The sequence below is a fragment of the Collinsella aerofaciens genome, from assembly GCF_005844325.1.
GTDB classification, from domain to species: domain Bacteria; phylum Actinomycetota; class Coriobacteriia; order Coriobacteriales; family Coriobacteriaceae; genus Collinsella; species Collinsella aerofaciens_G.
In genome coordinates this window covers 1-57,671 of the sequence record NZ_SPFY01000002.1, presented here as the reverse complement: position 1 = coordinate 57,671, position 57,671 = coordinate 1, and the positions used below count along the sequence as shown (strand labels likewise).

Below are 57,671 nucleotides of genomic sequence, written 5' to 3'. Positions count from 1 at the left end.
TGTTTTGCCTGGCTCGCGCGGTCCTCGCTGCGCAGCTGTGCTAGCGCCGCTTTGTCACCGCGCTTGGCCGCAGCCTCCTTCTCACGCATGCGCTCGGTACGCTTTTTGGCGAGCGTGGGATCCAAGACGCCGGATGCATCGATTTCGGAGAATAACTCCGTCACTTCTTCCGGAGTCAAAGGGTTCTTGTCAGCCATAAACTTCCTGTCATATCAATCAGTCGAGCTCGTGCGCACGCGCACCTTCGAACTGCATTCGATAGTAACGGGCATAGGTGCCGCCACGGGCGAGAAGCTCCTCGTGCGTGCCACGCTCCACAACGCGACCATGCTCAACGGTCGCAATCTCATCGGCATGCTTAATGGTCGAAAGACGGTGGGCGATAATAATCGTGGTGCGGCCGCGTGCCAGCTCTTCGAGTGACTCCTGCACCGCCTCCTCGCTCTCGTTATCCAAAGCACTCGTCGCCTCGTCCAAAATCAGGATCTTGGGGTTCTTGAGAAACACGCGCGCGATGGCAACGCGCTGCTTCTGTCCGCCCGAAAGACGGCTGCCGCGCTCGCCCACCACGGTGTCGTAGCCCTGCGGAAGCGACTCGATAAAGGCATCGATGTTGGCGCGACGGGCGGCCTCGGCGATCTCTTCTGCCGTGGCGCCCGGCTTGCCGTAGGCGATGTTCTCGCCAATCGTACCGTCAAATAGATAGACATCCTGCTGCACCAGGCCGATGGCGCGGCGCAGGCTCTGCTGCGTCACATCGCGCACGTCCTGGCCGTCGATGCTAATGGATCCGGCAGCCACGTCATAAAAGCGCGGCAGCAGCGAACAGGTCGTGGACTTGCCACCGCCCGAAGGGCCAACCAGCGCGATGGTCTGCCCGGGCTTGATGGACAGATTCATATGGTCGATAACGGGACGCTCGTCGGCATAGCCCTCGCCCAGCTCGACATCCTCGTAGTTAAAGCACACGTCGTGATACTCCACGGCGCCGGCAGTCACCTGCAGATCCGTAGCGCCCGGCTTGTCCTGGATATCCGGCGCGGTCGAGAGCACCTCGTCCATACGTTTAAAGCCGGCGATAGCCTTCTGATACGTTTCGGCCGAATTGACGAGCGTCTCGAGCGGCGTGCAGAACAGCGAAATATAGAGTGCAAAGGTCGCCATATCGACCGCCTGCAGCTGTCCCTGGGCGACCAGCCAGCCGCCCAGCAGCACCACGATCACATAGAGCACACCCGAGAGCAGGCCATACGTCGCGGTATAGACGCCCATGGCGTGATACATGTTCTCCTTGGACGAAAGGTAGCGATCGTTAGAGGCACGGAACTTGGCGCGCTCGGTCTCCTCGTTGGCAAAGCTCTTGACTACGCGCATGCCCGCAAGCGAATCCTGCAGCTGCGCATTGATGCCGCTGATCTTTTTGCGGTTGTCGCTAAAAACCTCGCGCATACGCATGTTCTGCCAAAACATGATGACCGCAAACGCCGCCGTCACCACGGCCATGGCGAGCGCCAGCACCGGGGCAATGGTAAAGAGGATCACAAACGAGCCGATGATCTCGATGCCGCAGATGATGATCCACTCGGGCACGTGGTGCGCCGCCTCGCAGATATCGAACAGGTCGTTGACCACGCGGCTCATCATGTCGCCCGAGCTGTTGCGGTCGAAGTATGCAAAGCTAAAGCGCTCATACTGGTCAAACAGGTCCTCGCGCATTTTGGACTCCATACGCGCGCCCATCACGTGACCCCAATAGCTCACAAAATAGCGGCAGGCGCAGCGGACGGCATACATCAGCACCAAGCCCACCGCGATCATGCCGAGCGCCTGCATAATAGCAGCCTGACCCTGAGTAAACAGCCCACCGGTCAAATTGCGCAGGATAATGGGGAACGCCAGGTCAATGGCGGCAAGCACCAGAGCACAAACAGTATCAGCAACAAAAAGCCCCATCTGGGGCTCGTAATACGAAAGAAACCTCTTAAACATGTGATCCTCAAAGAAATATCAGCAACATAAGGCCCTGGGACAAAGTAATCAGTAGTTCTTGTCCCAGGGCTATTCCCGCTCGTTACAGCTCGGCCCCACCCAAGCGGTGCGCGATGCTATCGCAGGCCAAGGCGCCCACGACGGTCTTGGCGTCTTCGATCTTGCCGTCGAGCACGGCGTCGATCAGCTCGTGCAGCGGCACGAGGTCCACGTTGACAAACTCGTCATCATCGGGGTTGGGTGCATCGAACTCGAGCTTGGTGGCCAGGTAGATGTGAATGATCTCGTCGCAGAAGCCGCAGGACGTGACAATCGACGTCAAAAAGCGAATGCGACCGGCCCTAAAGCCCGTCTCCTCATGCAGCTCGCGCTTGGCGCAATCGAGCGGGTCCTCGCCTGGATCGAGCTTGCCGGCGGGAATCTCGACCGTCACGCGGTCGATGGCGGTGCGGTACTGGCGCACCAGTACGATCTTGCCGCTCTCGGTCAGTGCCACAACAGCCGCCGCACCCGGATGGCGAACGATATCGCGGGCGCTACGGCGACCGTTGGGCAGCTCAACCTCAAGACGGTGGACGTCGAGGATCTTGCCCTTCCAGGCGCACTCCTCCGAAAGAATCTTCTCGTGCAGCTCGGCATCGTGCGGGTCGTCATCGCCCAGCACCAGCGCCGGCTCGTCAGCGACCTCGCCACCAGGCTCGCCCTCGGCGTGCCCATACACGCGGCTGTCCTCTTCGACGATCTGCGCGTCCACGAGCTCTTCGTTCTTCTCGTCCATCCGTCTCATTCCTCTCGGATTTTAGGCATCCCAGGCGTCGCGGCCGCGCAGCGCGCGCAGGCCGATGTCGTGACGCAGGGTCTTGCCCTCAAAATCAATCTTCTCGCAGGCCTCGTAGGCAAGGTTGCGAGCGTTCTCGAACGTGTCGCCCAGAGCGGTCACGGCAAGCACGCGGCCGCCATTGGTCACGAGCTGACCGTCCACCACGGCAGTTCCCGCATGGTACACGGTCACGTTCTCCATGGCCTCGGCATCCTCAATACCGGTGATGACCTTTCCTTTCTCGTAGCTGCCGGGGTAGCCCGCGCTCGTCAGGACAACGGCCACGGCCCACTCGTCACGCCAGTCGAGCTCAATCTGATCGAGCTCGCAGTTGGCACAAGCCAGCATGACCTCGACCAGGTCGTTCTTAAGGCGCGGCAGCACGACCTGCGTCTCGGGGTCGCCAAAGCGGGCATTGAACTCCAGCACCTTGGGACCGGCGGGGGTGAGCATAAAGCCGCCGTACAGGCAGCCGCGGTAGTCGATACCCTCGGCAGCGAGCTCGGCCACGGTCTGCTCCATGACCGCCACCATGGTGGCGTGCTCCTCGTCAGTCACGATGGGCACCGGGCTGTAGACGCCCATGCCGCCGGTGTTGGGACCAAGGTCGCCCTCAAGCGCGCGCTTGTGGTCCTGCGAGGTAGCCATGGGGCGCACGGTCTTGCCGTCGGTAAAGGCCAGCAGCGAGCACTCGGGGCCGGTCAGCATCTCCTCGATGACCACGGTGTTGCCGGCATCGCCAAAGGTGCCGCCAAAGCACTCGCGCACGGCTTCCTCGGCCTGCTCAAGTTCGGTCGCCACGATAACGCCCTTGCCGGCGGCAAGGCCGTCAGCCTTCACGACCAGCGGGGCGCCCTGCTCGCGTACGTAGGCGAGAGCCGAAGCCTCGTCGGTAAACGAACCATAGGCTGCCGTCGGAATACCGGCGCGCTCCATGAGCTGCTTGGAGAACAGCTTGGAGCCCTCCATCTGGGCACCCTCGGCACCCGGGCCAAAGCAGGGAATACCCGCCGCGCGCACGGCGTCGGCCACGCCCGCCACAAGCGGAGCCTCGGGGCCAATTACCACGAGTCCGCATCCGTGGCTCTGCGCAAACGCCGCCACGGCCGCAGGATCGCAGTCGTCGAGAACAACGTTCTCGCCGCAGCTCGCGGTGCCGCCGTTGCCCGGCGCGATGTAGAGCTTGCCGGCGCGCGGTGATGCTGCGAGCTTAGCTGCCAAAGCATGCTCACGGCCGCCGCTGCCCAACAACAGGATGTCGATGGTTTGAGTGTCCGCCTTCAAGGGTGCCTCCTCTATGGATGAATGGCCCGCTCCGCGCGAGCCCTTTGCAAGCAAATATACCCCTCGGCCGCCCGTCCGGGCTGCAAAGGGGTATATCGCAATAACCAAATAGTCCCGATTACTTCCAGAATCGGTTGATGATCTGCTCGCGACCAGCGCCAACGCCAATGAACGTCACGCGGGTGTGTGCCAGATCCTCGATAAACGCCACGTAGTCCTGAGCCTCCTGCGGCAGCTCCTCAAAGCTGCGGCAGCCGGTGATATCGCACTTCCAGCCAGGAAGCTCCTCGTAGATGGGCTTGGCGTGCTCAAAGCGAACCTGATGCTCGGGCACGCTGGTATAGCGCTCGCCATCGACGTCGTAGGCCACGCACACCTTGATGGTGTCGAAAGCCGAAAGCACGTCGAGCTTGGTCATGGCGATATCGGTGAGGCCGTTGACGCGCGAGGCGTAGTTGGCGATGGGGCCGTCGAACCAGCCGCAGCGACGACGGCGACCGGTGGTCACGCCGTACTCGTAGCCCTCCTCGGTCAGCGTGTGACCGGCCTCGGACTCATAGGAAAGCTCGGTGGGCATGGGGCCCGAACCGACGCGGGTGATATAGGCCTTCATGACGCCCAGCACGCGGTCGACATTCTTCATACCGACGCCGGATCCGGTGATGGCACCGCCGGCGGTGCAGTTGGAGGACGTCACGTACGGATAGGTGCCGTGGTCGATGTCGAGCAGCGTCGCCTGGGCGCCCTCAAACAGCAGGTCCTTGCCCTCGTCGATCATGTTGTTGAGCAGCAGGCTCGTCTCGGTGATGTAGGGACGCAGGCGCTCGGCCATCGGCAGGTACTCGTCGCAAATCTGGTCCACGGTGTAGGTGGGCAGGTTGTAGATGAGCTCGAGCTCGGGGTTCACGCGGGCGAGAGCGGTCTCCAGCTTGTCGCGGAACAGTGCCTCGTCCAGCATGTCCTGCATGCGCAGGCCGATGCGAGCCATCTTGTCCTGATAGCACGGACCGATGCCGCGCTTGGTGGTACCGATGTTCTTCTTGCCGAGCTTCTGCTCAAAGGCGCCATCCAGATCGATGTGGTACGGCATGATGACATGCGCGTTGCCGCTAATCTTGAGGTTCTTGGTGGTGATGCCGTCGGCCTCGAACATATCGATCTCCTCAAGGACAACCTTGGGGTTGACGACGCAGCCGTTACCGATCACCGACACGTGGTCGGAATACATGATGCCGGAGGGCACCTGGTGCAGGCCGTACTTCTTGCCGTTGACGACGATGGTGTGACCGGCGTTGTTGCCGCCCGAGTAGCGCACGACGGCATCGAAGTCGCCGGCGACCAGGTCGCAAATCTTACCCTTGCCCTCATCGCCCCACTGGGCACCGACCAAAACGGTTGACGGCATGTTTACTCCTTACATTCATGGACTGTCTACGCGCCACGCCGGCACGCAGAAGCACAAAACATTCCCAGTATACCCGTGCAACGGGCGCCTGTCCTACTCCTCGGCATGTGCCCCATCAAGCTCATAGAACTTGGTGGATGCCGGCAGGAACATCAGGTCGACGTCGCCGATCGGGCCCGAACGGTTCTTGGCCACGACGATACGCGTAACGCCCTCGTCGGGTCGATCGTCACGCGAGGCTTCGGCCTCGTCGGCGGAGCGGTCCAAGAACATAACGATATCGGCGTCCTGCTCGATGGAGCCCGATTCACGAAGGTCGGAAAGCTGCGGGCGCTTGCCGGTACGGGATTCGACCTGACGCGAGAGCTGCGACAGCGCGATGAGCGGGATCTTGAGCTCCTTGGCCATGATCTTCAGACCACGCGACATCTCCGAAACCTCGACGGTACGGCTCTCGGAACGACGGCCCGGCGGAGGACTCACCAGCTGCAGGTAGTCCAGGATGATAATTGCCTTCTCCTTGTTATGGAGCATACGGCGGCTCTTGGCGCGAATCTCGGTCACTGTGGTGCCGGGCGTATCGTCAATCAGAATATCGAGCTTAGACAAGGTCTGCGTGGCCTCGTTGATATTGGCCCACTGCTCGGGGCTAATGCGGCCCATGCGGAAGTCACTGATCGAGATCATGGCGTAGGCGCAAATCAGACGCTGGGCAATTTCCTTGCCCGACATCTCCAGCGAGAAGAAGCCGACGGTATAACCAGCAGCGGCAGCGTTGAGCGCCAGGTTCAGAGCGAACGACGTCTTACCTACAGCAGGACGGGCGCCGATGATGATGAGCTGGCCCTCGCGAAAACCCATGAGCATGCGGTCGAGTGACGGAAAGCCCGTGGGCACGCCCGCAGCCTGGCCACCGGCCTGGCACACTTCCTCGGCCTCGTTATAGGCCTCGACCATAAACTCGGTCAACGTCTTGTAGCTCGACTTGACCTCGCGCGCCGTAACCTTGAGCAGCTTGCTCTCGGCCAGCTCGACAACCTCTTTGGTGTCGGTGGGGGCGTTATATGCCAGCGCGTTGATCTCGTTAGTGGCGCCGATCAGCTCGCGCAGCATCGAGTCGCGGCGAACGATGGCGGCATGGTGCTGCCAGTTGACGAGCGACAGGGTCTGACCCATCAACTCCAAAATGTACGCCTCGCCGCCCACGGCATCGAGCTTGTTGATGCTGCGCAGGTAATCGATCAGCGAGATGGAGTCGATGGGAATGCGGCTGTTGTACATATCGACCATCGCAGTATAGATGGTCTTATGAATGGGCCGGTAGAAGTCATCGGGCTGCAGCTCGACCTGGGCCTCTTCGACCACCTCGGGCGATAGCAGCATAGCGGCCAGTACATTGGCCTCTGCATCTTGGTTTTGGGGAAGACCCAACTTTGAGCCGCGGTCCTCGACCGTCAGCCCGATCTCCCTATCGTCATATGCCATGAGCATCCTCATTCATATCGCTTGCGAGCATCCATAGTATCAGCCACGGTCCCAAAACGCGCCGCGCGCGGCCAATCATCACCGAACCAAACGGATGAACGGTCCCACGAATAGACCTCACCGCAACGCCCTCTATGGCGCTCGCATCGCGCTAAAAAGCAAAAAGGGCGCCCTGGTTTCCCAGAGCGCCCTTCTTAGAACAAGATTGTTGCGTTGCAGCAAATGCTACTCGGCAGCAGCCTCAGTCTCGACCTCGGCGGTCTCGGCCTCGGCGACCTCAGCGGCCTCCTCGACCTCAGCCTCGGCAGCGAGCTCCTCGGCGGTAACGCCGACGAGAACGACAACCTCGGCCTTGATCTCGCGGTACAGCGAGATGGCAACGGTGTGGGCACCGGCAACCTTGATGGGCTTACCGAGCTCGACGCGCTTGCGGTCGATGTCCATACCGAGCTGAGCCTTGATGGCATCAGCGATCATAGCGGCGGTAACGGAGCCAAAGAGGATGCCCTCGTCGCCGACCTTGACGTCAACGGTGACCGTCTTGCCCTCGAAGGCAGCCTTGGTCTCGTTGGCGGTAGCCAGACGGACGGCCTCGCGCTTGGCGATGTTGTTGCGACGCTCGTCAAGCTGCTTGAGGTTGCCCTTGGTGGCGGCAACAGCGAGCTTCTTGGGGAACAGGAAGTTCTCAGCGTAACCCTGAGCGACCTCTACGACGTCACCCTCGCCGCCCTTGCCCTTGATCTCATCGAGAAGAATAACCTTCATGATGCGTCTCCCTTCTTAGCCGCGGTCGCGGTTGCCACGAGAGGAAACCACGGGGACGGTGTACGGCAGGAGAGCCATCTCGCGGGCGCGCTTGATGGCGTTGGCGATGTCATGCTGATGCTGCGTGCAAGCGCCAGTGACGCGACGGGGCTTGATCTTGCCACGGTCGGTCATGTACTTACGGAGAAGCTGAGTGTCCTTATAGTCAATGAACTCAGTGTTCTCCTTGCAGAACTGGCAGTACTTACGACGCGGCTGACGTGCAGAAAAATCATTAGCCATGTCAAAATACCTTTCATTTGGCAACTTCGGCGAACCGAAGCCGCCTCTCACTCAAAAATAGGTGAACAACCCTTAGAACGGGATGTCCTCATCGTAGACGTCGACCGCGGGCGGCGTGGCCACCGGTGCGGCAGGACGTGCTGCGGGCGCGGGAGCTGCGGGGGCGTAACCGCCCTGATCGTAGCCACCCTGGCCACCACGGGAGCTCATAAACTCGATCTCATCGACGATGACCTCAAGTTTGCTCCGGCGCTGGCCGTCGCGCTCCCAAGAGCTGTAGCGCAGCTTGCCCTCGATCGCGACCTTGTTTCCCTTTGCCAGGAAACGGCTCACGGCCTCGGCGCGGGTGCCGAACATGGTGCAGTCGACAAAGTTGGGATAGTCCTCCCACTCGCCAGTCTGCGCGTTGCGGCGACGATCGTTCACGGCGACGCCAAAGGACAGAACCTGGGTTCCGCCGGCGGTGGCGCGCAGCTCGGGATCGCGGGTGAGGTTACCGGTGATGTTCACTCGATTGATGCTCATAACTCACTACTTCCTCTTGGGGCACAAGCCCAGTCCAAAACGACAGTCTTACTCCTGGTCGTCGCGACGGACGATCATGTGGCGGACCACAGCGTCGGTGATGCGCAGGACGCGATCAAGCTCGGCGATCTGGGTAGGATCTGCGTGGAAGTTGATGAGGGTGTAGTCACCATCGGTGAGGTCGTTGATCTCGTAGGCGAGCTTGCGCTTGCCCCACTCGTCAACGGAGTCGACCTTGCCAGCGCCCTCAGCGATCGTGGTATCGATACGCTTCATAACAGCGAGACGAGTCTCGGGGTCGAGCGACGGGTCAACAAAGAACAGCAGTTCATAAGCCTTCATATTGTCACCTCCTCTGGGCAAATGTGGCTTCAGGTCGTGAAGGTGCGCCTGAAGCAGGAAAAGACTTGGTAATAATATCTTTCAACCTCCTAGGCTGCAAGAATTTGCAGCTACAACCTCATGACCTCCACATATGCCCATACTCGCACGACGTTTCATGCGCATTCCAACCAAATGCTTACCAAAAGCTTGACGAATCTGTGGACACGATACGGTGCCGTGGGGACGAGCTGAGCCAAGCCGCAGGTCAACGGGCACAAGGCTGTGGTCGCAAAATGCATACCAGCGGTCCACAGCACCACCCAAAGATTTTTAAATTCATTGCCAAGTCGCTTATGAATACCCCTTTTGAACAATTGAGTTGATCAACCACGCTGGTCGGAAGCCGTTTTTTTGGCACCTCAAACCCCACTGCAACGCCAAGCGCGGCCGAGCGTTTTAAAAAATGCCAACTTTTCTGTTTGCACTTTGCGATTCCTCGTGTATACTGACTTTCGCATTTAACGGAGAGTTGTCCGAGTGGCCGAAGGAGCACGATTGGAAATCGTGTAGGCGTCAAAAGCGTCTCCAGGGTTCAAATCCCTGACTCTCCGCCAGTTAATTCCAAAGCAGGCCTTCGAGCCTGCTTTGTTTTTACCCCACGCGGAGGGGTGGCAGAGTGGTTGAATGCGGCGGTCTCGAAAACCGTTTGGCCTGTATAAGGTCACGAGGGTTCGAATCCCTCCTCCTCCGCCATTTAGATTGAGAAAGCTCCCGGTATTGGGGGCTTTTTTGTTATCGAATCCTCTCTTGGCCGCACGTCCCAACCAACCATGTACATCACCCTCCAAAAACGACATTTTTCGACATCTTTGGAGGCTGATGTACACCTTTGCATATCGCGCTCGGCGCACGATTGGCCATTTTGCCAGCATTCGGTATATTTCCTCACTTCAACGGACATAAGGACTGCATATCGGCATAAAGCGAGAGGTCCCTAATGGATACTCCTGTTCTCATTTCGCATAAAACGGCATGGCTCGTCCATCATGCACCGCGGAACCTGGTTCAAGCCGTCGCACAACGCGACTACCAGATAGGCGTGCGGGGCCTCTCTACCCAGCAACGCATCGCGCGCATTCGGCAGGCACTTACCGACTGCGGCATTCCGTCCACCATGCTCAAGACTATCGACATCTCCGTAGTATTTGCTTTCGAGCGAATTCGCACCAACGGTGTCACTTGCCACGTTCTCGGCCAAAACCTACCCTACGACCATATTGACGAGCTTACGCCCGGCATCTTTATCACCGACGAAGCCTTCACCTTCGTGCTCGCTGCCGAGTGGATGGATAGGATCGAATACCTCGAGTATGGTTACGAAGTTTGCGGCGACTATCGCATGGGGCTCAATCCCTCTGACCCTTACACCGAGCAACCAGCCACCACCTCCAAGGACGAAATTGTCGAGCTACTCGATCGGCACCCTGGCAAACCCGGCGCCACACGCGCCAGACTCGCGCTCAGACACATCTACGACCACTCAGCCTCGCCCATGGAGACCGCATCGTCCATCGCCCTCTCGCTCCCAACAAGCGAAGGCGGCGTTGGCATCCGAGGTATCGAACTCAACAAACCGCTCGAAATCCCTCAACGTCTCTGGCATTGCACAAAAGCCCGATCGCTCAAAATCGACGCTCTTGTTACTTATCAGCGCAGAGAACTCGGCATCGAATATAAGGGCGGTTTTCACGACGAGACCGAGCGCAAGGGCGCAGATGCGGAACGAGAGGCCGTACTCGTCCAAATGGGATATCGAATCGTTACGCTCACCTCGGCACAGTTCGCAAGTCAACTTGCCTTTCATCGCGCCATGAACAGCATTCGCGAAGCACTCGGTATGCCCCGCTGCACGGACGCCGAGTACCAGCGAAAGCAAAACGAACTGCGCAAGGCACTTATCCGCAACTGGAAGAGCGCGCAGGGCGAAGACACACCTTCCGAGTAGCGTCTTCCCAGCACACCCCAACCAAAACATGTACACCACCCTCCAAAACCGACATTATTTGACATCTTTGGAGGCTGATGTACACGTTTGGTGCCTACGCCCGCATCCAGTCCCGACCGTTTACCGAGCAATAGGGTCGCCAGGCCCGCCAACCATGTACTATGTACGGGCATTGTCTAAACCCGTAACTCAAAGGACCCCATCTTGCCCGTTGCCGCCGCTATGATCGTTACCGCACACGCCTCGGATGCCATGGTTGCCATCCCGTTTTGGCTCGAGATGTTCGCTGTTGTCGCTGCATCGATCTCGGGTGTGCTGGTTGCGCGCGAGCACAAGCTCGACCTGGTGGGCGCGGTCGCGCTCGCGGTGGTCTGCGGTCTGGGCGGCGGTCTTTTGCGCGATATGACGCTCCAGGTCGGCAACGTCTACATCCTCAACCAGCCGATGGCGCTGCCGCTTTCCATTGCCACGGCAGCCATCATCTATATTTTCCCGGCAATCGTCGACAAGCCCGAAAAACTCATTCCCCTGCTCGATATCATCTCGGTCGGCATCTACGCCGCCACCGGAGCGGACAAGGCGCTTGTCTACGGCTTTGCGCCGGCGGTGTGCATCATGATGGGCTTTTTCACCGCGGTGGGCGGCGGCATGCTGCGCGACGGCTTTATGGGCGTGGTTCCGGGTATTTTCCAACGTACTAACTTTTATGCCATCGCCGCCATCGCCGGATCGACAAGCTATGTGTGTCTCGTTATGAGCGGCATCATGAGCAATGTCGCCGCGCTGGTCGTATGCGTTGTCGTGACCATGGGTCTGCGCTGGCTCTCGCTGCGCTTTGACATCAAAAGCCCCACCGAAGAAGATATCGCGCGCTTCTTGCACCGTAAAAAGTAGACAGCACGGCACGACCCTTCGAAATGCAACCGAGAGGTTCTTTTAGAGCGCCCACGCGTTGGGTACCCTGTTAGATATATGCCGAGTATCTAACGAAGGATTCACTATGCCCTGCAATCAATTCCCGTTGACCCAGCGCCGTAAAGCATGGGGCCGCATCACCATCCTATTCGCGCTCATCGCGCTGGCGATCACCGTGCTTCCCACGGCGTCGTTCGCCGGCACGGACACCGCAGGCAACGTACTTGCGACCGACAATGACGCCAATCCGTCCGGCGTTGAGGGTGACCTGTACTGGGCCGGTCAGGCCCTCAACTTGGATGATGTGTCCATCGACCGCGATATCATCGCCGCGGGCGATACCCTCTCTATCCGCGACTGCACGGTGGGTGGCGCCGTCCGCTTGGCGGCACGCACTATCGATATCGCCAAGACCACGGTTGACGGCAGCGTTACGGTTGCCGGCCAGCACATCATCCTCAACACCGATAGCACTGCCAGTTGCTTCTACGCAGTGGGCGAGACGGTCGCCCTGCGCGGTTCCGTCAAGTCGGCAGCGCTCGCGGGCGACACGGTGACTATCGACGGCACGGTCAATGGCGATGTCGAGGTTTGGGCCGACAAGCTCATCCTGGGCAAGAACGCCCACATCACCGGCACCGTGAACGCGCACGTCTCCGAGGACCCCGAGCGTGCCGCAGGCGCCGAGGTAGGCGCGCTCAAGATCGAGCGCACCGAGAACGAGGATACTTCCACCGTTAACGATGTCATCGGCGGTATCGTCGCCGCGGCACTCTCGACCTGCTTTGTCGCCCTGCTGCTCGAGCTCGTCTTTCCGCGCGCGACCGCCAGCGCCGCCGGCATGCTCCACCAGCGCCCCATGCCCCTGTGGGTGAGCGGTCTTCTGAGCACGATTGCTATCGTCCCCGCCGTCCTACTGCTGATTATCTCTATCGCTGGTCTGTCGCTTGCCGGAGCCCTCTTGTGCGGCGTTATCGGCATCGCGTTGGTGTCGAGTGCCTTTGCGGGGTGTGCGATCGCCCGCATGGTCGGACACAGCCAAAACCGCTACGCCATGGCAGCCGTGGGCGGCGTAATCGCAGGCGCCCTCACGGGGCTTCCCCTCGTAGGTGACTTCATCAGCGGCGTAGCCTTTGTCTTTATGCTCGGCTACGTTATCCAGATCATCTGGCGCAACGCCCACCTCAAGCCGCAGCAGCCGGCTAACATGCCAGGACTCCCCACCGCTTAGCCACCAACCACCACAAAGGGACCAGGCACCTTTGTGGTGGTGCAGACCAGCTCAGTCCCTATGCACAAAAAGGGCGCCGACCATTACGGTCGACGCCCTTTCTTGTTAGACGCTATAAAGTCCAGCGCTTATTTGTTGACCTGGCCGGCGCGGACGGCGGCCTTCTTGCGGTCGGTGGCGTTGAGCAGGCGCTTGCGCAGGCGGATGTTCTTGGGGGTAATCTCAACCAGCTCGTCGTCGGCGATGTACTCCAGCGCCTCCTCCAGCGAGAAGGTGCGGGGCGGCACCAGCTGAACGGAGATATCGGAGGTCGAGGAACGCTGGTTGCCCAGGTTCTTGGTACGGGCGATGTTGACGACCATGTCGCCAGCCTTGCTGCGCTCGCCCACGATCATGCCCTCGTAGCACTCGGTGCCCGGCTCAACAAAAAGCTGGCCGCGCTCCTGCAGCGTACCCAGAGCATAGGCAACGGCCTTCTCGGTGGTCATGGAGATCATTGCGCCGTTCTGACGGTTGCCGATCTCGCCGGCGTAGGGACCGTACTCCAGGAAGGTGTGGTAGAACACGCCCTCGCCGTGGGTGACGTTCATGATGCGGTTCTTAAGGCCCATGATGCCGCGGGTCGGGATCTTAAACTCGAGGTGCGTCACGATACCCGAGGTATCCATGCTCGTCATGATGCCACCGGAGGTACCGAAGACCTCAACGACCTTGCCCGAGTACTCGTCCGGGCACTCAACGACGGCCTGCTCGACAGGCTCCATCTTGTTGCCGTTCTCGTCCTTCTTAAACAGAACGCGGGGACGGCCGACCTGGAACTCAAAGCCCTCGCGGCGCATGGACTCCATCAGAACAGACAGGTGCAGAATGCCGCGGCCCGAGACCTCGACGCCGCTCTTGTCCTCGAGCTCCTCGATCTTCATGGTCACGTTGTTCTCGGCCTCGTTGAACAGGCGCTCCTTAAGCTGACGGGCGCCCACGATGTCTCCGTCACGGCCGACGAGCGGGGAGGTCGAAGCCTCAAAGACGATGGACAGGGTCGGCGGGTCGATCTCGATGGGCTCGAGCTCGACGGGGTTCTCGGGATCGGTGTAGACATCGCCGATATCGGTGCGGTCAATACCCACGACAGCAGCGATATCGCCGGCGCCGACTTCCTGGCACTCGGTGCGGCCCAGGTAGTCGAAGGTAAAGAGCTGCTTGACGGTAGCGGTGGCGCTGGAGCCGTCGTTCTTGACGACCAGAATCTGGTCGCCCTGGTGGATGGTGCCAGAGTACACGCGGCCGATACCGATGCGACCGACGAAGTTGGAGTGGTCGATGGTCACGCACTGCATGGCCAGCGGGGCGTTCTCGTCAACCTCGGGCGCAGGCATGTCGTCGATGATCATGTCGAGCAGCGGGTACATGTCCATGTTGCCGTCGTTGGGGTCAAGGCGGGCAAAGCCGTTCATGGCGCTGGCGTAGACCACGTGCTCCATGGCGAACTCAAGCTGGTCGTCGGTGGCGCCCAGGTCGGCCATGAGGTCCAGGCAGTCGTTGTAGGCCTTCTCGGGGTTGGCGCCCGGACGGTCGATCTTGTTGATGACGATCATGATCTTAAGGCCGGTGTCGATAGCGTGACGCAGCACGAAGCGGGTCTGGGGCATGGGGCCCTCAAAGGCGTCGACCAGCAGCAGGGCGCCGTCGGCCATACGCAGCACGCGCTCGACCTCGCCGCCAAAGTCGGCGTGGCCCGGGGTGTCGATGACGTTGATCTTGACGTCCTTGTACTCGATAGAGATGTTCTTGGCGAGAATCGTAATGCCGCGCTCGCGCTCCTGGTCGTTGGAATCCAGGACGCGGTCCTCGACCTGCTGGTTGGCACGGAAGGCGTCCGTGGCACGCAGGAGCTTGTCGACCATCGTCGTCTTGCCGTGGTCGACGTGAGCGATGATGGCGATGTTCCTCAGATTGTCTACGCGCATGTAGTTCCCCTATCTTCTATCTATATACAACCGGCACGCGTATGCGACCCACCCAGCAATGCAACGCTCGGCGGGAATATTGAGCCTTTTACCGAAAACTCGTTTATTTTAGCGATTTTAGATGAGAGGGGTTTCCTCACCTGCAGGTTCAGGGTCGCTCCACATAAAACCATCGCCGGCGCCCATGCCCTCATACAGCACATATGCCGAAAAACCGCTCTCGAGCGTGGTTTCGAAGAAGCTCACGAGCAGAGCATCGTGATAGCCGCCGTCAATCTCGACGCAGCCGGTGTAGCCGATGGCATAGCGAGCGATACGGCCCAGGCCCTCGTCCTTAAGACCCATCTTGTGCTCGGAGATAAAGTTGGTGGCCGCCTCGAGGCACGCCTCTTCGCCGTCCTCGTCGAGCGCCGCCAGATAACGGTTGGAAGCGGCGTCCTCAATTGCCACGACCACGCCAGGGTTTTCACCGGCGGCAAGGTCGTCCAAGAACGCGCCGATCAGATCGCACACCATGGCGTCGAGCTCGGCGGAGACGTTACCGGCGTCCTGCATATCCTGTGCCATCTTTAGACCTTCCCATCGAGTCTGGCGTCATTACAGTTCTTGTGCCTCGGCGGCGATCTTAGCGGCAGCGTCGCGGGTGCGCATCATATCCATCGCGCGCTTGTCGAGCACCTTGATCTGACTGGTCAGCATGACCGCATCGACCACACCCCAGATCACGAGGCCCGTAGAGATCGAAAACCCAAGCGCACCAACTGTACCACGAAGGCGCGAGCAGATTGCCGCGACAAGGGCGGAGACGACAACCATCTTGATAAACGAGCCGCGGCGTTCGCGAAGCGTGCGGGCCTGCGTCACATAGGCAATGCGCGCCGCCTCAGAAGCCTCCGAGCGCATCTGGGCCTCGCGCGCAATGGCCGCCGCCTCAGCCGACATACCGCCGGCCATCAGCGAACGCTCCGCAGCCTGGCCGCCCCACATTTAGAAGTCATCGGGGGAGAGCGTATGGACGAACTCGTCGAACTTCTCGAACTCCCGCTCGTCGTCAACTTCCTCGGCATGGGCAGAAACGGTGCCCAGGCGATTCATGATGTCGTCCTCCACAAACATGGGGGCATTGCTGCGCACGGCAAGGGCAATGGCATCACTGGGACGCGCATCGATCTTATGCTCGTTGCCATCGGCCAACACGACAACCGTCGCGTAAAACACGGGCGGCTCGGCGCGAACGATTTCGATGCGTTCGAGCTTGGCACCCAGGGCGCCAACAGTATCGAGCAACAGGTCATGGGTAATCGGGCGCTCGGCGCGGCCGCTATCGATGCCGCGGCTGATGGCAGCGGCTTCAAACGAACCAGTCTGAATGGAAAGGGAACGCAGTGGCGCGGGCGAGTCCGATTTGCTGCAGCGCTCGCGAAGCACGATAAGCGATGGCACGGGACCGGCGGCCATGACGATGGTCTCTATGTCGACACGAACCATGGAACACCTCCGGTACGTAGCGGTTAACACGCGGCAGTCCGCCGCATTGAATAGCTATACTACCCAAACTTTCGCACAGCACACAAAACCAAAATGAGATTTATCGCAGACAAGAAAAAAGCCCCGAGGCAATGCCCCAGGGCTCTTCACAGTTTTGATGGTGGACCTGACAAGATTCGAACTTGTGACCTCCCGGTTATCAGCCGGACGCTCTAACCAACTGAGCTACAGGTCCATCATGGTGGAGGTTAGGGGGATCGAACCCCTGACCTCAGGCTTGCAAAGCCCGCGCTCTCCCAGCTGAGCTAAACCCCCACGGAGACAGTAATAAACACCCCAGCGGCGACTCGGCTCTCGCTGGGGTGTTTATTGCGAAAGAAAGTGGTGGACCTGACAAGATTCGAACTTGTGACCTCCCGGTTATCAGCCGGACGCTCTAACCAACTGAGCTACAGGTCCATCGCGCAAGGGATATATTAGACGAGTCGTTACGCGCGCGTCAACAACTTTTTTTGAAAATCTTTGAAGGGTGTTCGCCCCGGTCGCACGGCGGCATGTGAAGTCGCCTACTCGGACAGTCCTGACTCGCACAGAGAGCACATTAAGTGCTCTCTGGCTCGTGCGGAACTCGCGATCGACTTCACATGTCGCCGTGCGACCGGGGCGAACACGAGTCCCAAGGTTTTCAAAAAAGCGGTCGGCGCGCAGTGCGCCGACCGCCGATATATGGGGTCTGATAATTTTAACCAGCTAGAGTCTCTTACTCGTCTAGGAGATCTTCTGGCATGTCGTTGCCGTCGCCTAGATCGACAGGGGTTTCTTCGGGGGCGGAGCCGTTTTCCGTGGCTTCGCCTTCGGGCTTCTCTTTGGCGGCCGTCATGCGGGCCACGGCGCAGATGCGGTCGTTGTCGTCGACGGTCATCATCTTGACGCCCTGGGTGGCGCGGCCGGTCTGGCTGATCTCGTCGGTCTTGACGCGAATGACCGTCGCGCCCTCCGTCACGATAAACAGCTCGTGCTGCGGGCCCACCGTCTTCATGGCCGCGAGGTTACCCTTACGCTCGGTCATTTGAATGGTGTAGACGCCCTGACCGCCGCGATTCTGCTCCGGGTAGTCCGCGACCGGCGTGCGCTTGCCGTAGCCGCGCTCGGTGATGACGAACAGATCGCCGTTGCCGTTAGTGACTTCCATGCCCAGAACGCTCACGCCTTCCTTCATGCCAATGCCGCGGACGCCGCTGGTATCGCGACCGGTGGCGCGCACCTGGTCCTCGGGGAACATAATCGCCTTGCCCGCGGTGGTTGCCATGATAATCTTGTCACCCTCGCGCACGCGACGTACAGCGAGCAGCGCGTCGTCGTCCCTCAGGTTGATGGCGATCAGGCCGTCGCGGCGACTACGGTCGTAGGCGCTCATCACGGTCTTCTTGACCATGCCGCTCTTGGTGGCAAACATCAGGTACTCGTCGGCGGGGAACTCGCGGCAGCTGATGACGCTCGCGATCTTCTCGCCTTCCTCGAAAGGAAGCAGGTTGACGATCGCGGTGCCGCGCGCCTGGCGCGTGCCAACCGGCAGCTCGTGCACCTTCAGGCGATAGACCTTGCCCTTGCTCGAGAAGAACAGCACGTACTCGTGCGTGGACGCGATAAACATCTCGTCGATAACGTCATCCTCTTTGAGGTTGACGCCCGACACGCCCTTGCCGCCGCGCTTCTGGGCACGGTAGGCGGCCACCGGGATGCGCTTAACGTAGCCGGTGTGGGTGATGGTCACGACCATGTCCTCGTCGGCGATGAGGTCCTCGACATCCAGGTCCTTCTCAACCTGACTGATCTCGGTGCGGCGCTTGTCGCCGAACTTCTTGGAGATCTCGCGCATCTCCTCCTTGATGACGCCCAGGATCTTCTCCTCATGCGCCAGCAGATCCTCATAGTAGGCGATGGCGCGACGCAGGCCGTCCAACTCTTCCTGGATCTTGTCGCGCTCCAGGCCGGTCAGGCGGCGCAGCTTCATTTCGAGGATGGCCGTGGTCTGCTCGGGCGTAAAGCCAAAGCGCTCGATCAGGCGGCTGCTGGCCTCGGAGTCGGTCTGCGAGGAGCGGATGATGCTAATGACCTCGTCGATATGGTCGAGGGCCATCAGGTAGCCCTCGAGGATATGCGCACGCGCCTGGGCCTTCTTGAGGTCAAAACGAGTGCGGCGGGTGACGACGTCGACCTGGTGGTCGATATAGTGCTGCAGCATCTCGCGCAGGCTCAGGCATTTGGGCACGCCGTTGACGAGCGCCAGGTTGTTGGCGCCAAAGGTCGTCTGCAGCGAGGTGTACTTGTACAGGTTGTTGAGCACGACCTGCGGGATAACACCCTTCTTGAGCTCGATGACCAGGCGGATGCCCTTCTGGTTGGACTCATCGCGCATGTCCGAGATGCCCTCGATGCGCTTGTCGTTGACGAGCTGGGCGATCTTCTCCTGCAGGGTGCCCTTGTTGACCATGTAGGGGATCTCGGTAAAGACCAGGCGGCTGCGGCCGGTCTTGGTGGACTCCACATGAGCCTTGGCACGCACGGTGATGGAGCCGCGTCCGGTCTCGTAGCTCTGCTTGATGCCGGCACTGCCCATGATGATGGCGCCGGTGGGGAAGTCCGGGCCGGGCATGATCTGCATGAGCTCGTCGACGGTGGCATCGGGATTATCGATCAGGTAGCAGGTGGCCTCGATCGCCTCGGTGAGGTTGTGCGGAGCGATGTTGGTGGCCATGCCGACGGCGATGCCCTGGCTGCCGTTGACCAGCAGGTTGGGGAAGCGCGCGGGCAGCGCCACGGGCTCGGCGAGCGACTCGTCGTAGTTGGGCTGCCAGTCGACGGTATCCTTCTGCAGGTCACGCAGTAGCTCCATGGCGGGCTTTGCCAGGCGGCTCTCGGTGTAACGCATGGCGGCGGCGCCGTCGCCATCGATGTTGCCGAAGTTGCCGTGACCGTCGATGAGCGGCGTGCGCATGGAGAACCACTGCGCCAGGCGGACCATGGCCTCGTAGACCGCAGAGTCACCGTGCGGGTGGTACTTACCGATAACTTCGCCGACCGTCCAGGCCGACTTTTTGTGTGGGCGGTTGGGGTAGATGCCGCTCTCGTTCATCGCGTACAGGATGCGGCGGTGTACCGGCTTTAAGCCGTCGCGCACGTCCGGCAGGGCACGCGCTGTGATAACCGACATCGAATACTCGATGAACGACTGCTTCATCTCGCGACCGAACTCCGAAATCTGGAGCTGGCCGCCGTTGATGTCCTCGCCGGCCGAGGCGCCACGATCGACTTCGCCAAAGCTCTCCTCGAGCTCACCGTCGTCGTCCTCTTCCTCATCATCATCGGCATCGGGGTTATAGGCGTCCGGATCGCCGTCCTCGCCCTGCTCAGCACGGGCAAGCAGGCGCTTCAGATCATCGGGCATACCGGCATCGCCGGCCTCGTCCATACCCTCGTTATTGTTGATATCGTCTGCCACGTTACCTCCTCTTAAGCGTCAAGGAATCGTGCATCATGTGCATGCTTCTCGATGTACTCGCGGCGATAGCCGACCTCGGAACCCATCAGCTCGCGCACGGCGCGGTCCGCCACCACGGCGTCCTCGATCGACACACGCTGCAGAATGCGGGTCTTTGGGTCCATCGTCGTCGAGGCAAGCTGTTTGGGGTCCATCTCGCCCAGGCCCTTGTAGCGCTGGACGGTATAGCCCTTGCGCTTTTTGGTGATCTTGCCGTCCTTGGCCTTGCCGTCCTCGTCGTTATCGTCGGGGTTCAGGCCCAGACTCTGGATGGTGTCGCGCAGGATCTCGTCTTCGGGCTGGCGGCCGTTGGGATACACGTAGTGAATCTTGTTGCGCACCTTAATGCCAAAGATGGGCGGGCAGGCAACATAGACGTAGCCGGCATCGATCAGCGGACGCATGTACTTGTAGAAGAACGTCAGTAGCAGGATGCGGATATGCGCACCGTCGACGTCTGCATCGGTCATGATGATGATCTTGTGGTAGCGCGCCTTGGTGATATCGAAGTCGCCGCCGTCGCCGGCACTCGTCGTGACGCCGCAACCGATCGCGGTAATCAGCGACTGGATGGTGTCACTCGAGAACGCGCGATGGTCACCAACGCGTTCGACGTTCAAAATCTTGCCGCGCAGGGGCAAAATCGCCTGGATGTCTCGGCGACGGCCGTCCTTGGCCGAACCGCCTGCCGAGTCGCCCTCTACGATGAAGAGCTCGGTCAGCTCGGCATCGCGCACCGAGCAGTCGGCGAGCTTACCGGGCAGGGACGCCGTCTCGAGCAGGCTCTTGCGGCGGGTCGCCTCGCGCGCCTTGCGGGCGGCATTGCGCGCCTTGCAGGCCTGTTGCGCCTTCTTGACGATCTCGCGAGCGGGCTTGGGATGCTCCTCGAGGTAATCGGCAAGGCCGTCGGTCACAATCTTGAGTGTGAGCGCGCGCATATAGGAGCTGCCGAGCTTGGCCTTGGTCTGGCCCTCAAACTGCGGATCGGGCAGCTTGACCGAGATAACGGCCGAAAGGCCCTCGCGCACATCGTCGCCGGTCAGGTTGGCGTCTTTTTCCTTGAGCAGGTTCTGCTTGCGCGCGTAATCGTTGATCACGCGGGTGAGCGCGGTGCGGAAGCCCTCAAGGTGCATGCCACCCTCGGGGGTGTAGATGTCGTTGGCAAACGACATGACGTTCTCGCCGTAACCGCTATTCCACTGCAGAGAAACCTCGACCTCGCCCATCTTGGTCACAGGCGCGTCCGGGTCCGATTTGCCCTCGATGTAGATGGGCTCCTTAAAGGCCTCGGGGACGTCCTTGCCCTCGTTGAGGAACTTGACGAAGTCGATGATGCCGCCCTCGTAGCAAAACTCCTCCACGTGGGGAGTCGCCTCGCGCTCGTCGGTCAGCACGATTTTGAGGTTCTTATTGAGGAACGCCGTCTCCTGCAGACGGTTGTGCAGCGTATCGAAATCGTAGATGCAGGTCTCGAAGATCTCGTCGTCGGGCCAGAAGGTGACGGTGGTGCCCGTCGAATCCGAGGTGCCCACGACCTCCATCTTCTTGACGGTCTTGCCGCGCGAGAACTCCATCTCGTAGGTGTTGCCGTCGCGACGAACCTGAACGACCACGCGCTTGGACAGTGCGTTGACGACGGAGATGCCAACGCCGTGCAGGCCGCCCGAGACCTTATAGGCCGAGTTATCGAACTTACCGCCGGCGTGCAAGATCGTCATGACGACCTCGAGCGTCGGGATCTTTTTAACAGGGTGCTCGTCGACGGGGATGCCGCGCCCGTTGTCGACGACCGTGATGGAGTTGTCGGCGTGGACCGTCACCTGGATCTCGGTGCAGAAACCGGCCATGGCCTCGTCGACGGAGTTGTCAACGATCTCCCACACCAGGTGATGCAGACCGCTGGCGCTCGTCGAGCCGATATACATGCCCGGGCGCTTACGAACGGCCTCGAGACCTTCGAGAATCTTAATCTCGCCGCCATCGTAATCGTTTTCGTTTGCCACACGTCCTCCTTCAGTCAAGAAAATGTGTACAGCCTTACTAGTTTATCGTAAAAAAATACCCTCGGGAACGAGGGTATTTGGCTCTACAAGGCCACCAGATGCGATTTAAGGCTCTTTTTTGCTTTGCACGCCCTTGGCCCACTCGGCACTGGCTCTCATGGCATTCTCGAGGGCCTCGCGCAGTTTTTGGTCTTCGATGGGCGCCACTTGGCGCTCAATCTCGGTGCGCTCGGCCTCACTTAGGTCGGCGTGCGGAGCCGGCGGGCGCTCGGTCGTCGCCGGACGCAGGCGCTCCTTGGCGGCGGGCGGCGTGTGACCGGGCGCGGTGGTTTTGAACACCAGGCCGTCCACATGCGCACCGGCGCGCTCCATGCGCGCGCGGATGATCTCGCGCAACAGCGTCATTTCCTGCGTCCACGAGGGCGAGTCGAGATATACCAGCAGCTCATTGGACTCGGGCAGGTAGCGCAGGCCCGTCACATGGCGCCCCTCGCGCGTGCCCGAGCACACCGCATTCCAGGCGCGATAGACCGCACGAGATTCCTCTGCAGCCTCCATCTGCACGCGGCGCTCAGGCGTCGCGGCCGCCAGGATGCGCTGGCGCTCTGCGTTTAAAAATCCACTGAAGGCGACCGTTTCGCTCTCGCGCTCGTAATTAGCACGTCTCACCCATGCTCACCACCTTGGCTCGATCAAGCAGGTCATCGGTAAAATACCCCAGGTTGGTCGTGGTTATGACCGTCTGGATATCATCGCCGATCAGCCGCAGAAAAGCGCCGCGACGCTCGCCGTCGAGCTCGCTCATCACGTCGTCCAAAAGCAGCAGTGGGGCGGTGCCCAGGACATCGCGAGCCACGGCCACCTCCGCCACCTTCCAGGCCAAAACCAACGTCCGCTGCTGACCTTGGCTGGCAAATGAACGGGCGGATCGACCCGCCACGGCAAACTCAATCTCATCGCGATGCGGTCCCACCAACGTCACGCCGCGGCGAATTTCCTCGTCGGCGTGCTCATCAAGGGCAGCCAGCATGCGCTCGTACGCCCAGTCCTTCAGCTCTTCGCGATCCTCGACCTGGGGCAAATCCCCCAGCGTGGACGTATAGGTCACGTTGGCGGCCTCGCCGGACGCCACTTGCCCGTAGGCAGTGTGCACATGGCCCGCCAGCCGGTCGAGCAGGGCCAACCGGTGCACGAGCAGGGCCGAGCCCGCGCGGGCAATCGAATCGTTCCACGCGCCGAGCATCTCGCGGCAGCACCAGGCCTCCTTGAGCAAGGCGTTACGCTGGGTCACGCAGCGCCCATAGGTGCTCGCAAGATCGGCATAGCGTGCGCTCAGTTGCATGCCAAAGTCATCGAGGGCGGCACGGCGCACACTGGCGCCTCGCTTAACCATGTCCAGATGGTCGGGGCAAAACAGCACGCTCGGCAGGACCCCGCGCACACCGGCGGCAGAGCATCTCTTGCCGTTGCGGCTAAACGAGCGCTTACCGTCCTCCGCGCTCAATCCCATATCAAGCACGCGGCCGTCGCCCTCGAGCCTCAGCTCAACCTTGCACGAGTCCGCGCCGTCATGGACGAGCTCGGCGGCGGTCGGATGCCTAAACGAGGCGCCGCTCGTCAGCAGTTGCAGCGCCTCTATGAGATTGGTCTTTCCCGCCGCGTTGGGTCCCGCAAGTATCGTCACGCCCTCGTCCAGGGCAAGGCGATAGCTATCGAAGCTGCGGTAGTGCGCGACGGAAAGATCGCGGGCGAACATGGTCATAGGGCAGTTGCTAGATGCGGACCGGCATGACCAGGTACAGGTAGTTGATCTTGTCGTAGGACTTGAAGATGCCCGCCTGCGAGTAGCTCTTGAGCTCCAGCGTGATCTCCTTCTCCTTGGACAGGGCATTGAGGCACCCGAAGATGTAGTGGTAGTTGAAGGCGATGGTGCCCGACTCGCCCTCGGCCTCGACATCGATCGTCTCCTGCGCAAGGTCCTGGTCATTGGAAATGGAGGACAGGCCCATCTGCCCGTTCTCGACATCGATCTCGAACTTGACGGCGGGGTTGGCGCTCGCGATAACGGCCACGCGCTTGAGGGCGGCGTTAAAGGCGGCGACGTCGATCTTGACGCTCGTCACGCACGAATCGGGGATGAGCTGCTTGTAGTTGGGGTACACGCCCTCGATGCGGCGCGACACGTAGGTGGTGTTGCCGGCCTCAAAGACGACCTGGGTGTCGGTAGCCCCGATCATGATGGTCGCCTGGCTGGCCATGATGTTCAGCGCGTCGTTAAAGGCATCGGCCGGAACGTTGAGTTCAAAGGAGCCCTCGAGGGTTGAGGTCTCGACCTGCGTATCGCACACGGCCAAGCGGAAGGAATCGGTCGCCACCAGGCGCACGGTGTTGTTCTCGACCTTCATGTGCACGCCACCCAGGATGGGGCGGGCCTTGTCAGTCGAGGTGACGCGCCACACGCGGCCGACCATTTCGGACAAGATATCGGTCGGCAGTTCCACGGCGCTCTCGATGGCATAGGCCGGAAACTCGGGGAAGTCATTGGCATCGAGCGTGTTCAGGCGGAAAGAGCTCTTCTCACAACCAATCAGCACCTGGCGCTCGGACAGCTCAAAGGTGACCGGGGCATCGGGGAGGGTCTTGGTGATATTGGAGAGCATCTTACAAGGGATAACCATCTCGCCCTCTTCTTCGACATGTGCCGCGATGCGATGACGGATCGAGATGGTGTAGTTAGAGGTCTGGAATTCCAAGATGCCGTCTTGCGCCTTGACGAGCACGCCCGACAGGATGGGAAGGGTGGATGCCGAAGCGACGCCCTTCATAACGACGCCGATGGCTTGTGTAAGCGAGCTCTGGCTGACGGTGAACTTCATCTTTTAATACCTTTCTATAGATATAAATATCTTAATAATAGTAATAGCACTGACGAAACTGTTGATTACTCCCAAAGACGCAGGTCAGACCCAGAAAGAGAATCGACAGCAACCTGTGTGCAACGGGGGTGGTTTTCCACGTTCAAAACCTGCGCAAAACTTTTCATCACCGCGGGTTGGGTTTTAAACACCTTATGCCCGTGGTTTCGACAAGTTTTCAACAGGTGTCTCTATTTCCCTACGAGCGCAGTGTAATTTTATCGCGCAGTGACTTGAGGTCTTCGGTGACGGTGCGGTCTTCCTGGATCATCTTCTGGACCTTTTTGTAGCTCGTGCTGACGGTCGAGTGGTTGCGGTTGCCAAATTCGGCGCCCACCGCCGTGGTCGTCATTTCGCACATCTCGATGGCCAGGTAGATAGCGATATGGCGCGCTTTGGCGATATTGGCGTTGCGACGCGGGCCGATGAGCTCCTCGTGTGTCACGCCGTACTGCTCTTCGATGACGGACTGAACCGTCTGGACGTTGATCTTTTTGGCCGATGTGTCGAAGTACTGGCTGGCGATGGCGTCGATATCGTCAAAGGTGAGCTCCCCGCCCTCGCGCTCGCGGTCACCCGCCTCGCCGGCGCAGCGCTCGCAAAAGCTCTCGAGTTCGCGGATGTTGGTGCCCGAGACCTCGGCCATGTGTTTAAAGTGTTCGTCGGTCAGGTGCCCGCCGTCGCCCCCATAGGCCGCCAGCAGCGAGTCGTCGCCTGCCTCGGGGGCGGCGACGATGGTGTTCTCGTAATAGCGCTGCAAGATCTTGTATTTCATCTCGTAGCTGGGCTCTGCAACCAGGCAGAGCATGCCGGCGTTGAAGCGGCTGGTCAGACGCTCGTCCATGCTTAGGTCCTTGGGGGCGCGGTCTGCCGCGATGACGACCTTCTTGTTGTTGCGGATGAACTCGTCCATGAGCTGGAAAAAGTAGTCCACGCTCGCGCGCTTGCCGATGATGTTTTGGATGTCATCGATGATGAGCACGTCCACGCCGTGGTACGCCTGCATGATGGGAGCGTTGCTCTTCTTTTGACGGTCGAACTCGGTCATCAGGTCGTCCAGATATGCCTGGGAGTTGGCATACTTGACCTTGATCTCGGGCGACTTCTCGGCGAGCTCGTTTTTGATGGCAAGCAGCAGGTGCGTCTTGCCCAGGCCCGATTTGCCGTAGATGAATAGTGATGTGCATGTGCCGCGCTCGTCCGCGAGGGCGGCAAACTTGAGTGCCGAGCGATAGGCATGGCTGTTTTCGGGGCCGTAGACAAAGTTCTCAAAGGTAAATTTTGAGTTCGCGGCGAGCGGGGCTCCATCCGTATTCTGCTCGGCCGGCACGGTCGGTGCTGGCATGGGTGAGGTGGGGGTCGCGGCTTGCGTGGATTTAGTCGGCGCCCCGCCCTTCATCTGGTTCATCATGCGACGAAAATCGTCGGCCGAGAGCGTGTTTTTGATTGCAATGCCCGAATCCGCGCCCGCCGCTGCGTCGTGAGCGATGGGCATGTGCGTGACGGGCGCGTTCGTTGGCGTCGCCGCCGCGGTCGGCAACGGTGCCATGGTTTCACGGGAAACATCGCTGTGCTGGTGCTCGACCGTCGACGCGTCGCCTGCGGAGGCCGGCACCGCCGGGGAAGCAGCGGGAGCCGTGGCGGGCGCCGTGGCGGCAGCGGATTCCGTCGCGGCGCCTTGCGGTGCCACGATGTCGAGCGCGATCGGTGCAAAGGCGATTTCTTCCAGATAGGCCTCAATAGTCGGCTGATGCTTTTTGAGCTGCGCGATGGCAAAGCGCGAGGGGGCCTCGATCGTGAGCGTATCTTCGGTCAGGCTTATGGCCCGCGATTGCCCCAGCATGTTGATGAGGCGTGCATCTTGGCCGTCGCGCTGGCAAAAGGCGATGGCATCCCCCAGGATGATGCTTGCTTCCTCGTCCACTGTCTCTCCCGTTCTTTAGCTCTGAGCTCGCACGCGAGCGGCGCCGAGTTCGGTCAGATGGTATTTCTGGCCATGCTTGATGACCAAGCCGGCCTGCGCCAAGTCATTGAGCGTGCGTGACCAAGTGGGGGCCGAGTTTCCAAACGCCCTCGCCAGATCGGTTGCACCGCACGCTTGATTTTGCGCCAGATAGCCCAGCGCGGCGTTGCCGCGATCGCTTACGAACACGTCCGGTTGTGGCTGCGCATACTGATTTGCTGCATTAGGATACATCATTTGAGCTGCTGGTTGTTGAGAACTCTGCATCGGCGGCATTTGCTGTTGAAAACTTTGAGGCCACTGTTGGTAAGGCTGCAGAGGCATCTGTTGGGCCCAGGGGTTGTACTGCTGCTGCGGCATCTGCTGGTACGGCTGCTGATATCCCTGCTGGTACTGCTGCGGGAACTGCTGGCCATACCCCAGTGGCGGCATCTGCTGATATGGATATCCCCGTTGGTACGGCTGATAGCCCATTTGCTGGCCACCCGGTGCCCCCGTCGCCTGCTGCATTGCTGCTGCATCCTGATCTGCCAGCGGCATGGCCTCTGGCATGTTTGGCGTCATCGACATAGATGCCGCCTGGGGCTCTTGTGTGGGAAGCATTCCGGGCTGCTGCATCTGCCCCACGGGGGGCTGCATCTGCTGCGTTGCCATGGGCTGCTGCGCAAAAGCTCCCGGCAGGGGATATGTGGGCTGCTCCGTCTCGGGCCGCACGGCAGCACCGCGTCCGCCGGCACGCTCGATTTCCTGCACGCGTTTAGGGTTCAGGCTTACCGTAACCACGGTGCCGTTGCCCATGTTGTCCTCGATGGATACGGCACCGCCGGCGTTTTCCAAATACTCCTGCACCATGGGAAACCCTGCTCCGGTTCCACGGATATAGCGCTTCATCTTGCTGTTTGCGCTGGTAACGCCAAAGTCGAAAGCGCGTTCCTTGTCGTCGATGCCGGGTCCTTGGTCAGCAAAGCGGATGGTGTCTCCGCCGTCCAGAATCGAGATGATGGGCTCTGCAAAGTGTGCGTGGATAAAGTTTTCGACAATCTCGCGGATGACCATGAGCGAGATATGGCCACCTTGTTCTTTCATGCACTGGTAGACGGTGTTGGTCGTCTCTTCCAAATACGTGCGGACATCTTGCGGATCGATGACGATCACACGCGGTGTCGACAGCATGTCGTCATAGACGGCGATGCGCGCGGCGTACATGGCTTTTGGCGCCTGCGTTGTCGTCTGTTCACCTTCGTCACGCTCTTCGCGCACGCCGGTGATGTGCTCGTTGTCGGGTGCCGGGTCTCCGGAATCGACCATGGTGTAAAAGTCGTCAGACATGCCGCTCGCAATCTTCCAAAAGGTTTCGAACAAATAGTAGCTCACCGTGCAATGTTTCTCATCTTTCGACAAACTTTCAAAACCTGTTGAAAACTTTGGAAAACGGACGAAAAGTTCTCAACATTGCCAACATGACCTGTTGAAAACTCGATGAAATATCGTGAAAAGTTGCCATGCACCGCTAAATCGAGCTTGGCTTATGGGGGAACCGTGTGAACTGCGCAACCTTTTACCTTTGATTTCTTGACATTTGAACATTGATTTCCCTACAATCTTCAAGCTCACGTGTCTATATCTGCGTCCGCGTCCCCGCGGACACTCGAAATGCAGCAGGAGGAACTTAAGATGAAGCGTACGTATCAGCCTAATAAGCGTAAGCGTGCCAAGACCCATGGCTTCCGTGCCCGTATGGCCACTAAGGGTGGTCGTGCCGTGCTCGCCCGTCGTCGCGCCAAGGGCCGCAAGCGTCTCACTGTCTAGCAGCGATACACACATCTCGCATGAAGACTATTAAGTCTCGGCAAGATTTCGAGCATGTGTTCAGTCAGGGGCGTCGTTTCAATCACCCTCTGATTCGAATGACCATATGTGAATCGGTTGGCGAAGGCGACTCCGGAAGGGTCGCCTTCGTTGGTGCTAAGCGACTCGGTTGTGCCGTCGTGCGCAACCGATCTAAGCGTGTGATGCGCGAGGCCGCCCGTAGCTGCGGATTTCCCGTTGCGGGTTATGACATCATCTTGTTTGCAACTCCCAAGACGAGGGTTTCCTCGCCGCAGGAGATGGACAAGGCGTTGCGTTCGCTTATGAAGCGCGCCGGCGTTGCCGGGGAGGAGCGATGAGCAATCACGTTTTGCGACGTGTTGCCATCGCTCCTATTCGCATATATAAACAGGTTATTTCGCCCTTATTGCCTGACGCCTGCATTTATTACCCAACGTGCTCGCAATACGCCATCCAGGCGATTGAGAAGCACGGTGTTTTGAGAGGCTGCTGGCTTGCCGTGAGGCGCATCGCTCGCTGCAATCCCCTGCACGTCGGCGGTTATGACCCTGTGCCCTAGCGGGCACTCGCTATCGGAGGAAAACTTACATGTGGGATTGGATCGTTAACATCCTTTTCGAGCTGCTCAAGCTCATCCAGACCTTTGCGGTCGACTGGGGCCTGTCCATCATCATCCTGGTGGTCATCATCCGTCTGCTGCTGACGCCGCTTATGCTCAAGTCGACCAAGTCGACGGCTCGCATGCAGGTGCTGCAGCCCAAGATGCTCGAGATCCAGGAGCGCTATGCCGACGATCCCCAGCGTCAGGCCGAGGAGATGCAGAAGTTCTACAGCGAGAACAAGTTCAACCCCATGGCTGGCTGTCTGCCGCTGCTGATTCAGATGCCTATCCTGTTCGCCCTGTTTACATTGCTGCGCAACCTGCCGCAGTACTTTAACAACGGCACGTTCTCGTTCTTCAACATCCTGCCCGACCTGACCACCACGCCGAGCGCTTCCTTTGCCGATGGCTTTATGGTTGCACTGCCTGCGCTGGTTTGCCTGATCCTGTTTGCCGTCCTGACCCTGATTCCGCAGCTCTATATGTCGCGCAACCAGACCGGCCAGCAGGCTCAGAGCATGCGTATGATGGCCGTTGTCATGACGGTCATGATGCTTTGGATGGGCTGGAGCCTTCCCGTTGGTGTTCTGCTGTACTACGACGTCTCGTCTGCTTGGCAGGTTATCCAGCAGATTTTTGTGACGCAGAAGGTCATCGACAAGGCGAAGGCCGATGAGGAGGAGCGTCTTAAGAACGCTCCGCTGCAGGTTGAGGTCACTCGTCGCGAGAAGAAGCCGCGCCCGCACAAGAAGAAGTAGTGGGATATCAATCTTATTTAGGTACCTAACTTTTGGAGTACGTTATGTCTGAAGAGATCATCGAGGATATGCTTGAGGAGGTTGCCCCGCAGGTCGCGGGCGATTATCCCGAGATTGCACAGCGCTACAAGGCTGGTGAAGAGCTGACCGATGAGGAGCTCGACACCATTGCCGATGTTGCGATTTCCATCCTGCGTTCCATCCTTTCGCACTTCGATGCCGCCAACTCTCCTATCGATGAGTATGAGGGCGACGAGGGTGAGCTGATTTTGGATGTAACGGCTCCCGACCTTGCTGTTCTCATTGGCCGTCATGGTCGCACTCTTGATGCTCTTCAGGTTATGTTCTCTTTGCTGGTGAGCCGCAAGCTTGGCTTTAGGTATCCGGTTGTAGTGGACGTCGAGGGATACAAGAGTCGCCGTCAGGATAAGGTCGCCTCCATGGCTCAGTCTGCTGCCGAGCGTGCCATCCGCACTCATAAGAGTGTTTCGCTTCCGCCCATGAATGCCTACGAGCGCCGACTGGTTCACATTGCACTTCGTGGCAACGATGCAGTCGATACTCATTCTGAGGGTTCTGACCCTGATCGCCATGTGGTGATTGTTGCTCGATAATCTACTCGAGCTTATGCTAGGGGGACGTGGTTTCCACGTCCCCTTTTTTTGTCAAAAGTTCTCGATACGCTGATTTTTGTCAGAAAGGAGCTTCTGTTGTTTGTACTTACCGATCAGCAGGATGACGAGATGTTGAGTCGCCTAACTTCCTATTGCAAAGAATATTCCTTGAGCGTAACTGATATTGAGCTGAGGAAATGTATCCAGCATTTGGATTTGGTTCTAGAAACAAATAAGACAACCAATCTCACCCGTATTCTTAACGTAGAAGATGCTGCCGTACTTCATATCCTCGACTCACTTGTTTTGCTCCCCTATATCAATAAGGCTCCTGAGGGAGCTTTGCTCGATATGGGAACAGGTGCGGGCTTCCCTGGTATTCCATTAACCATAACCACGCATCGTAAAGCTACTTATATTGACTCTGTTGGCAAGAAGGTTGATGCGGTTAATTCCTTTGTCCATGCTCTTGGATTGAAACATGCTCATGCGGTTCATGATCGTCTTGAAGAATATGCTCGAAGCCATAAGAAGCAGTTCTCCGTTGTAACCGCCCGCGCACTGGCCCCTCTACCGATTCTTGTTGAGTATGCGGCTCCGTACCTGAAGGATGGAGGGCTATTTGTTATCACCAAGGGCAATCCTTCGGATGAGGAGCTTGCTTCCGGCATGTCAGCAGCTAAGATTTGCGGCTTCACTTTGCTTCTGAATGACGCAATTGATTTGCCTGAAGGCTTGGGTCACAGGGAGTTCATTGTTCTTAAGAAGAGTCATTCAGCATCCGTTTCATTGCCTCGTGCAAATGGCATGGCAAAGAAGAATCCGCTTGCCTAGATGTTTCACGTGAAACATAATGGTTACTAACAGCTTGCAGTGTTTCACGTGAAACATAGCAGTTGCTATCGATTCGGAATGTTTCACGTGAAACATCCTCCGTTTGACAGCTTTAATACACACCAGGAGGGACCGTGGGATTTCGCGACGTTAAGCGTTCTAAGAGCGCAAAAGACACGCGTATCATTGCAATCATCAATCAAAAAGGCGGCGTCGGTAAGTCAACGACGGCTGTAAACCTTGCAGCAGCACTGGGTGAGCAGGGTCGTAAGACACTGATTGTTGATTTTGATCCGCAGGGAAACAGCACCAGTGGATTCGGAATTGAAAAAGAAGACCTTGATCACTGCATCTATGATGCATTGCTGAATGATGTGCCGGCAGAATCGCTTGTTCTTGATACAAATTGCAAAAAGGTATTCGTAATTCCAGCTACAATTCAGCTTGCAGGCGCCGAAATTGAGCTCGTAAGCGCAATTGCACGTGAAACCCGCCTCAAAGATTTGCTTGAGCCGATTCAGGACGAGTTCGATTTTATTTTCATTGACTGTCCTCCTTCGCTCGGCCTGCTTACTATCAACGCTTTGACCGCAGCAGACAGCGTTTTGATTCCGATCCAGTGCGAATATTACGCACTCGAGGGCGTTACGAAGCTGCTTGAGTCAATGAAGATGGTCAAATCAAGACTGAACAAGGGCTTAGACACCTATGGTGTGCTTATGACCATGTATGACTCGCGTACTTCACTATCGAATCAGGTTGTTGAGGAGGTTCAATCGTACTTTGGTGATAAGGCGTTTAAGACGCTAATCCCCCGTACGGTTAAAATCTCCGAAGCTCCGTCTTTTGGAGAACCAGTAATTACCTATGCACCTCAAAATAAGGGTGCAAAAGCATATATGAACCTTGCAAAAGAGGTGATCAAGCGTGCCTAGTGTAAAGAAACGTGGCGGATTGGGACGTGGACTGAATGCTTTGGTTTCAGAGGCCGAGTATGAGACCGGCGGTTCGGCTGCATCGGCTTCTAATGCTGCATCTGAAACAAAACTACCTATTGAGGATATCGTTCCCAACCCTAATCAGCCGCGAATTCACTTTAACGAAACTGAACTTCGCGAGTTGAGCGAGTCAATCCAAGAACATGGCGTTTTGCAGCCGCTTTTGGTTCGCAAGCATGGAAACGGCTATGAGATCATCGCTGGTGAGCGTCGTTACCAGGCGTCAAAGCTTGCTGGCCTTGAAGAATTGCCAGTCATCATTAAAGAGGTAAATGATGAAGAGATGCTGGCTCTTGCTCTTATCGAAAACCTTCAACGTTCAGATCTGAATCCCGTCGAAGAGGCTAAGGGCTATCGACAGCTCATCGATGCCAGCGGTATGACCCAGGAGGCATTGTCGAAGGCAGTAAGCAAGTCACGCTCTGCAATTACAAACTCACTGCGTCTTCTCGATCTCCCCGAAGTAGTTCAGCAGATGATTTTTGAGGGTAAACTTACTGCTGGTCATGCACGTGCGATTCTTGCAGTTCCCTATGAGGATGCTCGAATTCGACTTGCAGAGAAGGTTGTTGCAGAGGGCCTTTCCGTAAGAGCGACAGAAAATCTTGCTCCGTTGTTTTCTGCCGGAGAGACACCTAAGACGCCGAGGCCTGCAACCCCTCAGTCTTTTAAAAAGGCAGCCCGCGTGCTTCGTCAGGTTTTTAATACCAACGTGCGTGTGAAGAGCTCGCGTGGAAAGAATAAGATTGAGATTGAGTTTAAAGACGATGAAGAGCTCTCTCGTATTCTTGGCGAAATGATTCAGTTTGATCAAGGAGGCCAAGATGAGGAATAGAATTTTAACTGCGATTGCATTGGCGACGACTGTCGCGGCTGGTGCCTTTGCTGGCTATAAGATCGCGACAGACGATGAACTTCGAGGTCGTTTGCTTCGTAGTGCGCAAGATATTATCGATACATCCAAGAAGAAAATGGATGTTATGACAGAAGATGTTGCAATGCGTACTGCTCAGGTAACGAAGAATCCCAAGATTAATCAGGGTTGGGTCAGCAACCAATGGGAAAATGTAGGCTATTAGGTACCTAATAATTACTTAGCATATTGTGATGGGTCCTTGTCTGATTCACGAGACAAGGACCCCTTATTTTGGCCGTAAAAATGGGACCAGTAGCAGCTGATTCAAAATTAAGGTCAATAAATGAAACGACCCCGGTTGGATATCCTGCAACCGGGGTCGTTCGATGTTTCACATGAAACGTTTTGGGTGCGACTCCCCTATGCGTTCTTCTGAACTTTGAAGCGCTGCTTCAGCTGTCCGCAAGCGGCGTCAATATCGTTACCACGGGAGTTGCGAATCGTTGTCTCGATGCCACGGGACTCAAGGCGACGCTGAAGATCCTCAACCTTATGAATCGGCGACGGCTTGAGCGGGCTACCCTCGATGTCGTTAAGCTGAATGAGGTTAACGTGGCACAGCGTTCCCTCGCAGAAGTCGCAGAGCGCCTGCATTTCCGGATTCGTATCGTTGACGCCTTCGATCATGGCATACTCATAGGTTGGACGGCGGCCGGTCTTCACGGTGTAGAGCTGAAGCGCTTCGTGAAGGCGAAGCAGCGTGTACTTCTTAACACCGGGCATGAGCTTATTGCGCGTCGACTGGATGGCGGAATGCAGTGAAACAGCAAGCGTGAACTGCTCGGGGATGTCGGCAAATTTGCGAATACCGGGAATAACGCCACTGGTAGAGACGGTGAGGTGACGAGCGCCGATACCGATGCCATCGGGGTCGTTGAGGATTCGCAGCGCCTTGAGAACCTCGTCGTAGTTGGCAAACGGCTCGCCCTGGCCCATGAAGACAACGCTCGTGGCGCGCTCGCCAAAGTCGTTGGATACATGAAGTACCTGGTCGACGATCTCTTGAGCGGTCAGAGAGCGCTTGAGGCCGTTGAGACCGGTAGCGCAAAAGGCACAGCCCATGCCGCAGCCTGCCTGGGTGGAAACGCAGACGGAAAGCTTGTTACGACGGGGCATGCCGACAGTCTCGACGGAAACGCCGTCGTGGTATTCGAGCAGATACTTGCGCGAGCCATCTTTGGAAACCTGCTTGGTGAGTTCAGTGGGCGTGTCAAAGGCAAAAGCCTCTTTAAGCTGCTCGCGGAAAGCCTTGGGAATGTTGGTCATATCGTCAAACGAACAAACGTTCTTCTCGAAGACCCATTCAATGAGCTGCTTCGCGCGGAACGCGGGCTGGCCAAGTTCGGCCACGAGCTCGCGAATATCGTTTTGGCTCAAGTCGCGAATGTCCTGAGATTTAGTCCTGGGATTCATGGAAGCCTTTCGATTTTGGGGAAACGTAGAGGGTATCGCTACAATATGGTATCAGCTGCAGAAATTATAGAGGAGGAGTCTGCCCATGCCGGGTAAAAGCCTAGAGAACATGCACGTAGCGGTCTTGGCGGGCGGTCATTCCGCTGAGCGCGAGATCTCGCTCAATTCGGGAAAGAACGTTGTGGTGGCACTGAAGGAAGCCGGCTACACCTCGGTGGAGCTGCTCGATACGGCCGCTGATGACTTTATGGTAACCATGGCAACCGGCGGCTTTGACGTGGCGTTTATCGCCATGCACGGTGCCGGCGGCGAGGATGGTGCCATGCAGGGCGCCATGGAGACCCTGGGTATCCCCTACACGGCCTCGGGCGTGCTTGCTAGCGCCTGCGGTGCCGACAAAGAGGTCTCTAAGCTCCTGTACGCCAAGGCGGGCATTCCCATTGCCCCCGGCCTTGCGCTCGAGGTGGGCGATGAAGTCGATATCGATCATATCGTCGAGGTTTGTGGCGAGCGCAGCTTTGTGAAGCCGGCCGTCAACGGTTCCAGCTATGGCATTTCCCTGGTCCATGAGCCCTCCGAGCTGCCCGCGGCAATTGCCAAGGCGTTTGAGTACGGCGACAAAGTGCTGGTCGAGAAGTGCATCGAGGGTACCGAGATCACCGTCGGCGTGTACGGCGAGGACGACGTGCGCGCCCTGCCGATTGTCGAGATTCGCAAGCCCGAGGACTGTGAGTTCTACGATCTGGACGTGAAGTATGTCGACCCTACGGACATCCATCGTATTCCGGCGCAGATTTCACCCGAGAATTACGCTCGCGCTCAGGAGCTTGCCTGTGCTGCTCACAAGGCCCTCGGTTGCCTGGGCATCTCGCGCAGCGATTTTATCGTGAGCGAGGACGGCCCCGTCATCCTCGAGACCAACACCATTCCCGGCATGACCGATACGTCGCTGTATCCGGATGAGATTCGCCACACAGACGACATGACGTTCCCGCAGGTCTGTGACAGCCTGATCCGTATGGGCCTTCGTCGAGCGGGCATTGCATGCTAATCGAGGACGCGGTTTCGTCAGGAACGCCGCAGTTTGTCATCGACTCCTATGCCACGCTTGCCGAACGCGCCAAAACGCAGTCCTTTGGTCTTATCGAGGAAGATGTGATTGTCCTCGATACCGAGACCACAGGTCTTTCGGTGCAGGACAATGAACTGATCGAGATCTCGGCGGCCCGTCTTTCGGGCCGCGAGATCGTCGACCGTTTCGATACCTTCGTGCATCCCAAGCAGCTGATTCCCGCCGAGATTACCGAGCTCACGAGCATTACAAATGCCGATGTGGCAGATGCCCCGTCGGCCGTTGAGGCCGTCGCCGCTCTCGCCGATTTTGTCGGTGGTTGCCCGGTGATCGCACATAACGCCACGTTCGACCGCTCGTTTATCGAGTCGGTCAAAGGCGGCGTCAACGTGAGCGATATTTGGATCGATTCGCTGGCGCTGTCGCGAATCGCGCTTCCGCGCCTGGCCTCGCACAAGCTGTCTTTTATGGCTGATCTGTTTGGCTGTGACTCGGTATCACACCGTGCCAATGCCGACGTCGACGCCCTGTGTGGCGTATGGCGCGTGTTGCTCGTGGCGCTCACCGACTTGCCCCAGGGCCTCATGGCGCGCCTAGCCGACATGCATCCGGATGTGCCTTGGTCCTATCGTCCTATCTTCTCATTCTTGGCAGGGCAGAACCCTGGTTCTATCTTCTCTCTCAGCGCCGCTCGTGCTGACGTTCTCAAGGCCGATCGCGCCGACGATCGGGTGGACGCCGACGAACTGCCGGTCCTCAAGATGCCGAGTCGTGAGGAGATTGAGGCAGACTATGCGCCAGGTGGCCTGGTCAATCGCATGTACCCCACCTACGAGCCGCGTGATGAGCAGATTGCGATGGCGCTCGAGGTCCGCGATGCGCTGGTCACGGGCACTCATCGTGTAATTGAGGCGGGCACGGGCGTCGGCAAATCGATGGCCTATCTGGTGCCTTTTGCCGAGGCAGCACGCCGTAACAACATCACGGTTGGTATTGCGACCAAATCGAACAATCTCGCCGACCAGCTCATGTACCATGAGCTGCCAAAACTTGCCGAGCAACTGGACGGTGGTCTGTCATTTTGCGCTCTCAAGGGGTATGACCACTATCCGTGCCTGCGCAAGCTTGAGCGCATGAGCCGCGGCCAGGCCGAGATTACCACCAAGCGCGATCCGGCGGACACGCTCACGGCGGTCGCGGTCATTATGGCGTACGTCTGCCAATCAGCCGATGGCGACCTCGACTCACTTGGCATTCGGTGGCGCAGCGTCAACCGCCCCGACTTTACGACGGCCTCGCGCGAGTGTGCTCGTCGCCTCTGCCCGTTTTTCCCTGATAAATGTTTGGTCCACGGCGCTCGCCGTCGTGCGGCGCATGCCGATGTGGTGGTCACCAACCATTCCCTGCTGTTCCGCAACGTTGCGGCCGAGGGCAGGATTTTGCCTCCGATTCGTCATTGGGTAATCGACGAGGCCCATTCCATCGAGCGCGAGGCGCGCCGCCAGTGGGCGCGCGTGGTGTCGGCGGACGAGTCACGCGTTCTGTTTGAGCGCCTGGGTGGCTCGAGCACCGGCGCGCTAAGCCAGGTTTCCCGTGATTTGGCAACCTCCGAGGGCTCTACGCTCTATCTGGGCCTTACTGCCAAGGCGACGTCGACGGTTGCGCGCGCGAGCATGGCAATCGCCGACGTGTTCGATGGCGTTCGCGAGCTCGGCCGCCGTGCCCGTGGGGGTTATGACAATGCCAATCTATGGATTGGCCCCGAACTGCGCGAATCTGACGACTGGCATGATTTCTTACAGTCGGCCTACACTGGCATCGACGCATTGGAACAGGCTGACAAGAGCGTCGACGCGCTGGTGCAAGCCGTCGCCGCCGACAAGCCCGAGGTTGTTGTTGACCTGGGTGATATCTCGCGTCGCCTGCACGAGCTGGTCGAGAACCTCAAACTCATCATTGATGGCACCGATGAACACTACGTGTATTCGCTGCAGGTCAATCGCAGGCTGCGTGCCGGCGGAGAGTCGATGACCGCAGAGCGCATCGACATTGGCGAGGCCTTGGCAACCGAGTGGCTGCCCGAGGTTCACACGGCTATCTTTGCCTCGGCGACTATGACGGTGTCCAAAAGCTTTGAACACTTTAACCATGCGGTCGGCCTCGATCGCATCGGTGCTTCAACATCCTCATCGCTGCACTTGGACTCGAGCTACGACTTCGATTCGAACATGGCTGTAGTCGTTGCGGGCGATATCCCCGATCCGCGCGATCGCGAGAGCTATCTTACGGCGCTCGAGCGCGTGCTGGTCGACGCCCATCTTGCCATGGGCGGATCGGTGCTCACACTGTTCACCAATCGGCACGACATGGAAGACCTGTACGCCCGCGTTGAGCCCAAGATGGCCCGTGCGGGTCTGGAGCTCGACTGCCAGCAGCGCAACTCATCTCCTCGTCGCCTGCGCGACCGGTTTATCAACGAGCCGACCTCGTCGCTTTTTGCGCTTAAGGCCTTCTGGGAGGGGTTTGACGCCAGCGGCGAGACGCTGCGTTGCGTCATCATTCCCAAGCTGCCGTTCTCGAGCCCCACGGACCCGCTCTCGTGCGAGCGCAACCTGCGCGAAGACCGCGCTTGGGCGCGCTATTCGCTGCCCGAGGCGGTGCTCGAGGTTAAGCAGGCGGCCGGCCGCCTTATCCGCTCGTCGACCGATTGCGGCGTGCTGATTCTGGCCGACCCGCGCCTGGTGACGAAGGGCTACGGAAAGAAGTTCTTAACGTCGCTGCCCACGAGCTCCTACCAGCGCATCGAATCGGCGCAGATCGGTCACTATCTGCAACTGTGGCGCGCACGTCACGAGCGGCGGCGCTAAAGCGGACAGACGAGGGTTTTTGCCATATCGCACAGACGCTTTGACAGGGCGGGGTCATCCAAGATGCGGATGGCTCCGCCCGCTGCGATTACCTGGCTCAGTAGCCAACGCTCGGAGCCGTAATGCACGGTTACCGTTGCCATGTCTGCCCCGCTGCGCTCGATTAGGGTGATGCCGGCCCAGTCCAGATGCTCCGCCATATCGAATGGCATCAAGAGCTTTGCGCTACGCTGCGTCCGGGCAAGGGAATCGTGGAGGGATGCGACGCCCGGTGTGTGAGGCACGACGGAGTCTTCCGTCAAGGTGAGTCCCTCGATTTTATCCATGCGATAGGTGCGCTGCTCATCGATCGCGATGTCCCAGGCAATCAGGTATGTTTGGTCGCCGTTTGCCGTAATGCGCAAGGGGTCGACCAGACGCTCGCGTGGCCGCGCATCGTCCATCGAGCGATACGAGATGCGGCAACGAACACCGTCCTGAATGGCGCAGCTCAGCTGCTGCCAGTGCGACCCGTGGTTGACGGTGTCAAAGACGCGCTGGTTATAGCCGAGCTCTTCGGGCAGAAGGGCATGTCGAATCCGAGCTGCCGTCTGCGGCTCGATCCCCAACGATTCAAGTTCATGGTTGAGCACGGCGCCCTCGGCGGCACTCAGGCGCAACGGTAGCACGCGCCCGGCGTCACCAGTGAGGGCCACGCGCTCGCCGCGGCATTCGCAGATGATGCGCGCGCCCGATTCTCGGTCCGCGAGCGTCGAGACGATCTCGAGAATCTCGTCGAGCGACGCCCCCGTGATGTCAAAGCGACTGCAAATCTCGGTTCGTGTCATGCCGCCATCGCCGGCGGCGTAGAGGGCCTCCATGATGTCGATGGCGCGCGAGAGTCTCTGCTCGCTGGTGAGTTTACGCACGGGCATGCTCGTGCACCGTCCTTTCTATGAGGTGGTTCCACGCCTGCTTGAGCGATTTGGGGGCCATGGGCCTCATGCCGTCCATGGCGTGGGCCATGCAAAATGAGGCGGCGGCTTCAAGGTCGCGCACGTCAACGGTCCAGATCCATCCCGCATCGGTGTGTGTGAGCTCACCTCGCCCGCGCGTGAGGCCGTTGATCATATCGATCTGCGTCTGAGGGGCGAACGAGAACGTGGCTGCAACGGGCGGTCGGTCGGCGAAATCGAATTCAAAGAACAGATAGTCGTTGAGATTGAAGTCCGCGGGGATGACGTAGGCCTTCGAAGGACGCCAAGCGCGAACGATACGGTCGCAGCGGAATGTCCTGATGTTGTCGGTGACATTGTCGAGGCCGCAGAAGTACGCCACGCCCTCGCGCTCGAACATGCCGTAGACGCAGACGGTACGTTCTTTCTGCTCGCCGCGTCCGTTCTGATATAAAAATCGCAGCGCGCATCGCTCGGCAAAGGCGCTCCATACCGCATCGACGGTGGGAGAGCGGCGAATCGGTGTTTCGTCCACCGTCGTCCTACCGGTGAGATAGGCAATCTTGGAGCGAATATCGGCAAGCGGTGCGGTAAAGGTGGATGAGCCGGCCGCTAGCGTCTGGTCGATGGCGTTGAGCAGGATATCGGCGTCGTCTGCGGTAATGAGGCCGCCTGCAGCAAACGTGTGCTCGCGGTCGATTGTCCACGAGCTTTCCTCGGTCTCCTGCGCGCCGGCGGGGCGAACCTCCTTGATTAAGATGCCACGCTCGAGCAGTTTGTCACGATCGCGCCGAAACTTGCGCTTATCCGAGTCGATGTTGCCCGAGCCATATCCCAGGTCGGAATCCAAGACGATCTGCTCGGTCGTCAGCGGTTCGGGGGAGCTGTTGAGCACAAAGAAAAGATTGAGGATGCGCTGAGCCGTTTTATCGAAACTGGGCTCCGAATTCCCCTTTTTAATTGTCGCGGTCGTGTCGCTTGCCGTCATAGAGTCCTCGCATGAGAAGGTGGTTTGCTGCCATGATTTTAGTCCGATATGGAGATTAGGCTATATCCTTGTCCGCTCGGGGCGTTAAGATGAGCCGAATTCGGTCGTTTGCGCTCGCTCGGGGTATACTTTCGACTATATACGGTTCTAATGTGCATGCATTGGGCCTATTTGTCGGATTATGGATGTGGAGCGCACATGGCGAACACCCAGAACTATATTAACCACCTGCTGCAGAACACCGGCATTACGCCGGCATGCAGCGAAGAAGAGCGCTTGGCTGCCGAGGATATCGCTCAGATCTTCCGCAACCACGGCTTTGACCCCGAGGTTCAGGAGTTCAATGCCCCGGCGCCCAGTAGGTTGGCATTTGCCGTTACCGGTATTCTTGCGTTTGCCGGCGCCCTGCTGATGGGCATCGGCGGCGGTATCGGCTTGGTCGGCACCTTGCTGGCCATTGTCGGTGCCGTGCTCTACGTGCTCGAGCGCACGGGGCATCCCGTGGTTTCGCGCCTGGGCAAGACGGGCGTGAGCCAAAATGTCATCGCCTACCACAAGGCCTCGGGCCCGCTCGCGTCCCCGCGTAACCGCCCGGTGGTCGTTGTCGCACACTACGACTCTCCCCGTGCCGAGCTGCTCGCCCGCGAGCCTTATGCTTCGTATCGTGCGCTCATCGCCAAGCTGTTGCCCGTTGCCACGGTTGCCCCCGCTGCCGTTGCCATCCTGCGTATCCTGCCGCTCCCCGGCGCGCTCAAGGTTCTGCTGTGGATTGTCGCGATCCTCGCTTCCCTCGTTGCACTTGCCAACGCGGCAAACATCATCTCTAACCGCCACATTCTTCCCTATACGTCCGGCGCGGTGTGCAACAAGTCTTCTGTCGCCGCTATGCTCGGTGTTATGGACAACGTTGCTCCCTTCCAGGGCGAGAACGAGTTTCCCGACGATGTTCCGTTCGATACCTATTTTGGGGAGCAAAAGCGTCGTGCCGAGGAAATGGCGCGTGCAGCGGCGGAGTATGCCGCGGCCCAGCAGCAAAACGACTACGGTAACACCATCGAGTACGAAGAGCCTACCTACGCCGAGGACGAGTTCGGTCAGCCGATTGCTCCCGACACTCAGACCGAGCCCGAACAGGGTGAGGCTTTCGACGAGCAGATCGAGGGCTTTGAGGGTGCGTCTGCCGACGAGACGCTGATTGGCGCCATCGTGCCCGAGGATCAGAATCAGGCTGTCCAGGCTGAAGAGTTCAATGACGAGGTTTCCGCTGCCGAGCCGGTGGAGGAGCCTGTCGCGGCCGAGCCCGAGCCCAAGCTCTATCGCAACGCCGCCGGCAACATCCGCTTTGGTTCGGATGCCATCCGTGCGCTCGGAATGCTTCCCGAGTCCTGCACGCTCGATTACAAGGAGGGCGAGGAGCCGACGTTTGAGCCCGAGCCTGCGCCCGTTGTCACTGCGGATGATGAGTCTGCCGCGGTTACCGCTGCCGTTGCCGAGTCCGAGGCGGTGTCCGCGATCGATCTTGCGGCAGGACTGGACATTTTGGCTCCCGCCGCGCCGGCGCAAGACGTTGCGGACGAGTCTGACGACGATTACGTTGAACAGCCGAGGCGCGTGTCTTACGAGAGCGATACTGATTTCTCGGCCGAGATTCCCGCGGCAACGCCCCATGCCGATATTGCATCCGCGTTCTCTTCGATTGGCGCCAGCGCTTCCAACTTCTTTAAGGGTGCGCTTGCAAAGGGCAAGAAATTTGTCGACGATTTCGAGGAGAAGCGCGCTGCCGCACGCGAGGCTGCCGAGCAGGAGGCTATCGCTCAGCAGCAGGCAGCCGCGGCGGCACGTGAGCACGCGGCGCAAGAGTTCGAGCAAAACGAGGCTATGCAGTCCGCGCCCGTCGACGCCGCCGAAGCTACAATGTCTTTCGAGGCTCAGCAACCGACGTCAGCGGATGTTGTTGAGGCAACAACATCTTTCGAGGCTCAGCAGCACGTCGATAGCACCATGTCGTTTGATGCCGCGCAGTTCGATTCCACGATAACGTTTGAAAAGCAGGGCACCGCGATTGCCGAGCCCCTTCCTGTTTCCGATGGACAGGGCGACGCGGCAGACGATGACGAGCCTATTGATGCTGCCGAAATCCAAGATGCCGCCGAGGACGAGTCCGTTGAGGCCAACTCTGACGAAGAGCAATACGTGGCAGCCGATCAAGGTGATTCGACCGAGGTCGAGCAGGAGGAAGTGGCTGCGGTTTCCGAGACTCCCGAGACGGATGAGTCGAGGCCTTATTCCACGCAGATTTTCACCATGCCGACCCCGAGTGGTTCCGGTGCCACGGTTGCCAATGTCGCTCCCACCCAGGACGAAACGGTCGATTCCCTTATGGCCCAGATTTCCTCCCAGGCATCGCCGCGTCCGCAGATGAATGTTCCCGATCCGGCGTCGGCACCGTCGCCTACACCCTCCTCGTCTCCGCTGGCTTCGGTCCCCGATCCGTCGCTGCCGTCTATGAAGCAGGCAAACGTTGCGTCTCGCACGTCGCTGTTCGACCTTCCCGATCCCTCTGCCCAGGTCAACGACCCCTTTGCTACCGCCCAAGGTCCCGAACCCACATCGGCACCCAAGTCTCGTAAGCGCGGCCTGGGTGGCCTGTTCGGTCGTAAAAAGAAAAACGAGCAGGACAGCATGAGTGACTGGCTGGGCGTCGAAGACGATTACGATGCCAAGAAGTCCGGTCGCGGTATCGGTTCGTGGGATAACTTTGAGGACGATAACGATGGCTGGAAGGGTGGCGCTACGTCTTCCGATGGCGCTTCTTCCGAAGATATGCTCTCGGCTGTCGCCTCTATGGGCGATGATGAGCTGCTTGGTCACGATATCTGGTTTGTGGCAACGGGCGCCTCGGATTGTGATGGCGCCGGCATGAAGGCCTTCTTGGCTTCGCATCGCGATAAGCTCCGCGGCGTATTTTTCATCAATCTTGAATCCGTCGGCGCCGGTAGGCTTTCGGTTGTGACGGTCGAGGGCGAACAACAACTGCTCAAGGGCGATCGCCGCATCATGAACCTGGTCAGCAAGGTCTGCAAGTCGTTCCATGTCGATTGTGGCGCGCTCGAGATGCCCTATGCCAAGACCGATGCCTATGCCGCGCTCGAGGCGAGCCGCCGAGCCCTCACCATCGCCGGCGTGGACGGCACGCGTCTGGCTTGCGCTCGTACCGAGGACGACCTGCCCCACAATGTCAACCCGACGAACGTTGCCACGGTATCCGAGGTCGTGACCGAGGTTATCCGCCGTTCGTAGACGGAGCTCTAAGGAGTCAACGTGTTTTCGTATATTAAGCGCCATTGGCCTGTCTACGTGATTTTGACCTTGATTGCCATTGCGTTGGGATTTGGGGCTGCCTACATCGTGGGTGCGAAGGGCTCGACCCCCGCCTCCGCAATCAGCGAAGAGGTGGAGCAAGAACAGAGCACGGGTGCCGATGGGATTCCTGAGTCCGAGCAGGCAATCGTTGATGGTGGATCTTCGTCTGCAGAGTAGATACGGCGATTTACATGATTGAAAGCGGGCGAGCCAGGGGACTGTCTCGCCCGCTTTTTCATCGCGCTAGCGCTTCTTTGGGATCGACCTAAGGCGAGCGAACCATAGGGCTGCGGCACCCGAGGTCAGGAGCGCGGTGATGCAAGCAGCGATGGGAGCTGATCCTGTTGCCGGTAGGTCCTGCGGTAGGGTACAGCGTTGAATGACGCTGTCCTCGTCATGTGACTCAAGTTTATCGCCGCCACCGTTGCGGCAAAGATCGACGCGCGCGCTGTTGATGAGTGCGGTTTGGGGCGTATAAGCCGACGTTGCCTGCATGTGTACGACTGCGCCCCGAGCGTCTGTGCCAAGGATTGCTTTGGAATCGTCAAGGTCGTCGTGCTCATCTTTGAGATCATCGCGGGTCCAAGAATCCGCATCGCTTCGAGTCGTAAAGTCGGCGGCTACCGCACCGTATTCAATTCGAATGCCCGTTACGACGGTATTGGACGCAAGGTCGAGTTCTTTCGCCTCGAGTGTGGTGGATTCCGTGGTCGAGACATCCGCCTTCCAGAGGTGCCAGCCGTCGTAATCGACGAGGCGGCAATCCTCACCCAGACTCTCCCTTACTTCGTCGGACTCAAGCCAAGGATTTTCGTGCCCATCGTCAAGTGTCGCGTTTGCCGGCTCATCGACGTCTGTCGAGTCCAACGGCGTCGTGCGATACCACACGTTGCACAGACCATTGAGGTCGCCGATGGCGACGGGGGTTTCGATTGAGATGAATCTCGCCGTGCCGTCTTTGGCGCACTCAAGATCATCGGTAATCGTAAACTCATCAACCCAAGTAGCGGAATCGTTTCGAGCATCGATGGTATAGGAGAAAAGCCCATCACTATTGGTTTGCGTCGTGGCGCGGTTTTTACCATCGCCGTTAGCCAACAGGCCCTTTTCGATAGGTTGGACAAGTTCCTGACGTTTGTCGACCTGTCCCTTGATCTCGATGGGCGCATCCTTCATCGCGACGGATTGGACTTCTCCCGTATCCTTTATTTCAAACGTTATTTCCTCGGCAAGGTCATAGGTCCGCGGAGACATCATTTCGCGCAACGAGTAGGTGCCGGGTGCAAGATGTTCGACGCGGTGTGGCTTGTCGGATGAGGTCCAGGAGTCTATTTCGGTTTTATCGGGACCATATAAGGTGAGTTGTGCGCCTTCCACTTCCTGCTCACCGCTTGCATCGACCTTGGAGATATCAACCTTGGTGTAATCGTCGGATACGTTAAGCCGTGCTTCTACAACGGGTGTTTTCTGGTCGGCATAAGTAAGGTCGACAATATGGGATGTCCGATCGAGTAAGAAGCCTGCCGGCGCTTGAGTCTCGACAACCTCGTAGCGTGCGGTGCCAGATCCCAGCGGGAGGTCGTCCGCGCGTGCTTCTCCAGTTTCATCTGTCGTGACGGTAGCGACAGTCTCACCGTCGAGCGCTGCAATGCTACCGTCGGGGCGCACGATATCACCCGAGGCACGGATCTCAAAGACGGCGCCCGCGAGGCTGCTGCCGTCTACGGCATCGGTTTTAACGATCCTGATGTTTCCGGTCGCGGCGTGGTCATAATACGAGGCGATTGCAACGGGCGTTAGGTTCATGTCGGCGGGTATGTTTACCTCGATCTCCTTGCCGACAAGATAGGGCTCTTTGGCCGAGGTTTCGCGTACATAATAGGTGCCCGGCACGAGCGATTCGGGCAGTGTGACGGTCCCGGTCGCGTCAGTCGTAAAGGTGTCCATTACGTTATGTGTTGGATACCAGCAAGTTTGTGAGACAGATTCGTGATTGCTGTCGAGTAGTTGGAAGGTGAATCCGGCTAGTGGAACAGAAGCGCCTGTTTGGGCATCACGTTTTACAATCTGGAGATGCGTCGACAGCGCGTGGTTGTCCACGATATATTGAAGCTCGGCGCCGTTGGAAATCTGATTGGCCTCGACGGTCCATTCCCCTGCACGTTTAAAACCCTCGGGGACGGTTTCCGGAACCTCGCGAACCGTGTAGCCGGCGCGGTCGTATGGGATGGCTCCATGGACACCGGCGGGTCGCTTGCCTGCGCCGAACCATGCTTCGGGCTGATCTTTGGTGGAGGCAAAGCCATAGACGTTTGTGGTCAGTGTGCCAACAACCTGCTGAGAGCTGTTGCTGACAACCTCAAAGACAACACCTTCCGCCGGCTGCTCCAGGCCGGATTGGTCGCTATTGCCGTAATCCTTGAATTTGGAAATCTCAAGGTTAAACGCAATGGGGATATCGGAAACGCGAGATTCGATCTCGACCACGCCTGAATCGCCGAGCTGGTCGGCTCCAACGGTATAGGTCCAGCTGTCGTTGGATGGCAGGTAGCCCTCGGGGGCTTTTGATTCGTAGATGGTAAAGGTTCCTAAGGGGACATCGGTGAGGGTGGCCCGACCGCTTTCGTCGGTCGTGAGGATTTGTGCCCATCCAGGGGTTGATTGCGACACACACGTGAACTCTGCTCCTGCGAGTGAAGATCCCACCTGGGGGCCGGCATTCGTCGCGGCATCGAGTTTTACGATACGCAGGTTGATGGTGCCGGGCTGTTCATCAATGGCGACCCGCCCGCCGTCATTCCCCGTGGTAAAGGCGATGCGATCACGACGGGGGACATAGCCGGCCGGCGCCTTCGTTTCAATCAGGTAGTATGCCGTGTTGGGTAGGAGTGTTGCTTGCGCTCGACCGTTGCTGTCCATCTGGATGGTGCCAACACGCGCGCCGCTGCCGCTCTCAAAAATATCGAATGTTGCCCCGTCAAACTGATAAGTATTGTTTCCGCTGGTAATGGCAGCGTTTGCAGACTGCTTTTGGAAGGAAACAGAGACCGCCGGCAGTACATAGAGCATGTCTTGACGTCTGCTGCCGCCCGATACGGTTCCTAGATAGCGCCGCGCGCGGTGCGGTGCGGCTTTGATGCTTCCTGATTTTGCGCTGTCGTGGAGCCACCGCGCCGCCGCCACGACTTCATTGTCAGCGGTAAAGTGCCCACTCTTGGTTTTGCCCTGAGCGGTCGTGTAGGAGTAGGTACCGTCGACATGGGTAGTGCCGTTGAGCATCCATACGGCAAGCTGGGTTGCGGCGCGGGCGCGATCGGGTGAAAGATGGTAGCCGCCAAACGACGTGGCGGTAGGATATCCGTGACAAACGATTGCCGCGAACTCGTCGTCGAGCCAAACCCAGCCTTGATCAAAGTTGAGCCATGGGCCGCCCGGCTTGGTGGGGCCGGGGCGCTCCTGGTTCATGCAGTAGGCAATCGAGGCGTCTTGAGCTTCATACTTGCCGATAAAGAAGGGCCCACAATCATCGCTAATAGTGCGGAAGCCGAGCTGGTCGTAGCCATCGACGGCAAATGCGGCTCCCGGTGCCAGGTAGCCGAAAAGCAGGAAGAGGAGCAGGAGCAGCGGACCTGTTGCGATTGCGCTGTGGACAGAGTGCGTGGGTGCGTTGGACATGGCTGCTCCTTATCCCTCGTGCGCCGCATGGGGAGGCTGCGACGCGTAGGATGAGGCTACCCCCGAGGTTCATGCGGGTAAGTACCGGAGCCTGACCAAAAGCTTGCCCAATTCCTGATAAATTGAGCTCAAATACAACAATCAAGCAAAAGCGCAGGTAGAAGATAGGGAGAACAGGAAGTCAAAGGTCCTCATCTCCACAATTGACGCGATTTTCAAACGAATCTCCACAGCTAAAACAAGCATCGCCACTCTTGTATCGAACAAGACAACCGCGTTATACTATCCCCCACATATGCGGGCATCGCCAAGTGGTAAGGCATCAGCTTCCCAAGCTGACACTCGCGGGTTCGAGTCCCGTTGCCCGCTCCAGTAAAAAGCACAAGCACGGCAGCGTTACGTTGCCGTGCTTTTTACTACCAAGCGCCGGGACTCGAACCCGCCAGGGTGCGAGCGTTAAGCAAACGCGAAGCGTTTGTAGCGAGCAGGCGAAGGCGCCGACAGGCGCCTTAAGCCGGTGCGGATTTGCGAAGCAAATACGCAGACGTCCCGTTGTCCGCTCCATGGAGCACAGAAGACCTCGGGACGGCCAATTCAACAAAGTCTTCCCCATCGTCACCGTGAATCCGAGGGGATCGACCGCAGCCGGTGCGTATTTGCGAAGCAAATAACGCAGACGTCCCGTTGCTCGCTCCAATTCCAAAATGTTAGGTTAATGCCTGCTGCCCATACTTGCACCTGCGCACGGTACAATGGATGGGTTACGACCAACGTGCCAATAACCAAAAAGGAGCCGCTATGATCGATCGCTATACCCGCCCGGAGATGGGACACATTTTCTCCCTCGAGAACAAGTACGCCATTTGGCAGGAGATCGAGGTCTTGGCCTGCGAGGCCCAGGCGGAGCTCGGCAAGATCGGTATTTCCAAAGACGAGGCCCAGTGGATCCGCGACCATGCCAACTTTGAGAAGGCGAAGGTCGATGAGATCGAGGAAGTCACGCGCCACGACGTCATTGCCTTCCTGACCAACATGAAGGAATACATCGATGCCGATGTTCCCGAGGGCGACCCCAAACCCAGCCGCTGGGTTCACTATGGCATGACCAGCTCCGATCTGGGCGACACGGCCCTGTGCTACCAGCTCACCCAGGCCTGCGACCTGATCATCGAGGATGTCAAGAAGCTCGGCGAGATTTGCAAGCGTCGCGCCTTTGAGGAGCGCAACACGCTCTGCGCCGGCCGTACTCATGGCATCCATGCCGAGCCGATGACCTTCGGCATGAAGTTTGGCTCTTGGGCCTGGGAGCTCAAGCGCGATCTGGACCGTCTTGAGGATGCCCGCAAGAACGTTGCCTTCGGTGCTATCTCGGGCGCTGTCGGCACGTACAGCTCCATCGAGCCGTTCGTCGAGGAGTACGTCTGCGAGCACCTGGGCCTGGTCCACGATCCTCTGTCCACGCAGGTCATCAGCCGCGATCACCATGCCTATCTCGCCGGCGTTCTCGCCACCACCGCGGCCACCTGTGAGCGCATCGCTACCGAGGTTCGCAATCTGCAGAAGACCGATACACTCGAGGCCGAGGAACCGTTCCGTAAGGGTCAAAAGGGCAGCTCCGCCATGCCGCACAAGCGCAACCCCATCACCATGGAGAAGGTCTGTGGCCTGTCGCGCGTCGTGAAGGCCAACGCGCAGGTTGCCTTCGACAACGTCGCCCTGTGGCACGAGCGTGACATTTCGCACTCCTCTGCCGAGCGCGTCGCCCAGGCCGACAGCTTCATCGCCCTCGACCACATGTTCCAGTGCCTCATTCGCGTTATCGACGGCCTGCAACTGTATCCCGCCCGCATGATGGCCAACCTCAATAAGACCCGCGGCCTCATCTTCTCTTCCAAGGTACTGCTCGCCCTCGTCGACACGGGCATCACCCGCGAGGACGCGTACGCCATTGTGCAGGAGAACGCTATGGCAACCTGGCACGAGGTACAGGATTGTGTCTCCGGCCCCACCTTTAAGGAGCGTCTCGAGGCCGACCCGCGCTGCACCGTCAGTCAGGAGAAGCTCGACGAGATCTTTGATCCGTGGGACTTCCTCACCCGTATCGACACGGTCTTTGATCGTCTGGAGCAGCTGAGCTTCGAGTAGGTTCGGGCATAACGTTAGCTTTTTAGGGCGCTTTGCTGGTAATGTGTGTTGCCGGCAAAGCGCCTCGTTGCATTTAGGGAAAGACGGGGATAATAGTCGTCTCGAATAACATTCTGAGAGGGGATCGCATGATTTCGTTTGATTACAAGCCTCAGGGCGTGTGTGCTCGCAATATTCACCTTGATCTTTCCGATGACGGCAACAAGGTGATGGGCGTTGAGTTTACCGGCGGCTGCGACGGCAATCTCAAGGCTATCTCCAAGCTGGTCGAGGGCGCTCCTGCCGATCGCGTAATCGAGGTTCTCGCCGGTAATACCTGCGGTATGAAAAAGACCTCCTGCGCCGACCAGCTTACACGCGCTATCGAGGCCGCTCGCACCGAGATCGCCTAATGGGTATCGCCGATCACATCAAGAACGGAATATCGCGTCGCGGCTTTGTACTCGGTGGGGCTGCCGCGGGCGCTGCCACGGTGCTTGCCGGATGCTCGAAAAAAACGGGCACCAGCGATGATGCCGCCGGCGAGCCGCAGGTTATCAAGGATGATTCCAAAATCATCTCGATTACGGATGAGTACGAGGCAGTCGACATCGATCTTGAGCCGGCGGCGTCGTGGACGCTGCCTCTGGGTACGCTGCTGTACTACTGCGACGGCGATTACGCCGCGGCAATGATGGCGCCCGCATCGGCACTGCACGCCAACACGCTCGGTGTGCTCAACCTGGGCGATGGCTCGCTTACCACATTAATCGAGGATCCTATCGAGGGCACGGGATATGCATTCTACGATGTCCGTGCCGGCGACAGCGTATTCGCGTGGGTTGAGATGAACTTTGCCAATTCATCGTGGAAGCTCTACGGTCAAAATCTGTCGGGCGCTTCGCTCTCTGGCGACGTGGTTGAGCTCGATCGAGGTGGCAAGGACTATGATCCGCCGCTGTTTACGGCGTTCGGGTCATCAGTCATCTGGTATAAAATGCCCTCGGCAGGTGGCAATAAAACGAGTAGCGATTCGTTTTGCTATCGTCGCTCGCTTGATGAATCCAAGGCCGAGACAATTTGGAAATCGACGGGTCGCTTTGCATCGGCCCCGCGCGCGAGCGACGGCATTTTGACCATCTCGCCGCGTGTCCGCAACGACGAGGGCGTCTACTACGGCATAACGGCAATCGATCTGACCGACGGCAACAACACCAAGCGTGCCCAGTTGGTCCTTCCTTCGTCAGTTTCGCCTTTCGAGGCCGTATATATGGGCGATACCTTCGTGTTTTCTATCGAGGCGGCCTATAGTGGCGTGGGCAGCCTGGGCAATATGGGCACGTATATCGGTAATGAGGGAGGGCCGTACCTCTTCCTGTCACGCGAGCCGCTCGCATGTGCGGCTGGCAAGAAGAATAAATACCTTGTTAAGGTACAGGCGTCGCATTTCCTGATCGACACCTCTGCCAAGACCTATGGCTCGCTGCTGTCGCCCGACCGCGCTTTGGAGTATGGCGATTATCCAGCTACGGCGGGAAAATCGGACTCATTCCTTACGTACGCCACGGTGCGCAACAGCCAGGGTATACCAGAGACGGTCACTGCACGCCTATTCTCTCTTTAAGCTTAGAGGGGTTAAAAAGGCGCCAACAGGGGAATAAACGCGTTGTAATTGTGAGTACCGCCCGCCGAGCTGCCGCGTCATAGCGGCATCTGGCGGGCTCAGGTGCGTTAAAATGGGCTTGTTCTTAGCTAATTGAGACAGGGGGGCCGTGTTATGGCTTCAGATGCAAAAAAGATTCTGCTGGTCGAGGATGAGAAGGCAATCCGTGACGCCGTCGCTGCCTATCTCGAGCGCGAAGGCTACTGGGTTGTGGGCGTCGGCGACGGTCAGTCCGCGATCGAGGAGTTCGAGAAGCATCAGTTCGACCTGGTCGTGCTCGACCTTATGCTCCCCAAGATTCCCGGCGAGCGCGTTTGCCGCACCATTCGCGATACCTCGGATGTCCCCATCATCATGCTGACGGCTAAGGGCGAGATCGAGGACCGTATTATCGGTCTTGAGCTCGGCGCCGATGACTATCTGATTAAGCCGTTCTCGCCGCGCGAGCTCGTCGCCCGCGTTCGTGCTCTGTTCCGCCGTGCCCATCAGGCCGACGAGCCCGCCGTCGAGGTGCTCGACTTCGGCGATCTGGTCATCGATATCTCGGGCCACAAGATCTTGGTCGAGGGCAAGGAAGTCGATCTGACGGCTTCCGAGTTCAAGCTGCTCACCACGCTTGCCCGCCATCCCGGCCGTGTGTATAACCGCATGGAGCTGGTCGAGAAAGTGCTCGGGTATGACTTTGAGGGCTATGAGCGCACCATCGATAGCCACGTGAAGAATCTTCGCGCCAAGCTGGGCGATGATCCCAAGAAGCCCAAGTGGCTCTACACCGTCCATGGTGTCGGCTATCGCTTCGAGGCTCCGGCCAAGACCGATAAGTCGGACGAGAAATAGGGAAATCACATATGACACCTGCGCGCTTTGAAATCGGACAAAAGCACAAGCAGGAGAGCGAGGCGGGTTCCAAGGCTAGTTGGAACACGCCTCGTTCCGATTCACGGCCAACGATGAGCTATCCCTCGCGCATGGCACTTGCTTTTGCTCTGACATCGCTCATGACGGTATTGGTGCTGGTGGGCGTTGTCTCTGTTGTGTGGGGCACGGTCTTTTCGGATTACACACGCTCCAATATCGTCGAAATCGCAAATTCCGCTGCCGAGAAGTTGGCAACCTCATATGAGGAAAACGGCTCTTGGACCGCGGGAGAACTGCGCACGGTCGCAACGTCGAGTTTGGTTTCCGACGATCTGGGCATGCAGGTCGTCAATAAAAAGGGCGTGATCGTTTATGACGATTCCTGGCCCTCGGCAAGCGCCACCGCCGATGTACGCGAAAACCAGGCTACGACTGACGACACGAGCGGCAAGAGGGCATCGCATAGCCCGGTCTCGTCTGCTCCAACCGACTCCGATAGCGTTGCTAACGTCGAGATTGTAACGTCTTCCGGCGAGCATGTCGGACAGGTAAAGCTGTGGGCCATCGGCTCCGACGCTCTGCTCACCAAGGCGGACTCTGCGTTTAGGGAGAAGACCTTTAACGCCATGGCCCTCGCCGCGGTTGTTGCAATCTGCATTTCGGTCGTTATCGGATCGCTCGTGTCGCGCATGCTCACCAAGCCGATTCATCGCATCACCAGTACCGCAAAGCAAATCCGTGACGGCGACCTGTCGGCTCGCACGGGACTGCGCGGTGATGACGAGATCGATCAGCTGGGTGAGACCTTCGATGAGATGGCCACTTCGCTCGAGAAGGATATGAAACACGAGAAGCGCCTGACCTCAGACGTTGCACACGAGCTTCGCACGCCGCTTATGGCCATGCTCGCAACGGTCGAGGCCATGCAGGATGGCGTGTATCCCACCGACGATGAGCATTTGGAGACCGTTGCTTCCGAGACGCGTCGCCTGGCTCGTCTGGTGCAGCAGATGCTCGACCTGTCGCGCATGGAAAACAGCACGGCTCCGCTCAACCTTGAGCCGGTGGACATGGTTCCTTTCGTGCGTTCCATCGTCAATGCCCAGGAGCGCCTGTTTGTCGACCGCGATCTGCGCCTGCGTTTTGCGGACGAGACCCAGGGTCACGACGATGTCGTCGAGGCCGATCCCGACATGATCACGCAATGTGTTATCAACCTCATGAGCAACGCCATGCGCTACACCCCCGAGGGCGGTTGGGTCGTGGTGTCGGTGCTCAGTGACCGCAAGCACGTCAGCATTGCCGTTTCTGATACCGGCATCGGTATTGCCAAGGACGATCTGTCGCGCATCTTCGGGCGGTTTTGGCGCGCCGATGCCAGCCGCGCCCGCGAAGCTGGCGGCCTGGGCGTTGGCCTCGCCGTGACCAAGCAGATCGTCGAGCGTCACCATGGCTACATATCCGTGGAGTCGGAGCTTGGAAAGGGTACGACTTTTACAATTCATCTGCCCCGCGAGCACACGGCGGACGCGGCATCTACTACAATGGAGCACTAGCTTTTCGCTATTCGGTGAAGGAGGGGCCGCGTCCCTGCCGCTCCGAGTTTGCGAAAACATGCGGGAAAAAACCCGCATTTCTGTCGTATTTAGGTAAGGAGTGACTCACGTGACAACGATGGAGCGTCGTCCGGATTCCCGTGGCAAGGTTCGTGATATTTACGATGCCGGTGAAAACCTGCTGATGGTCGCCACCGACCGCATTTCTGCGTTCGACTTCATTCTTCCCGACGAGATTCCGTTTAAGGGAGAGGTACTCAATCGCATCTCGGCATTCTGGTTCGATAAGTTTGCCGACATCGTCCCCAACCATCTCGTTTCCATCGACCCGGCGGATTTCCCCGAGGAGTTTGCTGAGTATCGTGACTACCTCGCTGGCCGCGCCATGCTGGTTAAGAAGGCCCAGACGATTCCTATCGAGTGCATCGTCCGCGGCTATCTGACCGGTTCGGGCAAGAAGACCTACGACGAGAACGGCACCGTCTGCGGCATCCAGCTGCCTGAGGGCCTGACCGAGGCTTCCAAGCTTCCTGAGCCGCTGTTCACGCCGTCCACGAAGGCCGAGATCGGTGACCACGACGAGAATATCTCGTTCGAGCGTTGCTGCGAGATCGTGGGCGAGGACATCGCCACGCAGATTCGTGACCTTTCCCTCAAGATCTACAAGGCTGCCGCCGAGTACGCCGCGACCCGTGGCATCATCATTGCCGACACCAAGTTCGAGTTTGGTGTCATCGATGGCAAGGTCACGCTGATCGACGAGTGTCTCACGCCCGACTCCAGCCGTTTCTGGCCTGCTGCCAGCTACGAGGAGGGCAAGATCCAGCCTAGCTACGACAAGCAATTCGTCCGCAATTGGCTCAAGGCCAACTGGGATATGACGGGGGAGACCCCGCACCTGCCCGCCGAGGTCATCGATGGCACGTCCGAGCGCTATCGCGAGGCCTTCCAGATCATCACGGGCTCCCAGTTCACAAGCATGAAGGAGAACGCATAAGTGAGTACCCGTAGCGCCACGAACAAGCGCACGCAATCCCACGAAGTTACCGGGGTTGCGCGCAAGTCTGCCGCATCTGCTAAGCCCGCCCGCCAAGCAGCGAGCTCCGTTCGCGTCGTGCCGGCTTCGTCTAAGGCACGCCGCAAAGAGCTCGAGAAGGGCGAGAACCTCGAGGGCCTCTCTAAAGAGGAGAAGCGCGCCCGCAAGGCTAAGCAGCGCGCCAAGGAGGACCGCATCTATACGGTGTCGAATATCCTCCTCAAGCAGGACGAGGACTACACCAAGCGCCGTCGCATCTGGTGGATTGTGCTCGCCATTGGCATGGTGCTCGTCGTGGCAATTTGGGCCTCGCTGTACTTCGCTCCCGCTGGCATGGTGTCCAGCCCTGTCCAGATGGTCGGCATTGTTTTGTCCTACGTCATCATTTTGGGCGACTTTATCTATGACTTCGCTCGTATTCGTCCCTTGCGCAACATGTACCGCGCGCAGGCCGAGGGCATGTCCGAGAACAAGCTCAACGCTCTTATTGAGCGCGCGGCTGCCGAGGAGGACAAGAAGGACTCCAAGAAGAAGTAGCGTTTGCATACATACTTATCGCTAAGATATAAGGCGCGTCGTTTTTGCGGCGCGCCTTTTTACTGTTCTATAGATAGATGGAGTGGCACATGATTCGAGCTGCCCTGACGGTCGAAGAGGCTCTGGAGGGCATGAAGGCCCTGGAGCCCAAGATTAAAAACTACGCGCGCCTGGTCGTCCGCAAGGGCGTAAACGTCAAGCCCGGCCAGGAGGTCGTCGTTCAGTCTCCGGTCGAGTGCGCGCCGTTTGCGCGCGTGGTGGTCGCGGAGGCCTATGCTGCCGGCGCCGGCCACGTGACGGTCATTTGGGCCGATGATGCCGTGACGAGGCTCACGTACGAGCATGTCGAGAAAAGCTATTTTGAGCAGACGTCCGAGTGGAAGCGCATGCAGCTGGATTCCTTGGCCCAGGATGGTGCCTGCTTTGTCTTTATCGAGGGTGCGGATCCTGCGGCCCTCAAGGGCATCGATCCAGCCAAGCCGGCCGCGGCATCAAAGGCGAGGAATACGCAGTGCAAAGTTTTCCGCCGTGGACTGGATTACAACATCAATCCGTGGTGCATCGCCGGCGCTCCGGTCGTGGCTTGGGCGCACGAGGTGTTCCCGGGAGACGCCGATGAGGTTGCAATCTATAAGCTGTGGAATGCGATTCTGCACACCGCGCGCGCCGATGGCCAGGACCCAGAGAGCGACTGGGAACTCCATGACGCCGCATTCGAAAAGAACCTGCGTTTCCTGAACGACAATCGTTTCGACTACCTGCATTACACCGCGGCAAATGGAACCGATCTGACGATTGGCATGACGAAAGGTCACGAGTGGGCCGGCGGCAAGGGCAAGACGCCCGATGGGCACCCCTTCTTCCCCAACATTCCCACCGAGGAAGTCTTCACTTCGCCCGATCGCATGCGCGCCGACGGTATCGTGTACTCGGCCATGCCGCTCATCCATCACGGCAATAAGGTCGAAGATTTTTGGATTAAGTTCGAGGGCGGCCGCGTGGTGGACTACGACGCCCGCGTGGGCAAGGCAACGCTCGCAAGTATCATCGATACTGACGAGGGCGCTGCTCACCTGGGAGAGGTCGCGCTCATTTCCAAGAACACGCCGATCCGCGAAAGTGGTGTTCTGTTCTACAATACGCTCTATGACGAGAACGCTAGCTGCCATCTCGCGCTAGGTGTCGGTTTCCCCGAATGCATCGAGGGTGGGTATGACATGTCCAAGGAGGAGCTTCTGGAGCATGGCGTTAACGTCTCGAGCACGCACGTCGATTTTATGATCGGCACGGACGACATCGATATTGTGGGCATTACGCCTGATGGACGTGAAGTTGTGATTTTCCAGAACGGCCAATGGAGTTGGGAATAGTCCCAGACCGTGGTACAATGCCACCCGCGGGCCGTTAGCTCAGCTGGCAGAGCAGGGGACTTTTAATCCCAAGGTCCAGGGTTCGAACCCCTGACGGCCCACCCAAAGATTGTTGAGACGGTCAACTTCGGTTGGCCGTCTTTTTTGTCGCCCTTTCATGGGTTCGAACCCGTCGGGGCGCGGAGCTGAGTAAACGCGTGAGCGTTTGCCAGCGCAGCGCGCAAGGCGCGAAAGCGCCGCAGCGGCCGCCTGCGAAGCAGGCTGAACCCCTGACGGCCCACCCAAAGATTGTTGAGACGGTCAACTTCGGTTGGCCGTCTTTTTTGTTGCCGGTGCACGGGTTCGAACCCGTATCTAGCTATATATAAGAACGCTTGGCGAACAAAACCCGCCTTTTACCGATGGGAAACAAATAACTGATGCCTTTGGAGTAAAGTAGCGCTCCAGAGATGACCGATGTCTCAATACACATAAAACAGCTGGTCATCGCCAATATCAGAAGCCAATGCTTCAGTTTTAACCTCAGTGATGCGACTGAGGGACCTATTCATTTGTGAACAAAATATGGAGTGCGCGATTCCCGCCCCCGGGGCCCCTCCGGTCTGGCAATATATCTCCTTGCCGCGCGGCCCGGTGGAACCGGGAACCAGCGCAGGCGTGCACCTTGAGAACCGGATACTGCGAGGATGGACACACCAGTTGTGTCGCATCCGGGCAGACATCGAACCATTTGAAATGGTCTAACTTGGATTTGTT

49 protein-coding genes and 7 tRNA genes (1 of these 56 running past the window's edge) are annotated in these 57,671 nt (G+C 58.6%); 28 read left to right on the top strand and 28 right to left on the bottom strand.

The window, feature by feature from the left end:
• The 10 genes from FGQ61_RS01115 to rpsF all read right to left on the bottom strand — a co-directional run.
• A protein-coding gene (locus tag FGQ61_RS01115; RefSeq protein WP_138374285.1) for a hypothetical protein crosses the window boundary here: on the bottom strand, positions 1-197 show its 5' end (the start). It extends 769 nt beyond the left edge of the window; only the first 197 of its 966 coding nucleotides appear in the window; its start codon is at positions 195-197; the stop codon falls past the left edge of the window.
• A gap of 19 nt (positions 198-216) precedes the next feature.
• Positions 217-1,989 carry an ABC transporter ATP-binding protein gene (locus FGQ61_RS01110; protein ID WP_138374284.1) on the bottom strand — a complete coding sequence of 591 codons (1,773 nt, stop codon included), beginning with the start codon at positions 1,987-1,989 and terminating at the stop codon, positions 217-219.
• Between the two features lie 82 nt (positions 1,990-2,071).
• Positions 2,072-2,767, bottom strand: a complete 696-nt coding sequence (locus FGQ61_RS01105) for an NUDIX domain-containing protein (RefSeq protein WP_171021464.1) — start codon at positions 2,765-2,767, stop codon at positions 2,072-2,074.
• A gap of 21 nt (positions 2,768-2,788) precedes the next feature.
• On the bottom strand, positions 2,789-4,093 hold the full coding sequence (gene purD, locus FGQ61_RS01100) for a phosphoribosylamine--glycine ligase (protein ID WP_138374283.1): 1,305 nt from the start codon (positions 4,091-4,093) through the stop codon (positions 2,789-2,791).
• Positions 4,094-4,211: 118 nt separating this feature from the next.
• Complete coding sequence (locus tag FGQ61_RS01095; RefSeq protein ID WP_006235826.1) at positions 4,212-5,498, bottom strand: adenylosuccinate synthase; 1,287 nt, start codon at positions 5,496-5,498, stop codon at positions 4,212-4,214.
• Positions 5,499-5,591: 93 nt separating this feature from the next.
• Entirely contained in the window at positions 5,592-6,989 is a 1,398-nt protein-coding gene (gene dnaB, locus FGQ61_RS01090) for a replicative DNA helicase (protein ID WP_138374342.1), read from the bottom strand.
• A gap of 219 nt (positions 6,990-7,208) precedes the next feature.
• Positions 7,209-7,748, bottom strand: coding sequence for a 50S ribosomal protein L9 (rplI, locus tag FGQ61_RS01085; protein ID WP_022094073.1), 540 nt, complete (start codon positions 7,746-7,748; stop codon positions 7,209-7,211).
• A gap of 15 nt (positions 7,749-7,763) precedes the next feature.
• Positions 7,764-8,030, bottom strand: coding sequence for a 30S ribosomal protein S18 (gene rpsR / locus FGQ61_RS01080; RefSeq protein WP_006235829.1), 267 nt, complete (start codon positions 8,028-8,030; stop codon positions 7,764-7,766).
• A 72-nt stretch (positions 8,031-8,102) separates the two neighbouring features.
• On the bottom strand, positions 8,103-8,555 hold the full coding sequence (locus FGQ61_RS01075; protein ID WP_006235830.1) for a single-stranded DNA-binding protein: 453 nt from the start codon (positions 8,553-8,555) through the stop codon (positions 8,103-8,105).
• A 48-nt stretch (positions 8,556-8,603) separates the two neighbouring features.
• Positions 8,604-8,897 (bottom strand): 30S ribosomal protein S6, encoded by a 294-nt coding sequence (rpsF, locus tag FGQ61_RS01070; RefSeq protein WP_006235831.1) that lies wholly within the window; start codon positions 8,895-8,897, stop codon positions 8,604-8,606.
• 505 nt (positions 8,898-9,402) lie between these two features.
• Here rpsF and FGQ61_RS01065 point away from each other — a divergent pair.
• The 5 genes from FGQ61_RS01065 (at position 9,403) to FGQ61_RS01045 (ending at position 13,030) form a co-directional block, all read left to right on the top strand.
• Positions 9,403-9,493: transfer RNA gene (locus FGQ61_RS01065), tRNA-Ser, on the top strand.
• Positions 9,494-9,541: 48 nt separating this feature from the next.
• Positions 9,542-9,632 (top strand) — tRNA-Ser (locus tag FGQ61_RS01060).
• A 244-nt stretch (positions 9,633-9,876) separates the two neighbouring features.
• Complete coding sequence (locus FGQ61_RS01055) at positions 9,877-10,884, top strand: PDDEXK family nuclease (RefSeq protein WP_138374282.1); 1,008 nt, start codon at positions 9,877-9,879, stop codon at positions 10,882-10,884.
• 204 nt (positions 10,885-11,088) lie between these two features.
• Positions 11,089-11,778: a trimeric intracellular cation channel family protein gene (locus FGQ61_RS01050; RefSeq protein WP_229025829.1), complete on the top strand. Its 690-nt coding sequence runs from the start codon at positions 11,089-11,091 to the stop codon at positions 11,776-11,778.
• Between the two features lie 106 nt (positions 11,779-11,884).
• Positions 11,885-13,030 carry a DUF8173 domain-containing protein gene (locus FGQ61_RS01045; protein ID WP_138374281.1) on the top strand — a complete coding sequence of 382 codons (1,146 nt, stop codon included), beginning with the start codon at positions 11,885-11,887 and terminating at the stop codon, positions 13,028-13,030.
• A 128-nt stretch (positions 13,031-13,158) separates the two neighbouring features.
• Here FGQ61_RS01045 and typA read toward each other — a convergent pair whose 3' ends face one another.
• From typA to FGQ61_RS00975, 14 genes are all read right to left on the bottom strand, one after another.
• Positions 13,159-14,997 carry a translational GTPase TypA gene (gene typA, locus FGQ61_RS01040; RefSeq protein ID WP_006235837.1) on the bottom strand — a complete coding sequence of 613 codons (1,839 nt, stop codon included), beginning with the start codon at positions 14,995-14,997 and terminating at the stop codon, positions 13,159-13,161.
• 117 nt (positions 14,998-15,114) lie between these two features.
• On the bottom strand, positions 15,115-15,564 hold the full coding sequence (locus FGQ61_RS01035) for a hypothetical protein (protein WP_089572580.1): 450 nt from the start codon (positions 15,562-15,564) through the stop codon (positions 15,115-15,117).
• A gap of 30 nt (positions 15,565-15,594) precedes the next feature.
• The gene (locus tag FGQ61_RS01030) at positions 15,595-15,951 is read right to left on the bottom strand and encodes a hypothetical protein (RefSeq protein WP_138374280.1); all 357 of its coding nucleotides are present in this window, start codon (positions 15,949-15,951) and stop codon (positions 15,595-15,597) included.
• 33 nt (positions 15,952-15,984) lie between these two features.
• Positions 15,985-16,485 (bottom strand): bifunctional nuclease family protein, encoded by a 501-nt coding sequence (locus FGQ61_RS01025; RefSeq protein WP_138374279.1) that lies wholly within the window; start codon positions 16,483-16,485, stop codon positions 15,985-15,987.
• A 158-nt stretch (positions 16,486-16,643) separates the two neighbouring features.
• Positions 16,644-16,720 (bottom strand) — tRNA-Ile (locus FGQ61_RS01020).
• Between the two features lie 4 nt (positions 16,721-16,724).
• Positions 16,725-16,800, bottom strand: a tRNA-Ala gene (locus FGQ61_RS01015).
• A 67-nt stretch (positions 16,801-16,867) separates the two neighbouring features.
• Positions 16,868-16,944 (bottom strand) — tRNA-Ile (locus FGQ61_RS01010).
• Between the two features lie 301 nt (positions 16,945-17,245).
• Positions 17,246-19,957, bottom strand: a complete 2,712-nt coding sequence (gyrA, locus tag FGQ61_RS01005) for a DNA gyrase subunit A (RefSeq protein WP_138374340.1) — start codon at positions 19,955-19,957, stop codon at positions 17,246-17,248.
• 41 nt (positions 19,958-19,998) lie between these two features.
• Complete coding sequence (gene gyrB / locus FGQ61_RS01000; protein ID WP_055310298.1) at positions 19,999-22,029, bottom strand: DNA topoisomerase (ATP-hydrolyzing) subunit B; 2,031 nt, start codon at positions 22,027-22,029, stop codon at positions 19,999-20,001.
• A 105-nt stretch (positions 22,030-22,134) separates the two neighbouring features.
• The gene (locus tag FGQ61_RS00995) at positions 22,135-22,698 is read right to left on the bottom strand and encodes a DciA family protein (RefSeq protein WP_055310299.1); all 564 of its coding nucleotides are present in this window, start codon (positions 22,696-22,698) and stop codon (positions 22,135-22,137) included.
• Positions 22,685-23,791 carry a DNA replication/repair protein RecF gene (recF, locus tag FGQ61_RS00990; protein ID WP_055310300.1) on the bottom strand — a complete coding sequence of 369 codons (1,107 nt, stop codon included), beginning with the start codon at positions 23,789-23,791 and terminating at the stop codon, positions 22,685-22,687. The genes FGQ61_RS00995 and recF overlap by 14 nt, the downstream gene beginning before the upstream one ends.
• Before the next feature lie 10 nt (positions 23,792-23,801).
• Complete coding sequence (gene dnaN / locus FGQ61_RS00985) at positions 23,802-24,905, bottom strand: DNA polymerase III subunit beta (protein ID WP_022094338.1); 1,104 nt, start codon at positions 24,903-24,905, stop codon at positions 23,802-23,804.
• 238 nt (positions 24,906-25,143) lie between these two features.
• Positions 25,144-26,868 (bottom strand): DnaA ATPase domain-containing protein, encoded by a 1,725-nt coding sequence (locus FGQ61_RS00980; RefSeq protein ID WP_138374278.1) that lies wholly within the window; start codon positions 26,866-26,868, stop codon positions 25,144-25,146.
• A 15-nt stretch (positions 26,869-26,883) separates the two neighbouring features.
• Positions 26,884-28,308, bottom strand: coding sequence for an ATP-binding protein (locus tag FGQ61_RS00975; RefSeq protein ID WP_229025827.1), 1,425 nt, complete (start codon positions 28,306-28,308; stop codon positions 26,884-26,886).
• Positions 28,309-28,581: 273 nt separating this feature from the next.
• On the opposite strand from FGQ61_RS00975, the gene rpmH reads away from it, so the two are divergent.
• From rpmH to FGQ61_RS00930, 9 genes are all read left to right on the top strand, one after another.
• Positions 28,582-28,716, top strand: coding sequence for a 50S ribosomal protein L34 (gene rpmH, locus FGQ61_RS00970; RefSeq protein ID WP_019127408.1), 135 nt, complete (start codon positions 28,582-28,584; stop codon positions 28,714-28,716).
• A gap of 20 nt (positions 28,717-28,736) precedes the next feature.
• On the top strand, positions 28,737-29,075 hold the full coding sequence (rnpA, locus tag FGQ61_RS00965; protein WP_006236191.1) for a ribonuclease P protein component: 339 nt from the start codon (positions 28,737-28,739) through the stop codon (positions 29,073-29,075).
• A complete protein-coding gene (yidD, locus tag FGQ61_RS00960) occupies positions 29,072-29,296 on the top strand; it encodes a membrane protein insertion efficiency factor YidD (protein WP_138374277.1) in 225 nt (74 codons plus the stop codon). Before rnpA ends, yidD begins: the two co-directional genes overlap by 4 nt.
• Before the next feature lie 29 nt (positions 29,297-29,325).
• Positions 29,326-30,096 (top strand): YidC/Oxa1 family membrane protein insertase, encoded by a 771-nt coding sequence (locus FGQ61_RS00955; protein ID WP_035136499.1) that lies wholly within the window; start codon positions 29,326-29,328, stop codon positions 30,094-30,096.
• Between the two features lie 44 nt (positions 30,097-30,140).
• Complete coding sequence (locus FGQ61_RS00950) at positions 30,141-30,710, top strand: Jag family protein (RefSeq protein ID WP_022093802.1); 570 nt, start codon at positions 30,141-30,143, stop codon at positions 30,708-30,710.
• Between the two features lie 96 nt (positions 30,711-30,806).
• Positions 30,807-31,544 carry a 16S rRNA (guanine(527)-N(7))-methyltransferase RsmG gene (gene rsmG / locus FGQ61_RS00945; RefSeq protein WP_229025826.1) on the top strand — a complete coding sequence of 246 codons (738 nt, stop codon included), beginning with the start codon at positions 30,807-30,809 and terminating at the stop codon, positions 31,542-31,544.
• Positions 31,545-31,678: 134 nt separating this feature from the next.
• Positions 31,679-32,479 (top strand): ParA family protein, encoded by an 801-nt coding sequence (locus FGQ61_RS00940; RefSeq protein ID WP_022093800.1) that lies wholly within the window; start codon positions 31,679-31,681, stop codon positions 32,477-32,479.
• Complete coding sequence (locus FGQ61_RS00935) at positions 32,472-33,377, top strand: ParB/RepB/Spo0J family partition protein (protein WP_171021463.1); 906 nt, start codon at positions 32,472-32,474, stop codon at positions 33,375-33,377. The genes FGQ61_RS00940 and FGQ61_RS00935 overlap by 8 nt, the downstream gene beginning before the upstream one ends.
• Complete coding sequence (locus tag FGQ61_RS00930) at positions 33,367-33,621, top strand: hypothetical protein (protein WP_138374275.1); 255 nt, start codon at positions 33,367-33,369, stop codon at positions 33,619-33,621. The genes FGQ61_RS00935 and FGQ61_RS00930 overlap by 11 nt, the downstream gene beginning before the upstream one ends.
• Positions 33,622-33,818: 197 nt before the next feature.
• On the opposite strand, the gene rlmN is transcribed toward FGQ61_RS00930, so the two are convergent.
• Entirely contained in the window at positions 33,819-34,871 is a 1,053-nt protein-coding gene (gene rlmN, locus FGQ61_RS00925) for a dual-specificity RNA methyltransferase RlmN (RefSeq protein WP_138374274.1), read from the bottom strand.
• Positions 34,872-34,956: 85 nt separating this feature from the next.
• Between rlmN and FGQ61_RS00920 the strand changes: the two genes are divergently transcribed.
• Together FGQ61_RS00920 and FGQ61_RS00915 are read left to right on the top strand one after the other, a co-directional pair.
• Positions 34,957-35,922 (top strand): D-alanine--D-alanine ligase family protein, encoded by a 966-nt coding sequence (locus FGQ61_RS00920; protein ID WP_124786668.1) that lies wholly within the window; start codon positions 34,957-34,959, stop codon positions 35,920-35,922.
• Positions 35,916-38,810 (top strand): helicase C-terminal domain-containing protein, encoded by a 2,895-nt coding sequence (locus FGQ61_RS00915; protein ID WP_138374273.1) that lies wholly within the window; start codon positions 35,916-35,918, stop codon positions 38,808-38,810. Before FGQ61_RS00920 ends, FGQ61_RS00915 begins: the two co-directional genes overlap by 7 nt.
• Here FGQ61_RS00915 and FGQ61_RS00910 read toward each other — a convergent pair.
• The gene (locus tag FGQ61_RS00910) at positions 38,807-39,724 is read right to left on the bottom strand and encodes a helix-turn-helix transcriptional regulator (RefSeq protein WP_138374272.1); all 918 of its coding nucleotides are present in this window, start codon (positions 39,722-39,724) and stop codon (positions 38,807-38,809) included. The genes FGQ61_RS00915 and FGQ61_RS00910 overlap by 4 nt on opposite strands.
• A complete protein-coding gene (locus tag FGQ61_RS00905; RefSeq protein WP_138374271.1) occupies positions 39,711-40,733 on the bottom strand; it encodes a helix-turn-helix transcriptional regulator in 1,023 nt (340 codons plus the stop codon). The genes FGQ61_RS00910 and FGQ61_RS00905 overlap by 14 nt, the downstream gene beginning before the upstream one ends.
• A 198-nt stretch (positions 40,734-40,931) precedes the next feature.
• Here FGQ61_RS00905 and FGQ61_RS00900 point away from each other — a divergent pair, with 198 nt between their 5' ends.
• On the top strand, positions 40,932-44,033 hold the full coding sequence (locus tag FGQ61_RS00900; RefSeq protein WP_138374270.1) for a hypothetical protein: 3,102 nt from the start codon (positions 40,932-40,934) through the stop codon (positions 44,031-44,033).
• 21 nt (positions 44,034-44,054) lie between these two features.
• On the top strand, positions 44,055-44,273 hold the full coding sequence (locus FGQ61_RS00895; protein WP_022094153.1) for a hypothetical protein: 219 nt from the start codon (positions 44,055-44,057) through the stop codon (positions 44,271-44,273).
• A gap of 66 nt (positions 44,274-44,339) precedes the next feature.
• Here FGQ61_RS00895 and FGQ61_RS00890 read toward each other — a convergent pair whose 3' ends face one another.
• A complete protein-coding gene (locus FGQ61_RS00890; protein WP_138374269.1) occupies positions 44,340-47,771 on the bottom strand; it encodes a SpaA isopeptide-forming pilin-related protein in 3,432 nt (1,143 codons plus the stop codon).
• 297 nt (positions 47,772-48,068) lie between these two features.
• On the opposite strand from FGQ61_RS00890, the gene FGQ61_RS00885 reads away from it, so the two are divergent.
• From FGQ61_RS00885 to FGQ61_RS00840, 10 genes are all read left to right on the top strand, one after another.
• Positions 48,069-48,143: transfer RNA gene (locus FGQ61_RS00885), tRNA-Gly, on the top strand.
• A gap of 426 nt (positions 48,144-48,569) precedes the next feature.
• Positions 48,570-49,916: an adenylosuccinate lyase gene (gene purB, locus FGQ61_RS00880; RefSeq protein ID WP_022093797.1), complete on the top strand. Its 1,347-nt coding sequence runs from the start codon at positions 48,570-48,572 to the stop codon at positions 49,914-49,916.
• 128 nt (positions 49,917-50,044) lie between these two features.
• A complete protein-coding gene (locus FGQ61_RS00875; RefSeq protein WP_006236206.1) occupies positions 50,045-50,308 on the top strand; it encodes a TIGR03905 family TSCPD domain-containing protein in 264 nt (87 codons plus the stop codon).
• Entirely contained in the window at positions 50,308-51,519 is a 1,212-nt protein-coding gene (locus FGQ61_RS00870) for a twin-arginine translocation signal domain-containing protein (protein WP_138374268.1), read from the top strand. Before FGQ61_RS00875 ends, FGQ61_RS00870 begins: the two co-directional genes overlap by 1 nt.
• 153 nt (positions 51,520-51,672) lie before the next feature.
• Positions 51,673-52,395: a response regulator transcription factor gene (locus FGQ61_RS00865; protein WP_006236208.1), complete on the top strand. Its 723-nt coding sequence runs from the start codon at positions 51,673-51,675 to the stop codon at positions 52,393-52,395.
• 11 nt (positions 52,396-52,406) lie between these two features.
• Positions 52,407-53,972, top strand: coding sequence for a sensor histidine kinase (locus FGQ61_RS00860; RefSeq protein ID WP_040360026.1), 1,566 nt, complete (start codon positions 52,407-52,409; stop codon positions 53,970-53,972).
• Between the two features lie 118 nt (positions 53,973-54,090).
• The gene (locus FGQ61_RS00855; RefSeq protein ID WP_035136481.1) at positions 54,091-54,969 is read left to right on the top strand and encodes a phosphoribosylaminoimidazolesuccinocarboxamide synthase; all 879 of its coding nucleotides are present in this window, start codon (positions 54,091-54,093) and stop codon (positions 54,967-54,969) included.
• Positions 54,970-55,545 carry an ABC-2 transporter permease gene (locus tag FGQ61_RS00850; RefSeq protein ID WP_022093792.1) on the top strand — a complete coding sequence of 192 codons (576 nt, stop codon included), beginning with the start codon at positions 54,970-54,972 and terminating at the stop codon, positions 55,543-55,545.
• A gap of 89 nt (positions 55,546-55,634) precedes the next feature.
• Positions 55,635-56,915: an aminopeptidase gene (locus FGQ61_RS00845; protein ID WP_138374267.1), complete on the top strand. Its 1,281-nt coding sequence runs from the start codon at positions 55,635-55,637 to the stop codon at positions 56,913-56,915.
• Between the two features lie 28 nt (positions 56,916-56,943).
• A tRNA-Lys gene (locus tag FGQ61_RS00840) sits at positions 56,944-57,016 on the top strand.
• Positions 57,017-57,671 lie beyond the last annotated feature (655 nt).

What these genes read in the sequence shown, in the direction of transcription:
- yidD (WP_138374277.1), top strand. Translation starts at nt 29,072, where the DNA reads ATGAGCAATCACGTTTTGCGACGTGTTGCCATCGCTCCTATTCGCATA.
- FGQ61_RS00865 (WP_006236208.1), top strand. Translation starts at nt 51,673, where the DNA reads ATGGCTTCAGATGCAAAAAAGATTCTGCTGGTCGAGGATGAGAAGGCA.
- FGQ61_RS00860 (WP_040360026.1), top strand. Translation starts at nt 52,407, where the DNA reads ATGACACCTGCGCGCTTTGAAATCGGACAAAAGCACAAGCAGGAGAGC.
- FGQ61_RS01035 (WP_089572580.1), bottom strand. Translation starts at nt 15,564, where the DNA reads ATGGCACAGGATATGCAGGACGCCGGTAACGTCTCCGCCGAGCTCGAC.
- purB (WP_022093797.1), top strand. Translation starts at nt 48,570, where the DNA reads ATGATCGATCGCTATACCCGCCCGGAGATGGGACACATTTTCTCCCTC.
- FGQ61_RS00920 (WP_124786668.1), top strand. Translation starts at nt 34,957, where the DNA reads ATGCCGGGTAAAAGCCTAGAGAACATGCACGTAGCGGTCTTGGCGGGC.
- rplI (WP_022094073.1), bottom strand. Translation starts at nt 7,748, where the DNA reads ATGAAGGTTATTCTTCTCGATGAGATCAAGGGCAAGGGCGGCGAGGGT.
- dnaB (WP_138374342.1), bottom strand. Translation starts at nt 6,989, where the DNA reads ATGCTCATGGCATATGACGATAGGGAGATCGGGCTGACGGTCGAGGAC.
- dnaN (WP_022094338.1), bottom strand. Translation starts at nt 24,905, where the DNA reads ATGAAGTTCACCGTCAGCCAGAGCTCGCTTACACAAGCCATCGGCGTC.
- FGQ61_RS01105 (WP_171021464.1), bottom strand. Translation starts at nt 2,767, where the DNA reads ATGGACGAGAAGAACGAAGAGCTCGTGGACGCGCAGATCGTCGAAGAG.
- rpmH (WP_019127408.1), top strand. Translation starts at nt 28,582, where the DNA reads ATGAAGCGTACGTATCAGCCTAATAAGCGTAAGCGTGCCAAGACCCAT.
- gyrA (WP_138374340.1), bottom strand. Translation starts at nt 19,957, where the DNA reads ATGGACGAGGCCGGCGATGCCGGTATGCCCGATGATCTGAAGCGCCTG.
- FGQ61_RS00910 (WP_138374272.1), bottom strand. Translation starts at nt 39,724, where the DNA reads ATGCCCGTGCGTAAACTCACCAGCGAGCAGAGACTCTCGCGCGCCATC.
- FGQ61_RS00870 (WP_138374268.1), top strand. Translation starts at nt 50,308, where the DNA reads ATGGGTATCGCCGATCACATCAAGAACGGAATATCGCGTCGCGGCTTT.
- FGQ61_RS00930 (WP_138374275.1), top strand. Translation starts at nt 33,367, where the DNA reads ATGAGGAATAGAATTTTAACTGCGATTGCATTGGCGACGACTGTCGCG.
- FGQ61_RS00845 (WP_138374267.1), top strand. Translation starts at nt 55,635, where the DNA reads ATGATTCGAGCTGCCCTGACGGTCGAAGAGGCTCTGGAGGGCATGAAG.
- FGQ61_RS01075 (WP_006235830.1), bottom strand. Translation starts at nt 8,555, where the DNA reads ATGAGCATCAATCGAGTGAACATCACCGGTAACCTCACCCGCGATCCC.
- FGQ61_RS00900 (WP_138374270.1), top strand. Translation starts at nt 40,932, where the DNA reads ATGGCGAACACCCAGAACTATATTAACCACCTGCTGCAGAACACCGGC.
- FGQ61_RS00915 (WP_138374273.1), top strand. Translation starts at nt 35,916, where the DNA reads ATGCTAATCGAGGACGCGGTTTCGTCAGGAACGCCGCAGTTTGTCATC.
- rlmN (WP_138374274.1), bottom strand. Translation starts at nt 34,871, where the DNA reads ATGAATCCCAGGACTAAATCTCAGGACATTCGCGACTTGAGCCAAAAC.
- FGQ61_RS01055 (WP_138374282.1), top strand. Translation starts at nt 9,877, where the DNA reads ATGGATACTCCTGTTCTCATTTCGCATAAAACGGCATGGCTCGTCCAT.
- FGQ61_RS00955 (WP_035136499.1), top strand. Translation starts at nt 29,326, where the DNA reads ATGTGGGATTGGATCGTTAACATCCTTTTCGAGCTGCTCAAGCTCATC.
- rnpA (WP_006236191.1), top strand. Translation starts at nt 28,737, where the DNA reads ATGAAGACTATTAAGTCTCGGCAAGATTTCGAGCATGTGTTCAGTCAG.
- typA (WP_006235837.1), bottom strand. Translation starts at nt 14,997, where the DNA reads ATGCGCGTAGACAATCTGAGGAACATCGCCATCATCGCTCACGTCGAC.
- FGQ61_RS01095 (WP_006235826.1), bottom strand. Translation starts at nt 5,498, where the DNA reads ATGCCGTCAACCGTTTTGGTCGGTGCCCAGTGGGGCGATGAGGGCAAG.
- FGQ61_RS00855 (WP_035136481.1), top strand. Translation starts at nt 54,091, where the DNA reads ATGGAGCGTCGTCCGGATTCCCGTGGCAAGGTTCGTGATATTTACGAT.
- FGQ61_RS00905 (WP_138374271.1), bottom strand. Translation starts at nt 40,733, where the DNA reads ATGACGGCAAGCGACACGACCGCGACAATTAAAAAGGGGAATTCGGAG.
- FGQ61_RS00890 (WP_138374269.1), bottom strand. Translation starts at nt 47,771, where the DNA reads ATGTCCAACGCACCCACGCACTCTGTCCACAGCGCAATCGCAACAGGT.
- FGQ61_RS01030 (WP_138374280.1), bottom strand. Translation starts at nt 15,951, where the DNA reads ATGGCCGGCGGTATGTCGGCTGAGGCGGCGGCCATTGCGCGCGAGGCC.
- recF (WP_055310300.1), bottom strand. Translation starts at nt 23,791, where the DNA reads ATGACCATGTTCGCCCGCGATCTTTCCGTCGCGCACTACCGCAGCTTC.
- FGQ61_RS00950 (WP_022093802.1), top strand. Translation starts at nt 30,141, where the DNA reads ATGTCTGAAGAGATCATCGAGGATATGCTTGAGGAGGTTGCCCCGCAG.
- rpsR (WP_006235829.1), bottom strand. Translation starts at nt 8,030, where the DNA reads ATGGCTAATGATTTTTCTGCACGTCAGCCGCGTCGTAAGTACTGCCAG.
- FGQ61_RS01110 (WP_138374284.1), bottom strand. Translation starts at nt 1,989, where the DNA reads ATGTTTAAGAGGTTTCTTTCGTATTACGAGCCCCAGATGGGGCTTTTT.
- FGQ61_RS00875 (WP_006236206.1), top strand. Translation starts at nt 50,045, where the DNA reads ATGATTTCGTTTGATTACAAGCCTCAGGGCGTGTGTGCTCGCAATATT.
- FGQ61_RS01045 (WP_138374281.1), top strand. Translation starts at nt 11,885, where the DNA reads ATGCCCTGCAATCAATTCCCGTTGACCCAGCGCCGTAAAGCATGGGGC.
- rpsF (WP_006235831.1), bottom strand. Translation starts at nt 8,897, where the DNA reads ATGAAGGCTTATGAACTGCTGTTCTTTGTTGACCCGTCGCTCGACCCC.
- FGQ61_RS01025 (WP_138374279.1), bottom strand. Translation starts at nt 16,485, where the DNA reads ATGGTTCGTGTCGACATAGAGACCATCGTCATGGCCGCCGGTCCCGTG.